Source organism: Ruegeria sp. CDSA246 (assembly GCF_059611225.1).
Genome location: NZ_JBXWPD010000005.1, coordinates 1 through 55705, shown reverse-complemented (window position 1 = coordinate 55705; position 55705 = coordinate 1). Strand labels below are relative to the sequence as shown.

Below are 55705 nucleotides of genomic sequence, written 5' to 3'. Positions count from 1 at the left end.
AGTGACATCACGGCAACAGTGCGCAAACCGATGACCGAGATTTTCCCGCACTTGAGGGATGTAAAAATCGACTACGCTTGGGGCGGCACTCTGGCCATCACAATGCGTCGGATGCCGTATCTGACGCGGATCGCGCCCAATATCCTTTCCGCGTCGGGTTATTCCGGGCACGGGGTCGGCACGGCCACGCATGCGGGCCAACTGATGGCACTGGCCATCCGGGGGCAAGCCGAAGGGTTCGACACGATGGCCCGCGTCCCCGCCATGCCCTTTCCAGGAGGCACTGCCCTGCGCAGCCCTCTGCTGGTGCTGGCGATGACATGGTTCGCGCTGCGGGACCGGTTGGGTTTCTGACCTTTAGGAATTTTGGCATATCGGTGAAATTTCGCCTTAGGGGCGAATGAGGGCTTGGCTTGCATTTCGTTTAGCTTTAACTTTCCCAAAGATAGAATTTGGGAAAATCAAATATGACGCTTCCGCCAAACGTTCATGCCGCCGAACCAATCCCCCCAGCAGCAAAAGAAGCCATCGACGCCCTGATGCAGTCAGGCGATCTGTTTCGCTATACCGCACCGCAGGACGCGCCGGTTGCCTTGCTTGAGGCCGAGTTTGCCAAGCTGCTGGGCAGTAAATACGCGCTGGCCGTTTCGTCCTGCTCGGCTGCCCTGTTCCTGTCGCTCAAGGCGCTCGGCCTCCCGCGGGATGCGCGGGTTTTGATCCCCGGTTTCACCTTCGCCGCCGTTCCGTCCTCGGTCGTGCATGCGGACTGCATTCCGGTGCTGTGCGAAGTGGGTGAGAATTACCGCATCGACATGTCGGATTTCGAGGCCAAGCTGGACGGAGTTCAGGCCGTGATCATCAGCCACATGCGCGGCCACACTTCAGACATGGACGCCATCATGGCGCTGTGTGACGCGCGCGGCATCCCTGTGATCGAGGACGCGGCGCACTCGCTGGGCACAACCTGGCATGGGCGCAATATCGGAACGATTGGCAAGATCGGCTGCTTCTCATTTCAGTCCTACAAGATGATCAACGCGGGCGAAGGCGGTATTCTGATCACCGACGACGCCGATCTGGTGGCGCAAGCCGTGATCATGTCGGGCGCGTATGAACATAACTGGAAGAAGCATAAGGGACCGCAAGGCGACAACTCGCCCGAGTTGGAGCAGGCATTTGCTCGCTGGCAGAACCAATTGCCGCTCTATAATTTGCGGATGAGCAATCTGAGCGCTGCGGTGATCCGGCCCCAAATCCCGGAACTTGCGCGTCGTGTGCGTGATGGCCTGTCCAACCACGACTATGTAGCAGACCGGCTGAATACATCGCCCCATATCGATGTCCCCGCCCCACTAGCGCCTGAACGCCGGGCACCGGATTCTATTCAGTTCAACCTTGTGGACATGGACGACAACGAAATCCGCGCCTTTGCTGCGGCAGCTGAGGCGCGGGGCGTCAAAGTTCAGGTCTTTGGCCTGAGCCAGGACAACGCACGCGCATTCTGGAACTGGAAATTCCTGCCGGAAAAGTTCGAGCTACCGCAAACCCGCACAATGCTTATGAAAGCCTGCGACGTACGGCTGCCTGTCCGCCTGACGCGCGAAGAGCTGGACGTGATTTCGGATATCCTGCTGGCGTCTGTGGGCGAGGTTACAGGCCCGGTTCCTGTCTACGGAACCTGACGACGACTAAGGTCCAAGGTCAAACAGATCGACCGGCAAAAACAGTGCTGTGATCCCCTTGGGGGTTTCAGCCACGCGGGATAGGATTCCGACAACCTGCAATTCGGTTTCCGTCCTAACCAACAAAGGCGCACCAGAATCGCCCATCATGACCGGACATGTCGCCAGCAAAACCCCGCTTGAATGGCGGTGCGGTTGGCAGGTTTTTGTTTTGCTCAGCACATGGGGCCGGATACCGGGATACCCCGCAACAAACGTGCTAGTGGCGCTATCATCCCCCAGCGGCAGATAGCCGACTTGCTGCCCAATCGGCGCGCTGAGTTCCAGAACCGCCCAATCCAGGTCTGCTCTGTCATCAAACCGACCTTCAACGCCCTGTTCGGGATGGAGCCGATACCCTTTCACGCCTGAAACCGCAGCAGCTTCTCCGCGCTGATAACCGGCGGCGAAACGGATGCTTGAGGGTGGAATCCACCGCTGACGCGGTGTGTTGTACAGGCAATGCGCGGCGGTCAGGACAAGATTGTCCGAAACAAGAACACCGGTGCAGTGAGACTTCTGATCCCGACTGGCAAAATTAACACGTCCAATCGCCCGCCACGGGGGCTGATCGGCCGCAAGAATTTCGCGTGCACGAATCGCATCACATCCGGCTTCGGCCCGTGTCCCCAATGTACAAACTTGGGTCCACTGGTCCGAGAAAACACCTTGCGACGACGCGGGTTGCATCCAAAGTAGCGTGATACTCAGGATCAACCAGCGCATCTTGGGCCACGTCAGTTAAGCTTGGACAGCTTTTGCTGCAGTTCCGCCAACTGTTTTTTGATGTCGTCCAAATCTTCCTTGGGCTCGGATTTGGCGTCATCGTCTTTGTCCGGACCGGACCATCCGCCGGACAGACCACCTGTCATGGCTTTCAGGAATGCTTGCTGCTGCGCCTGAATTGCATCGAATCCCGGCATCTGAGACATCGGATTCATCGCGCTCATGTTTTCCATCATCTTGCTCTGGTTTTCCCGCAGCATCTCGAATGAGCTTTGTAGGAATTGCGGCATCACACCGCCACCCGGCAGCATGTAGCTGCGCACAAGATCGTTCAGCACATTGACCGGCAGCACATTTTCGCCGCGGCTTTCGTGTTCAGCAATGATTTGCAGCAGATATTGCCGCGTCAGATCATCACCTGACTTCAGGTCTATGATCTGTACTTCGCGCCCGTCCCGAATAAACGACGCAATGTCTTCAAGCGTGACGTAGTCGCTGGTCTCGGTGTTATACAGCCGACGGCTGGCGTAACGTTTGATCAACAGTGGTTTTTCTTGTTCCGACACCGTTTACCCTCCCCAAGGATGATGCATTGCAGCAGAGATTATGCGAGCGCAGCACAAAAAGAAAGGGCAGGTCTTTCGACCTGCCCTGCGCGATAGCACCGATTGGGAGGAGTGGGTGCGCCTCGCGGCGTTTGCTTACTTGGCAGCAGTTGCTTTCTTGGCAGCTGCGGTCACGTCGTTGGTGGCTTTTTTGACAGCCGCGGTTGTGTCTTCGGCTACGTCTTTGCCAGCTGCCATCAGCAGCTCAACGGTTTCGGACTGAACTTTTTTCGCGATCTCTGCGAAGGCTGCCATGTTTTCAGCTGCAACTTCAGCCGATGCGCTGGCGAAGTCGGTGGCCGCTTTGGCGTAGTCTGCAGGCTCTGCCTTGGCTTTCGACATCTCGGTCAGCTTGGCCAGGGTGTCCTTGGTCCATTTGTTCGAGATCTCAGCCGACTTTTCAGCCGCTTCCAGTGCAACACCCGACAGCTTTTCGTTCAGCGTCGCGGTCGATTTGAAAGCTCCTTCCAGAGCGGTGGTGTCAACGGGGAACGCGCCCATAACGTCTTTCAGGGTCGCGGTGAAATCTTGCGTCTTTGCCATTGTCCTAAATCCTTTTGCCGAACCGGGCCCACCCCGGTTTTCATCAGCTTGAGGATAATATGGATGCCGCAATGCAGCATTGCAAGATTTTTCTTGCTGCATTGCAGAATTTTTCCACGAAATAATTTAAAATCAACCGCTTGCCTTGACCCGTACATAGGTCCCCGGCGCCGGCGCCAAGCTGGGGTGGCCCGAATCGCCGGGCGTGGGCGCTGGCACCTGTTTGCCTGACCGCTTCTTCAACCAAGCCTCCCACCGGGGCCACCAGGACCCTTCGTGATACGTGGCCTCTTTTAGCCAGGTTTCGGGGTCTGCCTTCAAATCGGTGTTGGTGTAATGCCCGTATTTCTTCTTGCTGGGCGGGTTCACGATTCCGGCGATATGCCCCGATTCCGAGACGATGAAGGTCTTTGACTGCGACCCCATCTGCTGCACTCCGCGATAACACGCCTTCCACGCCGCGATGTGATCGGTCTCGCAGGTGATCGCCATCAGCGGCACGTCCACGTCGCGCACATGCAGCTTGTGCCCCAGCAATTCGAACCCGTCGGTGACGAAGTCATTGCGCTGACATAGGCCGCGCAGGTACTGAACCGCCATGCGGCCGGGCAGATTGGCCCCGTCCCCGTTCCAGAACAGCAGATCAAACGCGGGCGGTGTCTCACCCATCATATAACTGCGGATCGCAGGCCCATAGATCAGGTCCTTTGAGCGCAGAAATGACATCGTGCGCCCGATGATCCACGCTTTTAGTACACCGTCCTCCGAGATCTGATCCTCGATCCCGTCCACAAAGTCGTTCTGCAGGAAGGGCGTGAACTCTCCCTGGTCTCCAAAGTCGGTCAGGGCCGTGAAGAACGTGGCCGACTTAATCGACTTGTCGCCGCGTTGCTTGAGCAGCGACAGCGTCAGGCTGAGCGTGGTGCCCGCGATGCAGTAACCGACAGCGTTGACCTGTTTGACCTTGCAGATCGATTTGACCTCTTCGATCGCGGTCAGGAATCCCTCCTGGATATAATCCTCCATGCCAATATCGGCGTGGGATTCATTGGCGTTCACCCAGCTGACCACAAACAGGGTATAGCCCTGCTCGGTCACCCATTTGATCAGGCTGTTCTGCGCCTTGAGGTCCAGAATGTAGAACTTGTTGATCCAGGGCGGGAACAGCACCAGCGGTGTTTCGTGCACCGTCTCGGTCGCCGGTTTGTACTGGATCAGCTCCATCAGCCGGTTGCGATAGATCACATCGCCGGGCGTTGTCGCGATATTGCCGCCAACCTCAAAGGCGCTGTCATCGGCCAGCTTCACCACCATCTCACCGTCATTAGCCTCGAGATCGGCCACGAGGTTTTCCAGCCCCTGGATCAGTGACTGGCCTTCCGTCTCAACCGCCTTTTCCAGCGCATCCGGGTTGGTCGCCAGAAAGTTCGTCGGAGACATCATGTCGATGATCTGCTGCGAGAAGAACGCCAGCCGCTGCTTGTCCTGCACATCCAGATCCTCGACCGAAGCCACTGCTTGCGCGATGGCTTCGGCATTGGTCTGATATTGCTGGCGGATGAATTTGAAATACGGGTTTGTCTCCCACAGAGGGTTGGAAAACCGCTTGTCCCGGGGGGCGGAGGCGGCCTCTTCCGCCTCCTCGCCGCTCACCAGCGCCTGCTGCGCCTCGGCAAAGTTCAGAACAGACTGGCCCCAGAACTCGATCTGCTGCTCCAACAGCTTGGCCGGGTTCTGCATCGCCTCAGCCCAATACGCCGATGCTGCCTTTGCATAAAGCTCTTGATTCGGACCGTCTAACGCAGGGTTATGACCCTTCTTTCCCGACATCGCATCAACAAGCCGCTTCGAAAGCTCCTCCACCTTGTCCATATTTTCTTTAAGCCTCTCAAGGTGTTCCGGGGATAGCTCCTGTGTCTGGTGTTCACTTGTTGTCATTTTAACAATTCCCCCTTAACCTCGCTGCTATGCAGAATAATCGTCGTGGGCTTGGGGAACAAAGCGACGAATGGTCCGACACTCACACCGGCAGCCAGGAGGCCCCCTATATGCGCTACATGATGACCTACGACCTTATGGAAACCATGCGCAACACGAACCAATGGATGGGGGCAACGGCCAGTGCTATGGCGTCTTACCCACTGTTCTCCATGATCCCCAACCCAGCGTTCAGCATGATGGCCGCATGGGGCGAAGTGACCGAGCGCACGTTTCAGCGCATGATCGCAAAGCCGGACTGGGGTATTCGAACGTTCACGTGTGAGGATGGCAAAGACCACCTTGTTGATATTGTTCCCGTAATGGAGCGCCCATTTGGCGACCTGATCCATATTCGCGTCAACGGACGGGAAGAACAACCCCGTAAGGTACTGTTGGTTGCACCTATGTCGGGGCACTACGCGACTTTGTTGCGCTCGACAGTCAAGAGCCTGCTGGTCAATTGCGAGGTTTACGTAACTGATTGGCATAATGCGCGTGATATTCCCGTTTCCGAAGGCAAGTTCGATGTCGAGGATTACACGCTCTACCTTGTCGATTTTATGAAGGAACTGGGCCCGGACACACATGTCGTCGCCGTTTGCCAACCCGCTCCGCTGACCCTGGCCGCGACCGCATATCTGGCCGAGGTTGAACCCAAAGCCCAGCCAAGCACACTGACCCTGATCGGTGGGCCGGTTGACCCTGACGCCACTCCGACCGACGTGACAGATTTCGGCCGCCGCGTCACCATGGGACAGTTGGAAGAAACCATGATCCAACGCGTGGGCTTCAAATATAAAGGCGTTGGGCGCATGGTCTATCCCGGACTACTGCAGCTTGCCTCTTTCATGTCAATGAATGCAGACCGCCACTCCAAGGCGTTTACAGATCAGATCCAGCGCGTGATGCGGGGTGAAGCATCGGATCACGATGCCCATAACAGGTTCTACGATGAATATCTGGCCGTTATGGATATGCCAGCCGAGTTTTACCTGTCCACAGTCGAGCGCGTTTTCAAAAACCGCGAAATCGCGCGCAACGAGTTCATTGTTGCGGGGCACAAAGTCGATATCGGCAAAATCACTGATGTTGCGGTCAAATCGGTCGAAGGCGCAAACGATGACATCTCGGCCCCAGGTCAGTGTATCGCCGCTCTTGAGTTGTGCACCGGCTTGCCGGCCAACAAAAAGGCAAGTCATGTCGAACCCGGCGCCGGCCATTACGGCATCTTCGCGGGGCGCAGCTGGCGCGACAATATCCGGCCGCTTGTGATCGACTTCATGAACGCCAACACGCGCAAACCACAGCGTCGCGCGGCAAACAAAAACAAAGTGGCCTGAAAACGATGAGCAGGAAGACGGTGAAAGATACCCCGTTTTCCTGCTCTTGCGGTTCCCTACATGGACGGATCAGCGCCGCAGGCGTGAAACACGGCACACATGTCGTGTGCTACTGTCACGATTGCCGCGCGGCGCAATTGTACTTTGGGCAACCCGATCCTGCCCCCGGTCCTGTTGAAATCCTGCAGATGCTTCCGGAAGAGATCCATTTCGACGGTGGCGCAGAGCATCTCGCGCTGATGCAACTAAGCCCCAAAGGGATGATGCGCTGGTATGCCAGTTGCTGCAATGCGCCACTGGCGACCACACCAACAACGCCGAAGTTCCCATTCGCGGGTTTTATCGTCAAACGTATCCCCGACCCAAGTGGGTTGGGGCCGATCACCACGCGCGGGTTTATCCCCACAGGACACGGCAAACAGACCCATGAAAAGATTGGGTCAGCCGTATATGGGCTAGTGACCCGTGTCGCGAAATCGCGGGTGTCAGGCAGTTGGAAGAACACACCCTTCTTCGACCCAGGCACTTTTGACCCGGTTGCCGAGCCTGTGATCCTCAGCAAATCCGAACGCGCAGCCCTTTATCCGTAGGTGGTTCGCGCAGGTGTGCTTAACCAGTTCTCAAGCGCTTCATTGACGACCTGAGGGGTCTCGAGGGTTGGCAAATGTCCCGCGTCCTCGACCACTTTCAGTTCGGCATCCGGGATCAATTCCGCCATAAAGGCGTGTTTGCGCACAGGTGACAGCAGGTCACGCGCCCCACACAGCACCGGCGTGGGGCACTTGATCGTCCTCAGCGCCCCTTGCTGATCAGCGCGCCGCTGCAAAGCGCGCATCTGCCGGTCAAAGACATCCGGCCCCTGGTCCAGAGCCATTGTTATCACGTCATTTAGGATAGGAACGCGTCTTGGCCCTGGGGCCAGTGTGTCTGACCCAATGATTTTTCGCATCACCTCTTCAAGCCGTCCGGCCTTCGCGCCGACCATATGCTCTTCTCGCGTTGCTGCGATCTGGGGCGTGTCGGCCTGCGCATCCGTCGCCATCAGACACAGGCGCGAGATTCGGTCGGGTGCACGGCGAACAAGTTCCAAGGCCACGGCGCCGCCCATGTTCAACCCGGCCAGCGCGAAACGATGGGGCAGTTGATCCAAAAGGCCCGATGCGATCTCTTCAATCCGCTCGCCCAACGAAACTGGTGCAACCGTGACCGCGCGTTGACGAGAAAAGTGGGCGATCTGAGGGGCGAACACCCTAGAATCGCACATCAATCCGGGCAATAGAACCAACGGCTCGATCAATCGCGGCCTCCTTCGTCTCAGCCTCTTGAGCGGCTTTGTTTTTTAACAAGATGAGAGGTTTTATAAGTCTGAGCAAGTCAAACTTCACGGATAGGCAATACCGCGAAACGTGGGAAAATCCGCGTAGCGCCTTTGACGAGTCTTCAGGTCTTCGCCCGGATTTTCGCCCGCACGCAACAGGCAGCCGCGCGGGGCGATGTAGCTGTCGATACGCTTGAGGGGAATTGGTCGCCACACCAGATTGAAGGCACAAAGTTTTGGAAAGAACCAAATCTCGGAATACTCCAGATGGTCGTGCATCCACCACGCAAGATCGCGCCAATCCCGGCCTTCCGCATAACGATCCGCGAACCACGGAATGACAATCGACGCCCCAGCAACCCGATAATCGCCGGTGCCCCAATCCCAGATATGGCACTCCAGCGGATTATCATTTCGGGCACAGTTCAGCCGGTTTTCATTGCCAAATTGGTTTAGAGACGGCGACCGGTAGCCCGAGCGCACGGCAACACGTCCGAACGTTTCCTCTAACGGGTCGAGCAACGTCTGGCAAAAGGCCCGACCAGTTTCGATGGCAAGATCAGGGTTGTCGGGAAGGTTCTGTTTTTCATGGAAATTTCCAATCTCTGAATACAGGAAATCCCGCATGAAAAAGTGCCGGGACAGGCGCACGCGGCCAAGAGTTTCAAGGCTCCACATGCTGCCCGGCTTGCGCATTACCCGTACCCGTTCCAACGAAACGCCCCATCAGGGGCCAGAGGTGAGAACGGGTTGAAAGCGACCTCCCATATCGTCCCCTCGGGCGCGCGGAAATAACCGTGATGCCCGCCCCAGAACACATCCGAAGCCGGTTTGAGAACCTCGGCACCGGCCTCTTCGACCTTGCTCAGAACCTGCGCGACCTCTTCTTTCGACCGGCAATTATAGCTGAGCGTAAGTGCTCCGCTACCCAAGGTGCCGACATCGACACCGATCTCATCGGCCAGTGCTGGCAGCGGATACATGCCCAAGGTCTGCCCGATCAAGTCAAAGGCAATCACACCATCCGGGCTATCGACACGTTTCCAGCCGATCTTTTCATAGAACACGGCCGCGGCTTCCGGGTCCTCGACCCCAACCGTTATTAAGCTGACGCGCTGTTCCATCATTCGATCCCCTGCTCTTTCAGCCATGCCAGAATACCAGCGACCGCGGCATCCGTCTGCCCCGGAGACATCAAGCGTCCGGCGATCACATGGGATGACGGGTCATCACCCGGCCCCATCGTTACCGTCTGAACACTTGCAGGCCCGCCCCAGGCATCGGCCACCTTGTGGGTCAAGTCCGGACGCACAACCTGATCATCGTCAGAGAACCAGAACAGCGCTGGGGCACGCGCCTGCGAGAAGTCCAATGCATAAACAGACTCAACCAAGGCGGTCATAGGCACAACTGCCTCCCACGGATAAACCGACGACCAGTACTTGTTCTTTTCCGGGTCCGGGCCAGAGACGTCCCGTTCTTCCCCCATGATCAATGGCAACCAGCTTCGCGCCCAAGGAAGGCCCGGTATCCAGGCACCGGGCGTGTTCACGCCAAAGTTCGGAGAGACAAAGACCAATCCGGCTACGTTTTCTATAAGCGCGTCGTCCAATGCCGTAGCCGCAGCCAGCGTTCCGCCGGTCGAGGTCGAAATCACGACAACCTGATCGCCCACCGCCCGAGCGGCAGCCAACCCTTCGGCCATATTCTGCATCCAGCCCGAGGCGGTGCCTTCGGCCATTGCATCCCCACCGCGCCCATGGCCCTGCAAGCGGGTGTAGACCAGATTGGCCCCCAACGCCTCTGCGACCATATCGGGGACCGGACGAATTTCTTCGGACGAGGCGGAAAACCCGTGCACATACAGGATGGAAACCGGCGTGCGCTGTTCTTTGAACCCGTCTCGCCAGATAACCCGTTTCTCAACACCCGGAGTAATGTCATCGAAAGTGGACTCGACGCTTTCGAAATAGACCTGCACCCCTTCGCCAAACTTGCGGGGTTCAAATGTCGGATTCAGGTTCACCTCTTCGCGGGGGCCGAACCAATAGATCAAAGCGCCAGCCGCAACCAGCACTAGAAGAAAACGACCTATAATTTTGCCGAATGCCCGGATCATTGCACGCCCATCACTTCAAGCACGGCGTTTTCGATGATCTCAAGGCATGGCCCGTCCGAGAATCTGTGGTCAGCGTCCTTGACCAACAGCAGACGCATGTCAGGTCCCGTGGCGTGGTCCAATAGACGCATTGCGGTTGCACTGGAAACCGCCGTATCTGCAGTCCCCTGCAGAAAACGAACCGGAAAAGGAAGGTTCATTCCATCCCGCAAAACCAGCCGTTGTCTTCCATCTTCGATCATACGCTTCGTGATGATGTAGGGCTCCATATAGTCCGAGGGCAGTTCGACATACCCTTCGGTCTCCAACACCTGTTTTTGCGTGTCAGAAAACGATGCCCAATACCCGTCCTCGGTAAAATCCGGGGCCGCGGCGATTGTGACAATACCGGCAATCCGGTCCGGTAACGCTTTGGCCAGTAAAAGCGCCTGCCAGCCGCCCATTGACGATCCGACAATGATCAAAGGCCCAACAGTCAGCTCAGTCACGGCGGCCAGAGTGTCCTCGTGCCAGTCCCCGATACAGCCGTCCTCAAACTTGTCCGAACTTTCACCGTGACCAGAATAATCAAACCGCAGGAATGCCTGACCGCGCGCCTTGGCCCAAGCCTCAAGATGCACCGCCTTGGTGCCCTCCATGTCAGACTTCAGCCCGCCCAGAAAAACAACCGTCGGCCCTGCCCCATCGCTTTTGTGATAAGCCAACCGCCGCCCCTGCGCCGTGTTCAGAAAATCCGTCGCTGCCATGTTGCCCTCTTTCCTTTTGAGGTTCATCATGCACGGCTGCCCCGTGGCTGCAATTCCCGAATTCGAACCTCCCGCCGCGTCAGCCACAGCGCGGTTGGGAGCTTGACAGGTCATGCTGCAACTGCCAAATGGATCGAACACACATAACCCGCAACCGGGCGTTCAGTGGGCGCCAAACCGACGAGGAGAGCCGATATGGCCCTAGACTCACAGTCAGTCTCCCTTACTTTTCCCGACGGCAATTCCCGATCCTTCGACGCAGGCGTGACGCCCGCGCAGGTGGCTGCCGACATCTCGACCTCATTGGCCAAAAAGGCCATCTCGGCCACCGTGAACGGCCAGCACTGGGACCTGCAGTGGCCCATCGAATCTGACGCGCAGATCGCCATCCACACCATGAAGGATGAAGAGCAGGCCAACGAGCTGATCCGTCACGATCTGGCCCATGTGATGGCACGCGCGGTGCAGGAAATCTGGCCCGCAACCAAGGTCACCATCGGCCCGGTGATTGACAATGGCTGGTACTATGATTTCGACCGGGAAGAACCGTTCACGCCCGAAGATCTCGGCCTCATCGAGAAAAAGATGAAGGAGATCATCAATAAGCGCGATCCCGTCACCACCGAAATCTGGGACCGTCAGCGCGCAATCGAATTCTACAAGGCCAATAACGAGCCTTATAAAGTCGAGCTGATCGAAGCCATTCCGGGTGACGAACCGCTTCGCATGTACTGGCACGGCCACTGGCAGGACCTCTGCCGTGGCCCGCACATGCAGCACACCGGCCAACTGCCGGGCGACGCCTTCAAGCTGATGAGCATTGCTGGCGCCTATTGGCGTGGCGACAGCGACCGCGCGATGCTGCAGCGCATTTACGGCGTGGCCTTCACCGGCAAGGAAAAGTTGAAAGCGCACCTTCACATGCTGGAAGAGGCCGCCAAACGTGACCACCGCAAGCTGGGCCGCGAGATGAACCTGTTCCACATGCAGGAAGAGGCACCGGGTCAGATTTTCTGGCACCCGAATGGCTGGAAAATCTATACCACTCTGCAGGACTATATGCGCCGGATGCAGGAACGCGACGGTTACGTCGAGGTGAACACGCCGCAGGTCGTAGACCGCAAACTGTGGGAAGCGTCTGGCCACTGGGACAAATACCAGGAGAACATGTTCATCGTCGAAGTGGACGAGGAGCATGCTCGCGAAAAGGCGATCAACGCGCTGAAGCCGATGAACTGCCCCTGCCACGTGCAAGTGTTCAATCAGGGCCTGAAGTCCTATCGCGACCTGCCTCTACGCATGGCCGAGTTTGGATCCTGCGCGCGGTATGAACCCTCGGGCGCTTTGCATGGGATCATGCGGGTCCGCGGTTTCACGCAGGACGATGGCCATATCTTCTGCGCCGAGGAACAGATCGAATCTGAGACCGCCAAGTTTATCGCGTTCCTGTCCAAGGTCTATGCCGACTTAGGGTTCCATGACTGGACCATCAAACTGTCGACTCGCCCGGAAAAGCGGATCGGATCAGACGAAAGCTGGGATCTGGTCGAAAAGGCGCTGGGTGATGCCTGTAAGGCAGCGGGCTATGACTATGAAGTCCTAGAAGGCGAAGGCGCGTTTTATGGCCCCAAGCTGGAATTCACTCTGACCGACGCGATCGGCCGGACATGGCAGTGCGGCACCCTGCAAGTTGATCCCAACTTGCCCGAACGTCTGGATGCAAACTTTATCGGAGCCGATGGCGCAAAGCATCGTCCGTTCATGCTGCACCGTGCGACCCTGGGCTCGTTCGAACGCTTCATCGGTATCCTGATTGAAGAACATGCTGGCAAACTGCCGTTCTGGTTGGCCCCGCGACAGGTCGTGGTCGCCTCGATCACGTCAGAGGCGGATGACTATGTATTGGAAGTTGTCGAAACGCTGAAGGCCGCGGGCGTGCGTGCCGAGGCGGATATTCGCAACGAAAAGATCAACTACAAGGTCCGGGAGCACTCGGTCGGCAAGGTGCCGATCATTCTGGCCGTCGGTCACCGCGAAGTTGACGAGCGTACGGTAAGTGTGCGCCGCCTTGGCGAAAAACAGACACAGGTTCAATCGCTTGAGGCTGTAACAAAAGAGTTGTCTTTGGCGGCTACCCCGCCCGACCTTCTGTAACATTCGGCGATAATTTGCACGAAATCCGGCCTCGAATTAGAGGCCGGATTGAAACATTTTCAATTTTTCATTTCAAAAACAGTTTGTTAACCTTCAAGAGGGCATTACGCTCTTTGACGGGGTTGTGAGACACGGGCTCGTGAATTCACCTGCCCCGATTTAGCTACTACCTTTGTCATTGTCACAAGAAGACATACGCAGTCATCAAAAGGGATTACCGAGATGTCGAACACCGCAAAAACCCTGGTTATCGCAAGCGCAGTTGCAGCAGCCGTATCTGGCGTCGCCACAACCGCCTCCGCACAAGCCAAAGAAAAATGCTATGGCGTTTCGCTGGCCGGTCAGAACGACTGTGCCGCTGGCCCCGGCACCACCTGCGCGGGCACCTCGACCGTTGACTATCAGGGCAATGCCTGGACCTTGGTCGACGCTGGAACCTGCGCCGATATCGAACTGCCCAAGTCGGCAGATGGTGCAGCGCGCGAAGGTTCGCTGGAACCGCTGGAGCGCGACCTGCCGGCATAAGCCCAAGCATCTGAGAATCGGAGGGGCGGGCCCTATCGCCCGCCTCTTTTCGTGACCGGAGGATTTGCACATGCTGGATAGTTCACTTCGATCGAACAGACTGCCCGCGGCACCGGGCGTCGGGTATAAACCCCAGCATTACGACCAGATTCTGGACCATGCGCATCCGGTCAGCTGGCTTGAGATCCATGCCGAAAACTACATGGGTGATGGCGGCAGGCCGCTGGCTCAATTGCGCCACCTCTCTAAAAAATTCCCCATTTCCGTCCACGGCGTCGGCCTCTCGATCGGTGGAGAAGGCCCCTTGGACCCCGATCACCTGGCGCGCCTGAAACACTTGGTGGGGTGGCTGAATCCGGCCAGCTTTTCCGAGCATCTGGCCTGGTCGACCCATGACAGTCATTTCCTGAACGATCTTCTGCCCCTGCCCTACACGGACGAAACGCTGGAGCGTATCTGTGCCCATATAGATCAGGTTCAGGAAACCGTGGGGCGGCAAATGCTGTTGGAAAACCCATCCAGCTATTTGGCTTTTGAAGAAAGTACATGGTCCGAGCCTGACTTCCTGCGGGAAATCGCACGTCGGACAGGATGTGGTCTTTTACTGGACGTGAACAACGTCTTTGTGTCGGCCACCAATCTGGACTTCTCGCCGCAGAGCTACATCGACGCCTACCCGCTGGACAACGTCCACGAGATCCACCTTGGCGGTCATGACGAAGACGAAGACGACCATGGTCGTCCCTTGCTGATCGACAGCCACGGTCGCGAAGTCGTTGATCCCGTGTGGACGTTGCTGGATTACGTGTTGGACCGTTCCGGCCCGAAACCCGTACTGATCGAATGGGATACGGACGTACCCGACTGGTCCGTTCTTCGGGCTGAAGCAGATCGGGCGCAGGCGGCACTGGACCGCATCCCAGCATGAGCGTTTCGCAAACCACGTTCCGCGCAGCCCTGCTTGACCCGTCGGCGGCCGTTCCGGACGGTTTGTGGGATGCCGCAGAACGCCCCGCCGGGCGACGGTTCAGCGTTTACCGCAACAACGTGGCTGTTTCGCTGACCGAAGCGATGCATCAGGCCTTTCCGGTGATCTCACGGCTGTTGGGATCTCAGAACATGGATGGGCTTGCCGGGCTTTTCCTGCGCAAACATCCCCCGTCTTCACCGCTGATGATGTTCTACGGTGAGGAATTTCCGGAGTTCCTTGCCGGGATGGAGCAGCTGTCACACCTTGGCTACCTTGCCGACGTCGCGCGTCTGGAACTGGCGCTGCGCCGGTCCTACCACTCTGCTGACAGCCAACCTGCACCGCCTGATGCGCTGGCCATCCCACCGGAAGAGATCGTTCTGGCAAAGCTGGAATTTGCGCCATCCATGAAGGTTCTTCGGTCAGATTGGCCGCTGTTTTCGATCTGGCGCTTCAATTCAGAAGACGGTGCACCAAAACCTGCCCCCGGATCCGAAGATATCCTGATCACCCGGCCCGAATTCGACCCGGCCCCGCATTTTCTGCCCAAAGGCGGAGCGGACTGGATCGCGCACGTTCAGGCCGGACTTACCATTGGCGAGGCATTTGAACAAACCTCTGCCGAATTCCCCGAATTTGACCTTGGGGCCACTCTGGCGCTGCTTTTGCAGGGCGGCGCAATAACCTCTGTGACTATCGAAAGGCTGGCAACATGACTGCCCTGATCTCATTGCACAACAATACCCTGGGAAGGTTGGAATTGACCTCTGGCTGGTTGACGCCGACCCTGGCGCGGGTCGTGTTCATCGCGGTTCTGCTGTTCTATTTCTGGAATTCAGCAATGACAAAAATCGACGGTTCGATATTCTCGCCGTCTGCAGGCGCGTTTGGTCAGATCTTTCCAAAAGCGGCCGAAGCCGCCTTGTACGATATTTCTCAGCTGACCATTGTCCAGCGTATCGTGATTTTCCTAGGTACCGTTGCAGAGTTCGTTCTGCCCGCGCTGCTGCTGGTTGGCCTACTTACACGCCTGGCAGCATTGGGCATGATCGGTTTTATCTGGGTTCAGACCGCCACTGACGTTACCGGGCACGGAGTGAAACTTGGCAGCCTGTTCGACAATGCGATCTCATTGATAGACCAACGCATGATGTGGACTTTCCTGTTCCTCGTCATCGTCATTAATGGCGCAGGTCCGCTCTCGGCCGACCGAATCCTGCGCATTAAGTGAACTAGAAATGTGCCTTGGGCTCGTCCGGCTTTCCCGCGGCCAGCCCAAGGATGCCCGCCACGGCGGCAAAGGCCACCGGGAACATCGTAAAGACGTTGAAACCAAACGCGAAATACATCCCGACGGCTGAGATCAGCAGCAATATTCCACCGATCAGAGCCCGCGCATGGGCCATTGCGCCCCCCGCGATGGCCAGCAAAGGTGCAATAATGGAAGCAGTCTGGATGAACTGTGCGTTGTCCACTTGTTCAGCAAGGCCTTCGATCTCACCGTAATGGTCTATGAATTCGATATAGCCATAGCCAAAAAAGCCAACAATCATTCCGATCAAACCGGCAATGACGCCCAAAATCATTGATGCGTTGCGCATTTAAACCCTCATAATTACGTCAGACACATAAGCGCCCAATCAGGTAACGCCAAGACTTGCCTTGGTTTTTGCGGTCCAGCCCAACGACAACGTACCGTCATTTTCGATCAAGGGGCGCTTCATCAAAGTCGGGTGTTCCTTCAGCAGCTCCAAAGGTGGTCGCGTGCGTTGTTCCGCGTCCAATCCACGCCAAGTTGTTGACCGGGTATTGAGCAAAGCTTCGCCGAACGTATCAAACGCCTCTGTCAGGACAGAATCGGGAACACCTTGCGTCCGAACGTCTACAAATTCTATATTTTCTATTTCTTTTAATGCCTTACGGCACGTATCGCAATTTTTCAGGCCATATAGACGCATTTTGGGACCGTTCCTGTACTAGTATGAATTTTGGGCATTTTTGCCTGCTGCTTCCAGTAATTCTTGATTTTTTACTTCACCGTGCAATGTTGAAAAAGACGAAACACACAATTCGGGCTGCGTCGTGTGGGCGAAGCGGTGATGCGTTGTGGTTGCGTCAACCACTGCCCCCACCAATTTGTGGGACAACGTGTAAGTAGAAGGAGACACGGGAAATGCCAACTGGCACCGTGAAATGGTTTAATACCACGAAAGGCTATGGGTTTATTGCCCCTGACGAAGGTGGCAAGGACGTTTTTGTTCATATCTCGGCCGTAGAACGGTCCGGTCTGACCGGACTCGCTGACAATCAGAAAGTCTCGTATGAGTTGGAAGACGGACGCGACGGCCGACAAATGGCCTCTGATTTGAAGCCGTTATAAAACACCCCGTCATCTGCGGGTACTAAAAGCAGGCCAACGGCCAATTTCCGGCCGTTGTCCATTCTCAAGGGTTTGAAACCTTACCCTCGCGTCGGTTTGGAATCGGCATGAGTGTTTTAGTTTTCGCCGAACACCACGATTTCCGAGCGTTCACACATAACACTGATGACTGATGTCATGAACCGCTCGAAATGGCATCATGACATCAGAAGAAAGAGTCTTGTCGGTTTTAACCCTCGCGAATGACTGCCTCGAACTCGCGCCATTCCCGTGTTGTCATGCCCGAGTTTTCCTGCGTCACGGCTTCGCCGGCCAACATGCGCCGCAGGCTATCAACCATCTGCGCCGAAAGGTTGACCGCGCCCAAACGGTAATCTTCGAACGCTCTATACGCGAAGGGCACCCAGTCGGCAACGATCTTGCACATCATGTCGGCGTAAACGCGGATTTCGTACTGAGCATGTGGATCGGCCCTCAAACGCAGGAAATGGAACAGGTTGTGCAGGTCCACCTTCCAGTACCACTGCGTGTAGATATTCGCAGGCAGGTTCATGCGCGCCAGTTCTCGCGCCAGCCCCTGCTGACCATCCTGGTTGATCATCGCTTCATAATTGTCGTAGCACCGCGCGCTATCGGCCTTGAGCATCTCAAGAACGCGGGCCGCCTCTTCCCCTTGAAGGGCGTCGCCCCGGCCCTGATTGTTCACTTCAGACTGCGCGGCCACATGGTCCGGCGCAGGGATATAGAACTCTCGGTCCAGAATCGAATACCGCGCAGAATACTCATTCACATTTGCGGTCCGGTGGCGAATCCACTGTCGCGCGACAAAGACCGGCAGTTTGACATGCAACTTGATCTCGCACATCTCAAACGGGGTCGAGTGCCAGTGCCGCATCAGATAGCGGATCAGGCCCTCGTCATTCTGCACCGATTTGGTGCCCTTGCCATAAGATACACGTGCCGCCTGACAAATCGCTGCGTCATCCCCCATGTAATCAATCACGCGTACAAAGCCGTGGTCCAGCACCTGATGCGCGGTATAGAGGTGGTCTTCCATCCCCTCAGCCACAACGCGGCGTGTTGGATGCGATTGCGCCCGTTGCGCTTCGATCTCGGCCAGTTGGTCAGAGGACAGCGGCATGAAAGTTCCTTTCCAGCAATGAGTCGCCCACCACTATATCTCGGCAATTCCCAGACCGGAACCGCGACATGTGCACCAAGCGTCGCAATTTCCAAATTGTGTCCGCCCTGCCCCTCGACACGCTTGGTCCGCGCGCTAAGCTGCAGCGCATCACCTGAATAGAAAGGAAGCCACAATGGGGCTGACATATCTTCACACCATGGTTCGCGTGAAGGATCTGGAGAAGTCGATGGCGTTCTACGAACTGCTGGGCCTGAAGGAAACCCGCCGGTATGACAGCGAACAGGGCCGGTTTTCGCTGATCTTCATGGCGCCGCCAGGGCAAAAGGACCGGCCAATCGAACTGACGCATAACTGGGACGGCGACGATAACCTGCCCAGCGACAGCCGCCATTTCGGGCACTTAGCCTACGGCGTCGATAACATCTACGAAGTTTGTCAGCACCTGCAAGACAACGGCGTCGTTATCAACCGCCCGCCGCGCGATGGTCGCATGGCTTTTGTGCGGTCTCCGGATAATATCTCGGTCGAACTGCTCCAAAACGGCAAAGCGCTGGAACCAGCCGAGCCCTGGGCCAGCATGGAAAGCACCGGCAGCTGGTGATCCGCTGGCTGATAGCGCTGGGTCTGGCCGTTCTGGCCAGCCCCGTTCGGGCCGAGACCTGCCGGCTTGCACTGGCGCTCGCTATGGATATCTCGACTTCCGTGGACGAGAACGAAGACGTTTTGCAACGGAAGGGTCTTGCGGCTGCATTGATCGCACCAGAAGTGGTCGAGGCATTTTTTTCGTCGCCCGGGCCGGTCGCGCTGGCCGTGTATGAGTGGAGCGGCCGCACCACCCAACGCGTTATTCTGAACTGGACCATGATCAACACCGAAGCCGACCTGCTGGTTGCCGCCTCAACGGTGCAGCAATCGGTTCGCTCGGACAGCGCCTCGGCCACGGCAATGGGTTATGCCTTGGCGTTTGGCGCGACTTTGATGCAGCAAGCGCCACCCTGCCTTTTTAACACCATCGATTTGTCCGGCGATGGCTCAAACAATGACGGCTATGGGCCGGACTCGGCATACCGGCACTTTCCTTTTCAAAACGTCGTGGTCAACGGACTGGTGATCAACGCTGCTGATTTTGAAGGAGAGCTGTTCCTCATCCCGTTTTTCGAAAACAACGTTCTGCATGGTCCTGGCGCGTTTCTTGAAATCGCACAAGGATTCGAGGATTTTGAACGCGCGATGCGTCGCAAGCTGGAACGTGAGCTGAAAGGATTGCAGATCGGTGCGTTGAAGGAGGGTGCACATCAATGATCCGCCTCCTGGCCGCGATATTTGCCATGTTCGCCAGCGCCGCCGCGTCGGAATGCAGGCAAGCACTGGCGTTGGGGCTGGACGTGTCCGGTTCGGTCGACAGCACCGAGTATAGGATGCAAACCGGAGGTCTGGCGGCAGCCTTGCAACGCCCTGAAGTTGTTCAACTGATACTGTCCGACATCGGCGCGCCTGTGCGATTGGCTATCTACGAATGGAGCGAGACCCGCCATCAACGCATGTTGGTAAACTGGACTGAGATCCGCACGGCACAAGATCTTGCACTGATCAGCGACCAATTGAAGACCGTCGCGCGGGGTAACGCACCACAGGGCACGGCTGTTGGGTCAGCAATGCGGTTCGGAGCCAATCTACTGTCGCAGCAACCGAATTGCTGGAAACGCACATTGGATCTGTCAGGGGACGGCAAGCACAATCTGGGCCCTCATCCACGCAGCGTGAAAGCCGAACTGGAAAACACCGGCATCACGATCAATGGGCTGGTGATCGGAGCCGACGATCCCAGTCATGGCGACAAACGCTATGTCCAAGTCGGTGAGCTTTCCGCCTATTACAACACATGGGTTATACTGGGGCCCGGAGCATTCGTCGAAGTCGCTTTGGGCTTTGAGGCCTATGAGGACGCAATGACCCGAAAACTGATACGCGAGCTAGATGGGCTCACCCTGTCCGATGCCACAGATACCCTGCGCCCCTGATCAATAGATGTACCGGATTTGGTCCGTCCAATACCGCTCGACCCGCCGCAGGGATGTGGTGATATCATCGATGCCTTCCAGCCCCAACACGCCGCGATTTTGCAGCCCCTCAGCGTGGCGCGAAAACAGCTCAGATACGACATCGCGTATCTCACGACCGCGTGGGGTCAATCGAACCCTTACGGATCGGCGGTCGATCTCGCATCTTTGATGGTGCATGTACCCCATTTCGACCAGTTTCTTCAGGTTGTAGCTGACGTTGCTGCCCTGATAATACCCGCGACTTTTCAGTTCACCCGCGGTGACTTCATGGTCGCCGATATTGAACAAAAGCAAGGCCTGCACAGCGTTGATCTCCAATACGCCAACACGCTCAAACTCGTCCTTGATGACGTCCAATAGCAACCGGTGCAGCCGTTCCACCAAGGCAAGTGCCTCAAGATAGTTGGTCATGAACCCTTTGGTTCCCGGCGCGGAGACCTGCATTTCCATACTCATCCGATCCTCCGATTCAGTCGCGCTGTTTCAGGCAGGATGAATGGAAATCCCGAAAAATCGGTTAAGCCGGGTTTTCTTTTATTTTTGAAAGGTCTGAGCGATGTCCGATATCAATTCGGAATAGGTTTCGGGCGGCTGCACCTGCCCTGTGACCCACTGATAAAGATCCTGGTCGTTTTCGTGCAGCAACGCATCATAGTTATCCAGATCCGACGGCTCCATGGCCGTCAGGTTTCGGTCAGCATAGGCCGACAGGATCAGATCCATTTCCTTGATCCCACGTCGCATGGATCGCATCTTCAGCCGCTTAATTCTAACGTCCCGAGGTTCGTTCACCGACCTTGCTCCAGCATCAGACGCAGCCGTTTTTCCAGTTTCGCTGCCCGCTCGGCACTGGCGCGCATCTCGCCGCGAATGGAACGCAGCTCAGCCACGACATCCGCAAGCTCGGGTGCGCCCTCTTCCGCTTCGACGGGGGCATCCATGCCTTCGCCTTCACCGGTCAGCAACCACATGATCGACACGTTGACCATGCCTGCCATCATGGAAAGACGGTTCGCCCGCGGTTCGGACAGATCGTTTTCCCAAGCTGCAATTGTTGTCTTTTTCACGCCAAGCCTGCGGGCCATCTGGGCCTGGGTCATACCAGCCGCTTCGCGTGCCCCTGCCAGCCTGTCCCCGAATGTCGCAGAGTCCGGTCCGTACCAGTCATTCTCGTCGTTCATCGGGCTCTCCAATTCCATAATTCATATCGCTTGATCGTCATTCCGGCGCACCCTATGACAGTCAAGCTGAACATACAAATCGAGGCCGACCATGAGTTTCCTTTCTGCGACACTGTCACGCGTGAAGCCATCGCCCACCATTGCGATAACCGCTAAAGCGGCCGAGTTGAAAGCTGCCGGGCGCGATGTCATCGGCCTAAGCGCGGGCGAGCCCGATTTCGACACTCCGCAGAACATCAAGGACGCAGCAGTTGCGGCCATCGCGGCCGGTAAAACCAAATATACTGCGCCTGACGGCATCCCAGAATTGAAGCAAGCCGCCTGCGCCAAGATGAAGCGTGACCACGGGTTGGATTACACGCCCGCGCAGATTTCGGTCGGCACCGGCGGCAAGCAAACTTTGTACAATGCCCTGATGGCTACGATGAATGAGGGCGATGAAGTTGTGATCCCTGCACCCTATTGGGTTAGCTATCCCGACATGGTGCTTTTGGCCGGGGGCACTCCGGTAATCGCGGAAACTTCGATCCAGACCAACTTCAAACTCACTGCAGATCAGCTTGAGGCTGCGATCACGCCAAAGACCAAATGGCTTATCTTCAACTCACCGTCGAACCCCACTGGTGCAGGCTATAGCCGTGAAGAGCTGAAAGAACTGACCGATGTTCTGATGCGTCATCCGCATGTCTGGGTCATGTCCGACGACATGTATGAACATCTGGCCTATGACGGGTTCGAATTTTGCACCCCGGCCGAAGTCGAGCCCCGCCTTTATGACCGGACGCTGACCTGCAACGGTGTCTCCAAGGCCTACGCCATGACTGGGTGGCGCATAGGTTACGCGGCAGGACCGGTCGAGGTCATCGCCGCCATGCGCAAGATTCAATCGCAATCGACCTCGAACCCCTGCTCGGTCAGCCAATGGGCGGCGGTGGAGGCACTGAACGGCACTCAGTCCTTCCTGGCCCCCAACAACGAAACGTTCAAACGCCGCCGTGATCTTGTTGTGCGCATGTTGAACGATATCGACGGCATCAGCTGCCCGACACCCGAAGGCGCGTTCTATGTCTATCCGTCCATTGCCGGGTTGATTGGCAAAACCACCCCTGCAGGCACTGTGATCGACTCGGATGAGGCGTTTGCCACCGCTTTGCTGGAAGAGGTGGACGTGGCCGTCGTGTTCGGTGCGGCCTTTGGCCTGTCGCCAAACTTTCGCGTCAGCTATGCGACCTCGGACGAGGCGCTGACCGAAGCCTGCACCCGCATCCAGCGCTTTTGCGCATCATTGACTTGAGTAGGCGCAAATGACGGCGGAACTGCCCGAATATTATTTCCGCGTTCGCGAAAATGGTGCGGCGGTTTTCAGGATCGACACTGAAAACCGCCAGCGCCGGATCGAGATGGATCAGATTGCGGTCATCAACATCCGCAATGGCGAGGTGAAATCGCAAGGCCAACGCACGTTGTCCGACGCCGACAAGGCTGAGATTGCCCGTTGGATGGAGGCGCGAAAAGCGTTGCTGGCCCAGCGCGACATCGACGACATTCATCGGGCTGTCGATTATCTGAACCTCACCACGCAATGGGCGCAATCCAAGGCAACACCAGAGCAGCTTGAAGACGTAACCGACCGGTTGCTGCTGGCCATGCATGATCTACGCTCTGTCCTGGTGCGAAAAAAGGCAGACCGCTTCAGCAAAGACTGACCCGCCGAATCTTACTCGGCGGGCACCCCGACCTCGCGGACCGAGCGCATCCAGAACCGCGCCATTAGCATAACCGCTGCGCAGGCCAGGCCCAGAACAAGGCCAAGCCATACCCCGATTCCGTCCATGCCCAATACGAAGCCAAAGTAATACGACGACGTGATCCCTACGCCCCAATAGCTGAGCGCGGCCATGACCATCGGGATCTTTGCATCCTGCAACCCACGCAGGAGGCCAAGCGCAATGACCTGTGCCCCGTCCACCAATTGGAACAAAGCCGCCATGGCCAGCAGGCCTGTACCGATCATCAGGATTTCCGGACGCTGCGGGTCATCCGGTTCCATGAACAGGGAAATCAAAGGCTCGGCATAGGCTAGGAACAGGATGACAGTCAGGACCGAGATCACCAAAGACATCCCCGTCACCGCAATCGCGCCGCGTTCCAGATGCGGCCTATCTTTCCGGCCCAACGCATTCCCTGCCCGGATCGTCGCAGCGTTTGACAACCCCAGATGCACCATGAACGTCGCGGATGCCAAATTAAGTGCAATGCCATGTGCCGCCAGCGGAACCTGACCCAGCCAGCCCATCATGATCGCTGACATTGCGAACAGGCTGACCTCGGACAGGGTTGTCAGGCCAATCGGGACGCCAAGGCGGAGAACGCTCAGAAACATCTCCCAATCCGGGCGCCAGAACCGTTGGAACAGGCTATGTTCGGGCAAAACGCGCATGGCGTATATCACCACGCAAACCAACGATACGATCTGAGTGACAACCGACGCGATGGCGGCACCCATCACGCCCAGTTCAGGGGCACCCCAATTGCCGAAGATCAGGGCATAGTTGGTGATCGCATTGACCACTGCCGCAGCCACGGTGATCCACAAAACGATCTGGGTCCGCTCCAACGCGGCCAGATAGGATTTCAGCACCATCACCAAAAGCGCCGGAATTAGGCCCCACCCAGCAACCCTGAGGTACTGGGACGCGGTTTCAGCGACTTGCGGGTCCTGCTTCAACGCAAGGAAAATAGGGTACGACCACCAGAGCATTGGCATCATAACGGCCGCATAGATAAGCGACAACCACAACCCCATGCGCGTTGTACGGCGAATACTTGTTTCGTCTTCTTCAGCCGCAGCCGTCGCCACCATTGGCATGACGGCCAAACCGAATCCGGCCCCAAACAGGAACAACACAAAGAAATAGCTGCTGGCCAGGGTCACGGCGGCCAGCGCCTCGACACCGTACCAACCCAGCATGACTGTATCCGTCAGCCCAATAGCAAATTGGGCCAGGTGCCCGCCGATCAGCGGCAGGCCCAGCACAGAAATGGCCCGGAAGTGGCCACCATATGTCATCACCTTACTCATCCGAACAGCCTTATGCCCGGCCCGAGGCCGGGACAAGAGGCGAACGACGAAATTTCACCTTGAGACTACACCCGCAGGTTCAAATGTTATCTGAGAGGCCTCCTGTCACATCGTTTCAGGATGCAGTGAATTGCCCAGAATATGTTCCGAATGCTGGATCACGTGATGCGCCTGCCCGACGATCAAAGGATCGGGGCCGTCGACGATTTCATGGTTCTTGTCCGGATAGTCCAGCGTAGACAGGAAGTGGCGCATACAATTCAGGCGCGCGCGCTTTTTGTCGTTCGATTTCACGATGGTCCACGGGGCGTCGGCGGTATCGGTATAGAAGAACATCGCCTCCTTGGCCTCGGTATAATCGTCCCATTTATCAAGGCTGGCCTTGTCGATCGGTGACAGCTTCCACTGTTTCAAAGGATCGGTTTCGCGGCTTTTGAACCGGCGTTGCTGTTCGGGTTGCGTGACCGAGAACCAGTATTTGTAAAGTTGGATGCCCGAGCGCACCAGCATCCGCTCCAGCTCGGGCGTTTGACGCATGAACTCGAGATATTCGTTGGGCGAACAGAAACCCATCACCCGTTCAACCCCGGCGCGGTTGTACCAGGATCGGTCGTAGAAAACCATTTCACCCACAGTGGGCAATTCCTGAACATAACGCTGATAGTACCACTGCCCCTTCTCTTCCCAGGTGGGCTTGTTCAAGGCAACGACACGCGCTTGGCGTGGGTTCAGGTGCTCCATAAAGCGTTTGATCGTTCCACCTTTGCCCGCGGCGTCCCTGCCCTCGAACAGCAGGACAAACCGCTGGCCGGTTTCCTGAGCCCAATGTTGTACTTTTAACAATTCTGCCTGCAGTTGCGCCTTTTCCGCCTCATAAGCTTTGCGCGCCATCTTGCGGTCATAAGGATATTTGCCGCTTTCAAAGGCCTGACGAATTCTCTCGGGGCTAGGCTCGGTCGGTGAGGTTTTGGCTATCGCCGACAGGTTGGCAGGGTCTTGCACATCCTCGATCTGCGTCACTACTTCCATTCAGGTTCTCCTTGTCTCACTGTCCGGAAAAACGCCTAGCAGCCGGGTGAAAAACACGCTTTGATTGGTGTCAAACTTTTACATCTTTCTGGGCGTGTGCTTCAGGTACAACACAGGGCTTCGGCTATGAAAAACAAGTTCATTGATCTTAACGGCCATAGGTTCCTTCTGCGCAGCTGGGGGGACCCTAACCTTCCGCCTTTATTGATGCTTCACGGGTTTCCCGAATATAGCGGCGCGTGGCAGGACCTGGCCCCGCATTTGTCCTCCGACTTTCATTGCATCGCCCCCGATCAACGCGGTTACGGGCAAAGCTGGGCGCCGGAGGGCGTCGGCCATTATGCCCTGTCGCGACTGGTCTCGGACATGGTGACGTTGATTGAGAGGTTCGCCCGTCCGGTTTGTGTTCTTGGCCACGATTGGGGAGCGTCTGTAGCCTATGGTTTGGCCATGTTCCGCCCGGATCTGGTGGACCGATTGATTATCGCCAACGGCGTGCACCCGGCGCCTTTCCAACGGGCCATGGCCGCAGGCGGGGCGCAATCCGAGGCTTCGCAATACATCAATGCCCTGCGCGCACCAGACGCGGCAGAGCGTTTGTCGGCGGACAATTTCGCCAAGCTCGAACAGTTCTTTCGTTTCGGGATGGGTACAGACTGGCTTACGGACCAGCAGATGCAGGTCTATCGTACAGAATGGGCCCGGCCCAGGCGGCTGGAGACTATGCTGAACTGGTACCGGGCATCGCCGCTGGTGGTTGCGAAACCCGGCGCACCGCGCACGGATCTGCCAGAGCTGCCGAAGGACCGGTTGATGGTTCGCTGCCCCCACCTGTTGCTGTGGGGGCGTGAAGACAAGGCGTTGCTGCCAGAATCGACGGAGGGGCTGGAAGACTACGCACCCGACCTGACGCGCATCGACATTCCGAACGCTGATCACTGGCTGCACCATCAACAGCCCGAAGCGGTAGCACAGGCAATCTTTGGGTGGATCGCGCGCTAAATCCGGTTACCGGTGCCCCCAATCCGCCGGGTCATCCGAATTGTTGGGGGACAGGCCCAATATGTCACCATCTGTGGAACACCCCAGCCCCAAAACGGTCCGGTTCGCATAAGAAAAATACGCGCACACCTGATTTATTTCGAGGATCTCACCGTCATCCCATCCGGCCGTGCGCAGGGCTTCCACGTCTTGCTGTTTCAACTCCGCCGGGGCCTCGGTCAGTTTGCGCGCGTAACGCATGGCCTCGATCTGGGCCGCATCCAACGGGGCCTCCTCTGGCGTGCCAGCCTCAATCGCCGCGCGAATTGCCTGGCTACGCTCCGGATCGCCCAACAAACGCTGCAAACCGCTGTAGTGGTGCTCGACACAATAGCTGCATTTGTTCAGCGCGCTGACCCACACGCCCAAAACCTCAAGAAACCATTTCGGGATCGTGTTGGACGAATGGTGCAGCACGTTCTTGTACATGGCCATGTGACCTTCCATCGAATGTGGCCGCAAGGAATGCACCATCATGATGTTGTCGACATTGTTGCCGGGGCCAGTAACACGGTCGTACAGTTTCCTGAGTTTTCCTGTTGCTTCATCAAAAGGGATGGTTCTGATCCAGCTCATCTCTTTGCCTCCCGTATCCATTTGCTTTTGCAGCCAAACCTAAACAGAATGCAGAAACAATGCGAGGCCTTGACGGCCACGTTTACCTGGAACATTTCACGTGACTGCAATGAGAACGCTCTGGGCATCCTCCACCGCCACCTGATAAAGAACTGCCGACACCCCGTTTCACTATATTGATTTTCCAGCGATGCGCCTTCCTCTGTTCTTGTTTGTCCTGTCAATCTGCGGCCTGTTCGCGGCACTGTCCCGCCCTGCTTTTTCTGATTGGGCAATGGTCGCAGGGCTTTGCACCGTTGCAAGCGCGATATTGCTGCTTGGAAAATGGTTGCGCAGATCGAAAGCGCCGGAGAACTGGGCCGTGGTTGATGGATCAAATATTTTGCACTGGCGAGAGGGCATTCCGGACATTGCCACCGTACGAGAAGTTGTCGACGCTTTAACCGCCTCCGGCCTGACTCCCGGTGTCGTGTTCGATGCAAATGTCGGCTACAAAATCTCGGATCGCTACATGAATGACAAAGCCCTTGCCTCTCTGCTTGGGTTGCCCGTTGACCGTGTTATGGTCGCACCCAAGGGAACGCCAGCCGACCCGCTTGTTCTACAGGTCGCTCGCGACCTAAGTGCTACCATTGTCACAAATGACCGTTTTCGCGACTGGGTTGACGATTATCCGGATGTGCTGCAGGCCAAAGAGCTTGTGCAGGGTGGCTATCGGAATGGGGCTCTCTGGCTGGCGTTGTGACCGTGGTTCCAGCCTAGTCAAACATGTAGCGTTTCAACCTCAGCTCCCAATCAGGGCGCATCATAGCCGACAAACCGCACACAACACTTCGCGCGCCCCTTCCCCCGGACCACATCCCCTGCCATAATGGGACCAAACCCAAAAACAAGAGCAGCACCCATGCCCGACGATCTGTTGACGCCAGAAGCGACCAATACCTATGACGCCTCCTCAATCGAGGTGCTTGAAGGGCTGGAACCGGTCCGCAAACGCCCCGGCATGTATATTGGCGGCACGGACGAACGCGCGCTGCACCATATGGTGGCCGAAATCCTCGACAACTCGATGGACGAAGCGGTTGCGGGTCACGCCAACCGGATCGAGGTTGAGCTGCACGCAGATTACGCCCTGACCGTGCGCGACAACGGGCGCGGCATTCCGATCGATCCGCATCCGAAATTTCCCGACAAATCAGCGCTAGAGGTGATCCTCTGCACCCTACACGCGGGCGGCAAATTCTCGGGCAAGGCCTATCAGACCTCGGGCGGTCTGCACGGTGTGGGTGCGTCGGTTGTGAACGCGCTGTCGGATTCGATGGTCGTTCAGGTGGCGCGTGACAAACAGCTGTTCGAACAGCGCTTTTCACGCGGCATCCCTCTGGGCCCTGTCGAAAAAGTCGGCGCGGCACCCAACCGGCGCGGCACCACTGTGACATTCCACGCAGATGAAGAGATCTTTGGCCACCACAAGTTCAAACCGGCGCGGCTGTTCAAATCCATCCGCTCCAAGGCCTACCTGTTCTCGGGCGTCGAAATTCGCTGGAAATCCCATATCGACGACGGCGAAACGCCAACCGAAGCCAGCTTCCACTTTCCCGGCGGTCTATCGGACTACCTGAAGGAAACGATGAACGGCTCGTCCACCTATGCCGAGCAACCCTTTGCAGGCACCGTGGACTTCCGGGAAAAGTTCGGCACCCCCGGCAAGGTCGAATGGGCGATCAACTGGACGCCATCGCGCGACGGGTTCATCCAGTCCTATTGTAACACCGTCCCCACCCCCGAAGGCGGCACTCATGTGGCTGGCTTCTGGGCTGCGGTCCTCAAGGGGATCAAGGCCTATGGCGAACTGATCAACAACAAGAAGGCCGCGCAGATCACCCGCGACGACCTGATCACCGGTGGCTGTGCGCTGGTGTCCTGTTTCATCAGTGAGCCGGAATTCGTCGGCCAGACCAAAGATCGCCTTGCGACGGTCGAGGCGCAGCGGTTGGTAGAGAATTCGGTCCGCGACCATTTCGATAACTGGCTGGCCGCGGACACGAAATCCGCCGGAGCTATTCTCGATTTCCTCATTCTGAGGTCCGAAGAACGTCTGCGCCGACGCGCCGAGAAAGAAACACAACGTAAGTCCGCCACTAAAAAACTTCGTCTTCCCGGCAAGTTGGTGGACTGTTCTAGTTCAACACGCGACGGAACAGAATTATTCATCGTCGAAGGAGATTCTGCGGGCGGTTCTGCAAAAATGGGCCGAAACCGCAAAACGCAGGCCCTGCTGCCCTTGCGCGGCAAGATCCTGAACGTGCTGGGCGCGGCCAGTTCGAAACTGGGCACCAATGCCGAGATCAACGACCTAACCCAAGCGCTGGGTGTGGGCCTTGGCACCAAGTTCAACGTCGACGATCTGCGCTATGACAAGATCATCATCATGACCGACGCGGATGTGGACGGGGCGCATATCGCGGCGCTGCTGATGACGTTCTTCTTTACCCAGATGCGCCCGATGATCGACACGGGCCACTTGTACCTGGCCTGCCCGCCCCTCTATCGCCTGACCCAGGGCGCGAAACGCGTCTATTGTCTGGACGAGGCCGAGCGCGACGAGTGGCTTGAGAAAGGTCTGGGCGGCAAAGGCAAGATCGACGTTTCCCGCTTCAAAGGTCTGGGTGAGATGGACGCCAAGGACCTGAAAGAGACCACGATGGATCCGGCCTCCCGCAAATTGATCCGCGTCACCATCGACGAAGACGAACCCGGCGAGACAGGCGATCTTGTCGAGCGCCTGATGGGCAAAAAACCCGAACTGCGGTTCCAGTACATTCAGGAGAACGCGCGGTTTGTGGAGGAGTTGGATGTTTAGAGGTTTCGCTTGAAAATTTTGGTAGCTTGCATGGCATGCCAGATTTCTACGGGAACACCATGTGGGAACAGTGATTTCGTAACAGTTACGGAACCGGGGGTGTATGAAAAGTACTGCCCTACCAGCGACAGAACAACAGTACACGTTTTGCAATGTGAGAAATTTGAAGTCTTTTTTGAGAAATCGTTCCTTGCATTAAGCAATGAGTCTTTTTCCGAGGCGGTGATATTATCAGTCACAGCTTTAGAGCTTTTCTTGGGTTTTGTGTCTAAGGTGGTGACCTACACAAGCGATACGACATTCGAAAGCATGGAAAAGATAGACCGCCTTCTGAGCGCCAATGCTGAACGCAACATAGGTGCCTACCTCCTCGCTTCCGAACTATGGGCTACTCAAAATAAGACTTCGTTGCCCTTCGACATAAGTCTAATCGACGAGGCAAGGTCACTTCGCAACAAATGCGCTCACAAAGGATATCTACCTTCACCTGATCAGACAAAAAAACATGTGGAGTCGGTGGCAAAAGCCTCTGTCGAGTGTATTCACGTTATGCGCAACCAACACAAGGAAGCGTTCGAAAAAGTTGTTTTCAAAAACCATCGCAAGTTGTTTTTGAAAGCCAAAGAACGACAACAGCAGCTTGGAATTTCTGATGTTAGCCCTGCTACGCTGGGCTTTCCGTTCGGAGTGGGTCTAACAAATGCAGAACCGGGTTTCGAATTAGCGACGCAAGTTAGAAATGCAGCCCAAAATCAAAAATTATTTGCACAATTTGCGAGAACGTGAGCCTACAGGGTGGTTGCTCTCACCAATCAACTCTTTCGCAAAACCTGAGTGTAAACTCCCATGCTACCTAAACACAAACCTCGCGCCTTTCGTCAAACCGCAACTTCATCCCAGTCAAAACGGAGGCTAGTCGGGCGCGTGCTTGATGCTCTGCATCAAGCATTGGGCGGATAGCGCAGGACCTTCCCACAAGCGACCTGCAAACACCCCCCTTGCCTAACCCGTTGATCCCGTTCACACTTGCGCGCAATTGTCATCCAAGAACAACTTTTGAGGTTCCGAGCGTCCAAGACCCAATTTGAACGAACAAATTTTCGAACGGGAGGACGACATGAAATCACTAACCCTCGGGCTGGCCTTTGCCTTGCTGGCCAGTCAGGCAAGCGCGCAGCAGTCGCTGATCGGTGCATCACCTATTCCGGTCGGGGCAGAGTTACGGTTCTGCTATTACAACGGCCTCGCTTATTCGGTGGACGCCTTTGTTGTTATCTCTGGCAACAACACCGTGACCGAAACGTCCAGTACGCGCGAAGAACACCTTCTGCGTTGTATCAAAGGCGGCGACGGTGTCATGAAGTGGAAACCAGAGAGCGGTATTCAGGTCAATCGCTGAATTGAAAGGTCGGGCCGTCTAGCCCACCTTACCCTCCAGCCAGTCCGCGATCTGGCCGGCAGGGTGTTCCCAGCCGGGCTCCATGAACAGGAAATGCGCGTGGTTTTCCACTGGCATAAACGTCGCGCGATCCCCGTACAGATTGGCCAGAGCACGGCAGGTGTCGGGGTTGACGGCGCGGTCCTCGGTTCCCGAGACGATCAGCACCGGGCAATCGACCTTGTCGATATCGACCTTCATCGCGTGGTGATCGTCGAACATCCAAAAGAACATCTCGAACATCACCCGCCCGCTTTCTGCACCCAGCTGGTCGAACACTTCACGCTGCTGCGCCTCGGGCATCTTGTTCAGCGCAAAAGGGGCCATCAGGTCGAACTCGACATGCATGGGCTGTTTCCAGAACGCCCCGCCCTCCATCAGCGCGCGCGGGATGGCGCGCTCATCGTCGGTTTCGGGCAAGGTGCCCCACGGCGCGTTCGGGTTGATCAAGACAATGGCACTGGCCAACCCACGCTCGGCCACCTGCTGCGCCACCACGCCCGCGATGGCATGGCCGAGGATGACAGGCTTGCTGTCCAAGCCCTGTACGAACTCGGCAATATCATTGGTATAATCCGCGACACTGGTATCCGTAAGCCCGGGGTCAGGTTCGGCCTTGGGGTCCCCGCCATGAAAGCGCAGTGCAGGGGTGTGCACCGTCCAGCCGCGCGCGCGGAAGAAACCCGCGTAGTCCGCCATGCACCAAGGTCCGGCAAAGGCCCCGTGGATCAGAACAATCTCTTTGGTCATCAAAACGCCCTCTCGTCACTTGCCCCCACTATGCGAGACGACAGGCGCGCGCGGCAAGGCCGCCGGGATCAGACCGACATACCGATCAGGGCTACGCCAACGGCCATCAGTAAGGCCGCACCAAGGCGACGCATCCAGTTGCCCTCATGCAGGAAGATAAACCCGATCAACGCAGCGAAGATCACCGAAGTCTCGCGCAGTGCTGAAACCGCACCCAGTGGTGCGAAATTCTTGGCGTAAAGCACCAGACCATAGGCCGTCATCGACACCAGCCCGCCCAGGATTCCGATCATCCAGACCTTGGTCGGAAGCTGTGCCAACGTATCCCGCTTTTTGATGCCAACAAACCCGGCAATGAACAGGTGCAGGAACGCGCCCCAGGCCCAGTAGCTAAGCGTATTGCCCGACAACCGCACGCCGATGCCGTCCACGACCGAATAAATCGAGATGCAAAACCCGGTACCCAGTGCAAACCACAGCGCCCAGCGCCCGACGCCGGACCGCAAGGCACTCCAACTGCTGAGCTGAATACCAAGTGCGATCAGCGCAATCCCGCCCCATGCCTGCAGCGGAAGAACCTCGCCCACCAGGATCATCGCCCAGAGCGAGACCAACGCAGGCACGATACCGCGGGCGATCGGATAGACGACGCTCAGATCCCCATGCTGATAGGCTTTGCCGAGCATGTAGTAGTACCCAAAATGCACGACGGTCGAGATCAGGATATAGGGAAAGCTCTCAGCGCTGGGCAGAGGCAGCAGCAGGACCATGGCCGTTGCAGGGATAACATGCCCAAATGCGACAAGGCCCAATGTAGTCGTTCGGTCGGCGGCTGTTTTGACGATGGCGTTCCACACCGCATGCAGCAACGCAGCCGTCAAAATGATGGCGATGACAAACAGAGTCACGTCCGAACCTTTCGCGCAGAGAGAACCGGCCCAAGAAACGGGCCGGTTTCGTTACTTGCACAGAGCAAGACCGATCACAATGCAGCCTTAAACAGAGCGGTCAGATTGTCCTCTGTCAATTCGATTGGGTTACCACCACAAGACGGATCGATGATCGCGCCTTGCACCAGTTTCGGGATTGCAGCTTCGGTCACACCCAGTTCGGACAGTCTGGTTGGGATACCCAGCGCGTCGTTGAACTCCTGCACAAAGCCGCGGACGCCGTCAAAGCCGCCATCAATTCCCAGATAGGCCGCCGCTGACTGAAACCGGTCAGCGATAGCTGGGGCATTGAATTCCAGCACTGTGGGCATGCAAACCGCGTTGGTGGTGCCGTGGTGAGTGTTGAAAACAGCGCCAATCGGGTGGCTCATGGCGTGGATCGCGCCTAGGCCTTTCTGGAAGGCGGTCGCCCCCATCGCTGCCGCGCTCATCATCTGCGCGCGGGCCTCAATATCCGTGCCATCTGCATAGGCGCGTGGCAGGTACTCCTTGACCAGCCGCATACCTTCCAGCGCAATGCCGTGGCTCATCGGATGATAATGCGGGCTGGAATACGCCTCGACACAATGCGCAAATGCATCAAGACCGGTGCCCGCCGTGATGAATTTGGGCATGCCAACTGTTAGCTCGGGGTCGCAGATCACCACGGTCGGCAGAACCTTGGGATGGAATATGATCTTTTTCGCATGGGTTTCGGAATTCGTGATGACACTGGCGCGCCCGACCTCGGACCCGGTCCCGGCTGTGGTCGGCACAGCGATAATCGGTGCAATGACATCCGAATCCGCGCGTGTCCACCAATCGCCGATATCCTCGAAATCCCAAACCGGGCGCGTCTGCCCTGCCATAAAGGCAACCATCTTGCCCAGATCCAACCCGGAACCGCCGCCAAAAGCGATCACACCATCATGGCCGCCCGCATTGTAGGCCGCGACCCCTGCCTCAAGATTTTTTTCGTTCGGGTTAGGATCCACGTCGCTGAATAGCCCGCGCCCCAGCTCTGCGGCCTCCATGATATCCAGCGTCGCCGCGGTGATCGGTAGATCGGCCAACCCTTTGTCGGTGACCAACAACGGCCTTTTCATACCAGCGGCAGCACATGCCTCGGGCAGTTCCTTGATACGGCCTGCGCCGAATTTGATAGCGGTCGGATAGGACCAGTTTCCAACAAGTGACATGTCAGGTTTCCTTTGTGATTTGAGACCTGCCCGGCCGAGGGGGTCTGAACCGGGCAGGCCGTTGCCCTTAGCCCGTGACCTTTTTCAGGTGGTAGGATTTAGGACGTGTCAGGTTGTGATAGCCAATGACGGACAAACCGCCGCCGCGGCCGGTATTCTTGCAGCCAGTCCAACAAAGGCCCGGATCCAGGTAATCGGCGCGGTTCATGAACACGGTTCCGGTTTCGATCGCATCGCCCACGCGTTCGGCCCGGTCTACATCGCGGGTCCACAGGCTGGCGGTCAGACCAAATTCACTGTCATTCATCAAGGCGATGGCTTCGTCGTCCGAGGACACTTTCATAATGCCGACCACGGGGCCGAAACTCTCGTCCTGCATCACCCGCATGTCATGGGTGACGTTGGTCAGGATCTGCGGTGTCAGATAGGCCCCACCATCGTCCTCGGGGAACGTGCCGATATGAGCCACCGCCCCGGCCGCAACAGCCTCGGTGATCTGCGCGCGCACCTCTTTGGCAAAGCGCACATTGGCCATTGGACCAATCGTTGTATCGCTGTCCAGAGGATTGCCCAGCTTATAGCCTTTCACAACCTCAACCGCCTTGGCGACGAAGGCATCATACAGGCTATCGTGGACGTAAATCCGCTCGATCCCGCAGCAGCATTGGCCCGAGTTGAACATCGCGCCGTCAATCAACGTATCCACCGCAGCATCCAGATCGGCATCGTCCATGACATAGCCCGGATCTTTGCCACCCAGCTCGGTGCCAACACCGGTGAATGTCCCTGCAGCCGCGCGCTCCATCGCTTGGCCACCACCTACTGAACCGGTGAAGTTTACAAAGTCGAACGCATTGCCTGCAATCAGGTCATTGGTCACGTCATGGCTCAGGAAGACATTCTGAAATACATCTTCGGGCACACCCGCGGAATGAAACGCTTGCGCCATGCGCTCGCCCACCAGCAGCGTCTGCGTGGCATGTTTCAAGATCACAGTGTTCCCCGCGATCAGGGCCGGGGCCACGGTGTTGATTGCGGTCATGTAGGGATAGTTCCAGGGCGCCACCACAAAGACCACGCCATGCGGAATGCGCTTGATATAGCGTTTGAAGGCTTCGTCCTCGCCCACTGCGATATCAGCCAGAGACGCCTCGGCAATCTGAGCCATATGGCTCGCACGTTCGTTAAAGCCGCCGAACTCACCGCCATAACGTACCGGACGCCCCATCATATGCGCCAACTCGGGCACAATCTCATCGTTCATCGCCCCAACCGCAGCCACACCGGCCATGACAAGATCGATACGTTCCTGCAACGGCCGCGCTGCCCATTCTGCCTGTGCCGCCCGCGATCGCGCTGCCGCTTCAAACGCTGCATCCCGTGACAACACCTCACGTTCAGCAAAAACCGATCCATCAATCGGCGAGACACATTTCAACATCTGCCCCATAACCACTCCATTTCCGAAAGAAACAGGATCCCTGCTTCATCTGGCTAAAAATATCCCGGGGGCGTGGGGGCATCGCCCCCAGCCTGACCCGATCTCAAGCCCGCTCAAACCCGCGGGCAACTTCCCAATCAGTCACGACGCGCTCGAATTCCTCAATCTCGACTTCCGCTGCACGGGCATAGTGTTCGACCACATCATCACCCATAGCCGCGCGTAGCATCGATGACCCGTGCAACGCATCGCGTGCTGCACGCAGATTGCCGGGGATCATACCGGTGTCTCCCTGATAAACATCACCGGTGGTGGGCGATTGCAGTTCCAGGCCTTCTTCGATACCGGCAATCCCGGCGGCCAACATGCCAGCCATCGCCAGATACGGGTTCATATCTGAGCCCGGAATACGACACTCAACCCGCACGGCCTTAGTCCCATCGCCGCACAGACGGAAGCCAGCCGTTCGGTTGTCCACCGACCAGATAATCCTTGTCGGCGCAAAGGTGCCTTTCATGAACCGCTTGTAGCTGTTGATGTAGGGAGCCATGAAATAGGTATAGTCAGCGGCATATCTGAGCAGACCCGCCATATAGCTTTTCATCAGCGCCGACATACCCAACGCGTCATCCGCATCATAAAACGCTGGCTTGCCATCCGCCCAAAGCGACTGATGCACGTGGGACGAGCTGCCGACTTTGTCGTGATGCCATTTCGGCAGGAACGTCGCCGCGTGACCGTGTTGCCAGGCGATCTCTTTCACCGCGTTCTTGGCGATCGAGTGGTATTCGGCCGTGTCCATCGCCGGGGCGTATTTGATGTTCAGCTCTTCCTGCCCGGTCTCGGCCTCACCCTTCGAGTTCTCAACCGGTATCCCCGCGTTCCACAAATGGTTGCGGATTGGGCGCATCACATGCTCTTCCTTGGTGGTCTGCAGGATGTGATAATCTTCGTTATAGCCCGAGATCGGCTCCAGATCGCGGAAGCCTTCCTTGCGGATCTGGTCAAAGCTTTTTTCGAACAGGAAAAACTCCAGTTCGGTGGCGCACATCGCGTCATAACCCATGGCTTTGAGGCGATTGACCTGTTTCTTCAGGATCGAGCGCGGCGCATGCGGCACTTCCTCATGCGTGTGGTGATCCAGCACATCGCACATCACCATCGCCGTGCCTTCCAGCCACGGCACCGGGCGCAGCGTGCTCAAGTCCGGCTTCATGACATAATCGCCATAACCCCGCTCCCAACTGGTCGAGGCATAGCCGTCCGGCGTGCCCATCTCCAGATCCGTGGCCAGCAGATAATTGCAACAATGGGTTTCTTCCCACGCACCTGCTACGAAATGACCTGCGTGAAACCGCTTGCCCATCAGCCGGCCCTGCATGTCCACCATGCAAACCAGTACGGTGTCGACCTCGCCCGTTTCGAATTTGGCTTTCAGATCGGCCAAAATCGCTTCATTGCCCATCATTGGTTTCCTTTGTCACTCAGAAAGACCTCGGTTTCGATTACCTGCCTTCAGTCATCGTTGGCTTCTTTTTCCATTTCCATCACCAGGCGCGTTTCCAGAACCTGACCGCTTTTGTAGAGGATCGGATAGGCGACGGCGGCGATGTGCCCGTGCAAGTCGCGCATGGACCGCAGGGTTTCCAAATGCAGGTCGCTGGACTGAAAACTCTCGGTCTGACCGCGCTCCAACCGTTTCAGGTGCGCCTTGCGGCTATTGCGGGACATCCGCTTGACCTCGGCCTTGTCCAACACCAGCCGGCGGGCACAATCCATGTCGTCCACCAACAGCACGTGACGCGCCAGCGAGAAGCTTTCCAGAATGGCCGCGTGCAAATCCTTCAGCTCTTTCCAGCCCTGCGCCGAGAACTCCGAACGTTCAGTATGCTTGATCTGCGCCGTCCGGGTCATCCGGTTGGAGACGACATCGCCCGCAGCTTCAAGACGGATGGCATATTCGACCAACCCTCGTGCGGCTTTGATCTGCCCTTTGCTCATATTCTGCCGCGGCATGCGCGCAACGAAACGGCGGATCTCGGTCAGTTGCGTATTGACCCGCTCATCCTGCTGCCAAAGCGCGGAAATCGCGTCGCTGTCATCCTGTTCGTAGATATCCAAAACGGGGCGGAACATACGCTCGACCTGCGTGATCATCTGCAACAGTTCGTGACGCACCGAGGACATCGCAACGCTGGCCCTTTCGCCGCTGGGGTCCCCCAGCGGTGTCAGCGCATCCGAAAACTGATCCAGCGCATTGGCCTCGGCTTTGGGCTCCGCCATCAGAACGGCCATCGGCTGTTCCAACTGGTTCACGAAACCCGTGGCCAGAAGGAATACAGCCAAATTGAATCCGATATGTGCAAAAATCAGAGACTGCGCCGGGCTCGTCACCAATAGCGCCTCGTGCAAACCGCCAACATTCACGACGATCAGCATTACCAGCGCCGCGCTTCCCCGCAATAAGAGGTTGGCCAGAGGGATACGCCGGGCTGAGACGGTCATATCGCGCGTCAGCCACATTGGAATAAAGGCCGAACCCAGATTTGCTCCCAGCACCAGCGACAAACCGGCGGCAAAGGGAATTGCACCGATCTGAACCAAGGCCACGCACATCAGGATCGTCGCGACCGAGCTGTGCATGACAAAGGCCAGCACCGCACCAACGATAAAGGCGCTGAAATAATCGGTCTCAAGATACCCTGCGATTGCGGGCAAAAACGCGCTTTCGCGGATCGGCTCAACTGCTTCGCGCAGGAATTGAAGCGAGATCAGGATAAAGGCGACGCCCAGAACGATCCGGCCCATAAGCCGTACATTCGACCGTTCGGATTTCAGGTACAGCCAACCGCCCAACGCCAACAATGCGGGTTGAAGCCAGCCCAGATCATAGGACAGAACCTGAATGACTAAAGCGGCGCCCAAATCCGCGCCCAGAACACCCGCCAGCGCCATCCCAAACGTCACCATCCCCGCCGCAGCGAAACCGGTCAGCAAAACCGTAACGGCGGCCGAGCTTTGCAGGATCGTGGCCAGAACCATGCCAGCCCCCCCTGCAACGAAGCTGTTGGAGTGGCGTGTCAGGATCGACTGAAACAGCGCACCAAAGCGCCGTTCGATACCGGTACGAACCAAGCGTACGGCGAATAGCAGCAACATGGTTGCGGCAAAAATCTCAATCAAAAAGCTCGCGATAGCCATATGTTCACACCTCGTCTGACCGGTGCGCACAAATGTGCTTCCGGTTTTGTTTTTCTATTCTTGGAACAGACGAGAGCATAAATGATGTCGCTTATTGATGTCCAATCCCGACGCACGGGGTGCCCCACGCGTCGGGAAGAAGGGTTTCTTAGGTGTAACGATAGGGCCGACCAGCCTTTAGCATCTCGGCGTTGTAACGCTTGAAGATGTCGACAACTTTCGCTTTGGTCTCGGACTCGGCTGCCACTTCGTCCCAGAACTTCACGGCGGCTTCCTCAACGGTTACCCATTCTTCGTCCGGGATAGAGGTCAATTGCATCTTGGTGCCGTTGACGCGCAGGTTGGCCTCACCACCCCAATACCACCACTGACGGTAGTAATGTGACTGATCACAGCAAACCTTGAACAGGGTCTGCAGATCTTCGGGTAGTTCGTTCCAGCGGTCCATGTTGGCAAAGAAGTGACCCGCCCATGCGCCCGACACGTTGTTGGTCAGGAAATAGTTGGTCACATCGGCCCAGCCGACGGTGTAGTCTTCGGTGATGCCCGACCAAGCGATACCGTCCAGTTCGCCCGTTTGAACCGCAACCTCGATGTCTTCCCACGGCAGGGTTACTGGCACGACGCCGAACTGAGACAGGAAGCGCCCCGCCGTCGGGAAGGTGAAGATGCGTTTGCCCTTCATATCCGCCAGGGAGTTGATCGGGTCCTTGGTCGCAAAGTGGCACGGGTCCCATGCGCCAGCGCTGATGTGTTTGACGCCGACCTTGGAGTATTCCTCGTCCCAGATCTCGTTCAGGCCCCACTGGTTGAACAGCACAGGCACGTCCAGAGAATAGCGCGAAGCGAACGGGAAATAGCCACCGAACACAGTTACTTCGGTAGGTGATGCCATCGAGTCATCGTCCGACTGAACCGCGTCGATGGTGCCTTTCTGCATCGCCCGGAACAGCTCTCCCGTGGGAACCAGCTGATCAGCATAGAACAGCTCGATCTGCATCCGGTCACCGGCGATCTGGTTGAACATCTTGATCGCAGGATCAATCACATGCTCAGCCAGCGCAGGACCTGCATAGGTCTGCATCCGCCATGTGATCGTGTTCTGCGCCAAGGCAGGCGTCGCCAGTGGTGCGGCAGCAACGCCAACCCCAGCGGTTTTCAGAAACTTACGTCTTGTCGTCATGTCAATTCCTCTCCGTTAAAGTTTCTGTGCCCGTTCACCGAGCATTCTTATTAGTTTCCATAGACATACCCGGGCAACCACAGAGCGATTTCCGGGAAAATCATGATGATTGTCAGCGCCAGCACCATCACCGCGACAAAAGGAAAGATCGAACCATAGATGTCCCGCAGGGTGATCTCTGGCGGGGCCATCGCGCGCATCAGGAACAGGTTATAGCCAAAGGGCGGCGTCATATAGGCGATCTGCGTCGTGATCGTATAAAGCACCCCGTACCAGATCAGATCAAAGCCCAACTCGCCGACCAGCGGGACATACAGCGGTGCCACGATGACCAGCATTGCTGTATCGTCCAGGAACGTGCCCATGACGATAAAGCTTAGCTGCATCAGGATCAGGATCATCCAGGGTGACAGGCCCAGCTGGTCTGTGAATAGGTTGTCGATGGCTTTCACCGCGCCGAGACCGTCAAATACGGCCCCAAAGCCCAGCGCGGCCAGAATAATCCACATGAACATGCAGGAAATGGCCAACGTCTGCTTGGTGCAGTCTTCGAAAATCTTCCAAGTCATGCGGCGCTTGATGACGGACACAGCCAGAGCGGTCAGCGCTCCGATCGCCGAGCTTTCCACCAGCGAGGTCCAACCATTCACAAACGGTACCATCATCGCCGCGAAGATTATCAGCGGCAGCGCCCCTGCTCCCAACAGCCTGATTTTTTCGGCCCATGGCACCTCATGCGCGTCTTCCATTGCGGGTCCCAGCTCGGGCTGAATGCGGCAGCGAATCCAGATGTACAGAATGAACATCGCGGCCATCAGAAGACCCGGGATAATCCCCGCCAGCCACAGTTGCCCGACAGGTTGCCGCGCGATCATCGCATAGAGGACCAGAACCACCGAGGGTGGAACCAGAATACCAAGACTAGAACCCGCCTGAATGACCCCGGTCACCATCGTCTTGTCGTAGCCGCGCCGAAGCAGTTCCGGCAGCGCAATGGTCGCACCAATGGCCATACCCGCAACGCTGAGGCCGTTCATGGCCGAGACCAGCACCATCAACCCGATAGTGCCGATGGCCAGACCACCATTGATGGGCCCCATCCAGACGTGGAACATCTTGTACAGGTCATCCGCCAGCCGGCTTTCGCTGAGCACATAGCCCATGAAAATGAACATCGGCAGTGTCAGCAGCGGATACCATTTCATCAGCTTCATCGCGGCCGAGAACGTGATGTCCTGCCCGCCTGTGCCCCAAAGCGCCAGCGCGGCAATGGTAGCCACCGCGCCAATCGCGCCAAAGACCCGCTGACCTGTGAACAGCATCAGCATCATCAATGCGAACATGAAGATGGCGATATATTCCTGGCTCATGCCCGCACGACCCCGATTTCCTGCCCGTTGATCCGGGCTATGTCTTTGAAGAATTCCGATATCGCCTGCAGCAGCATCAGGAAGAAGCCGAACACCATGATGGTTTTTACTGGCCAGATATACGGCCGCCACGCTGTTGATGAGCGTTCAAGCCGGCCAATTTCCTCACTGCCTGTCAACAGTCCAAAAAAGTAGGAGACCGGTTCATCGCCCCAATAGCCAAGGCTGTAGGCCGTCGACCCAAGCCCGCCATAAAACAATACCCCCAGGTAGAAGATCAGCAGCAGAACGGTGAAGGCATCGAACCAGGCTTTCCGGTGCGGGCTCCAGTTGTGATAAAACAGGTCCATTCGGACGTTCGATCCCAGCTGGATCGAATACGGTCCGCCCATAATGTAATAGGTCACCATCGCAAACTGCGCCATTTCCAGCGTCCAATGCGATGGCACGAAAAACGTTTTTGAGATCGAGGACCACAGCAGGATGCCCATCATGACAAACAGGCCCCACATCATGACCCGCCCGATCCGGTAATTCACCGCATCGACGACCCGCACATATGACGCCATCGCTTTGATCACGCCGCGCCCCCTTTCTGAAAATCTGCAAGGGTCCGCGCGATCCAGGAAACCAGGCAATCGGCCATAGCCTCCTGCTGCTCGGGCGTTTGTATCAGGTCATTGCGGATCTCGATCATGACGTTCAATAGCCCGTTCGGCAGCGCCTGCGCGTCAAGTGTATGGGCAACCCCGTCCGCCGCCGAATACGGCTCATTCAAGCGAGTCTCATAGGTTTGGTCGGCGGGTGCTGTCGTCATCATTGCCCGGGCGAACCGGTCATCCACCCCGTGTAATATGCCCAGTTCCACCTCACGCGTCTGACCATGGTAGACTGGTGTAAAGCTGTGGACCGTCACCATAAGTTCAAGCGTATCCCCATTTTGGGAGATCAGGTCAGACAGTGCCTTGCGGAAGGGCTGGTAGATGCTCTCAATCCTGCCTTCACGCTCTTCCTCGGACAGATCGACATTCGCTGGGATTTGATAGTCCTCGCTGCGCGCCGGCATGGCCCCTGCGGCTTCAGGCGGGCGATTGCAGTCATAGACCAGCCGGGACACCCCGCCATACACCAGAGGTGCCGACAGGCGTGCCGCCATCAGCTTGGCCACAGCCAATGCCCCGGGATCCCACGCGATGTGGCTTTGCAGCGCGCCCACAGGCAAACCCATATCCCCCAAAAACGCGGGAATGCGGCTGGACGCGTGTTCGCAGACCAGCATTACCGAAAGGGGACCATCCACTGTGTCCGTGTGAACGACTGTTCCGAAGTCCAAAATACCGCCTTGCGATTCCAATTAAGATGCGTGTGGAAAAATTTCCACAAGAGACCTTAACCTGTCAATATTTTTCCTGTATAAATTTCACCACTCTTGATATTGCTGAAAAATTATTCACACTAAGATCGAAAAGATGCAGGAGGAACGCCGCGTGCGGGTGACGGACAGGCTGCTGGCCCACAAAGACAAGATGACCCCATCCGAGCGTCAACTGGTAAGTGTATTGCTGGACGACTACCCTATGGCCGGTCTCGGCAGCATCACCGAACTGGCCAGCGCGGCCTCGGTGTCCACCACGACAGTCGCGCGGATGCTGCAAAAGACCGGGTTTCAAGGTTACCCGCAGTTTCAGGCCGCCCTGCGGGGCGAAGTGAAAGAAATGATCTCGGGGCCGGTCGCCAAACGTGACTTGTGGCAAAACGATCTGCCTGAAGAGCATATCCTGAACCGGTATTCCCAACAGACACTCGCCAATCAAAAACGCACGATTGATGAGGTTGATCCAGACGAATTCGACAGTTTCTGCAACTTGTTATGTGACCCCAACCGGCGCATCTTTATCACCGGTGGACGCATTACCGGCACGTTGGCCCAATACCTGTACCTGCACCTGCAGATGATCCGCCCCGACGTGCGGCTGCTTCCCGTTGCGGCATCGTGGACACACGATTTGCTGGACGTACGCAAAGACGATGTGCTGGTCGCACTGGATGTTCGCCGATATGAAAACGCGTCCCTACTGATCGGCCAGCTGTGCCATGAACGCGAGGCTGAAATTGTTCTGTTCACCGATCAGTGGCGCTCACCCATTCATCGGCTGGCCAAACACACCTTTGCGGCGCGTATTGCCGTGCCGTCGGCGTGGGATTCAATGGCAGCCATTCTGGTTTTGATGGAATGCGTCATCGCCGAAGTACAGGAAAGGCTGTGGGATTCGGTTAAAGAGCGCACAGATGAGCTGGAACAGGCCTTTGACCGCACCAAACTGTTCCGGAAATTCGGCCAAAGCTCGGGCTCATAACGGCTTTTTACCACCCAAACGGAACAACTGAGCGTGAGGAGTGTTGCCAGCCGCATAGCAGGCCGTCACTTTGAAGGCATGAGTTTCGTGACCCAAAACCAACTACCGCTTTTGATCCTGTTCTTTCTGATTGGATTGATTGGCACCGCCTTTCTTTTCCGTAAACCCGCCGGGCATCGCGCCTGGAAACTCGCGGACCTCGTCTGGGTTGTACTGGGTGGCGTTGGCGCGCTGGTCGCGGTTTTGGCCGGGCTTTACACTTCGGATAGCTCGCGACTGGACCGCCAGATAGACGTGGCTTACGCCGCCGGGCTGGCCTTTGACCGCGATGCCGCGCGGTTCCGCCTGCGGTTCTGCGACCCGGCCTTTGACCCGGATACTGCTATTCTGTGCGAAAAGGTTGAATTCCTGTCGGCCTCAACCGCCAGCAATGCCGACCTGCCATTGTTCATCGCAGTCACAAATGAGGTCGCGCCACTGCAGGGGCTGCATTTTTTGTTTGGCAGTCAGGCAAAAGACGAACAGGACGAAATGCGCGCAATGGCCGACAAGGCTGATGCGTTCAACATCGATCAGTTCCTAGTCTTTACCACTCTGGACGACATAACACAGGCCGCGATCGACAACATGCGCCGCAAGGTTCCCGCGATTGCCGGTGACTATCTGATCCTGGCGCAAAGCTATGATGATCTGGTGGAACAGGTCGGCAAGTTGAAGGACGAATGGGAATACCTGCAAGACAATGCGCACATACTTGTGCTGCAGATCATCGCGTTATGTCTGGTCAGTTTCGCAGCGCCGTTCCGGCTGGGCAAGTCCGTGGTCGAGCTGCGCGCGTCGCTCAGCGCCGATAGTCCTGCGCCAGCTTCGCAGGATCTGCCCCCAGAAAATACCGCGTCAGAGTCCACAGGTTCCGCCCTCCCCGACGCAACCAGCCCGCACGCTCATAGCGATCCGCGCTCGTAACTGCCCGGCTGGGCAGCAAGGTGATGCCGCGCAAGCTGCGGACCAAAGCGACGTCCTCCATCAAGGGTTGATCGGGAAAGCCCCCCGCCTTTCGATACATCTCACTCGGGACCAACAGGCCCTGATCGCCATATGGCAGGCCAAACAGGCGACTGCGCAGATTGGCCCAACCCGCCACCCATGCCGGCGCAAAGCCTGACGCCCGAAACGCCAAGCGAAAAGCAGCCGGGGTTCCGGTGAAAAGATGGTCGACTACAACCTTAACCCACCCTGCTTGCAAAACTGTGTCGGCATGCAAAACAAGCAGCCAGTCCCCTTTGGTTGCTGCGCATCCTCTGGCCAATTGCCCCCCGCGCGAAGGTGGCCCGGTCACGATCTCAGCACCGGCCTCATCCGCAATCTTTAAAGTCAGATCAGTCGACCCACCGTCCGAGACGATCAATTCGCGGATCAGCCCCGCATGCAGGCCTTCCATCAAGGCCGCAAGGGTCGCGGGAAGGGTTCCTTCCGAATTCAGGGTCGGGATAACGATGCTAATCGGCGCAGGCACGGCGGAAACCCTCTGGTCATGGCAGCGGAAACCCCTATATCACGAGGTCCGAGGAAAAGACGAGGACAACCCAGATGCCCAACCGCCGTATATTGCGCCTGAGCGGCTCGGACACCGACAGCTTTCTTCAAGGGTTGATCACCAACGACATCGCAGGATTAGACAATGGGCTGGTCTACGCCGCTCTGCTGACCCCACAAGGCAAATACTTGGCGGACTTCTTCCTGAAGCGCGAGGGCGACGCGGTTTTACTGGATGTTGCCGAAATCCTTGCCGATGGATTTGCCAAACGGTTGGGCATGTACAAACTGCGTGCAGATGTCAGCATCGAAGACAGTGGCCTGAACCTGCAGCGCGGTACTGGCCCTGCCCCCGAAGGTGCCCTACCCGACCCGCGCCATCCAGACATGGGGTGGCGGGCCTATACTGCGGGTGCGGAAAACGACGACGATACAGATTGGGATGCAATTCGCGTGCGACACTGCATTCCGGAAACCGGCATCGAACTGACCCCCGACAGCTATATCCTTGAGGCCGGGTTCGAGACGCTAAACGGCGTGGACTTCAAGAAAGGCTGCTATGTCGGGCAAGAAGTCACCGCGAGGATGAAACACAAGACCGAGCTGCGCAAAGGCTTGCGTGGCGTCAGCGTCAGTGGTTCAGCACCAGTTGGAACTGCAATTACTTCTGGCGGAAAACCGGCCGGTACATTGTTCACCCAATCCAATGGCCGCGGGATCGCCTATTTGCGATTGGACCGCGTAGGTGACGACATGCAGGCTGGTGACGCCACCATACAGTTGGACACTTAACGTGTTGCCGAACCGGCACGGCTGACCAGCTGACTGAATTGGCGTGGTTTGAACATAGCCAAGTGCGCTGTCACACTGGTTTGAATTCAGCAATCCGGATGCACGTATGTTCCAGCTATACAGGGCAATCTGGCGCGCCAGCGCCGGACGGCAGATCATCCTCATCGTTCTGTCCATCGCGATCGCGGGTCTGGCTGCAGTTCCGCTGGAGTTTCAGCGCGACATCATCAACCACCTGACCTCAGCCGACGTAACTACGGACAAGCTGATCTACCTGGGTGCCGGAATGATGTCGGTCATCTTACTCAGCCTCGCCCTAAAGTGGCTTTTGAGCTATCGCGCAGGAACGTTGGGCGAAGACCTGATCCGCATGATCCGCCAAAGGCTGCTACTGCGCGCCTCAGATATCAATGTCTCGGGCGAAACGATGCGCAAGGGCACGATGACCACGGCGATTTCAGCCGAGGCAGAAGAGCTGGGGAAATTCGCGGGCGGCGCTTTCTCGGACCCGGTCGTTCAGATCGGCACGTTGATCAGTGTGATCGGCTATATCTCGTCAACGCAACCGGGGCTGGGCATGATCGCCTTTTCGATGATCGTGCCGCAGATCATCATCGTGCTGGTATCCCAACGCAAGGTGAACGTGTTTGTCGCCGAACGTGTCCGGATATTACGCGGAGCCAACGATAAGCTGAATGTCGAGCGGATCAACGAAGTCGCGCGCGAGGTTGAGGCGCAGTTCGACGATATCTACGAAACGCGGCGCAGGATGTTCATCTGGAAACTTTCTGCCAAGTTTCTGTTGAGCGTCATAAACGGAGCGGGAACCGTTGGCGTGCTGATGCTGGGTGGCTATTTGGTTCTGAACGGGAAAACGGATGTCGGCACTGTTGTCGCCGCCACAAGCGGCCTCAGCCGCATTCAGGGGCCCACAGCATTCCTGATCGCCTTTTACCGGCAGGTCAGCGCCAATCGCATCAAGTATGAACTGATGCTTGAACTGTTTGGCCCCAACCCCGAACGGTATCGCCAAATCAGACGGGGCAACTGACAAAAAAAACCGCGCGGCACGGGTCCACGCGGTTTTTCTTTACTCTGGCAAACGCGTGGTTAGGCGCGCTCGGAATAATCCATGGTTTCGGTGTTCACCACGATCATCTCATCCTGGCCGACAAATGGCGGCACCATGACTTTGACACCGTTGTCCAGAATGGCTGGCTTGAACGAATTCGCGGCGGTCTGACCTTTGACCACAGGCTCGGTCTCAACGATCTTGCAGGTCACTTTCTGAGGCACCGTAGCGTTCAGAGCCTCGCTTTCATAAAATTCGACGACAATTGTCATGCCGTCCTGCAGAAACGGGCGGCGTTCGCCCAGCAGTTCTGCCGGTAGTTCGATCTGCTCATATGTCTCGGAATCCATGAACACCAACATGCCGTCAGATTCGTACAGAAACTGCTGATCTTTCTGTTCAAGACGCACGCGTTCCACTTTGTCAGCCGAGCGGAACCGCTCGTTCAACTTCGAGCCATTGCGCAGATTGCGCAGTTCGACCTGCGCAAAAGCGCCGCCTTTACCGGGCTTTACGTGGTCAACTTTGACTGCGGCCCACAGCCCGCCGTTATGCTCAAGCACATTTCCGGGGCGAATTTCGTTCCCATTTATCTTGGGCATGACTTAAATCCTTCACAAACGGTTGATGCGTCAGTTCCCGCTCCTATATCTGGCGGGAACACACCTGACAAGATGACGAGACCTAGTGCTGCACTTGCAGCAAGCTATGCAAATGACGCAACGCAACTATGCATTTTAAGTGTATCCGAATCGCACTTAATCGGTCATAAGAACCGTCACGCCGAAAATGCAAGAGCAAGAACAACAAGGAAGACGAGATGAGAGATTTCGTTGACGGCACTGCCTTTAATAACGAGCAAGGCAATCGTGCACGCAAACTTTTCGCGGCCGTCGTACTGGCTGCGCTGGATGACGCTATTGCCGACGACAAGAAGTATGGCAATGGCCCGGAACAAATCGCCCGTTGGGCGCGTTCTCGTGATGGTCGCGAAGTACTGTCGTGCGCGGGTATCGACCCGAATGAGCGCGTTGTTGGCGGACTGATGGAGTTCGTTGGACGTGGTGTACGCACCTCGGTTGCACTGTCGCGTGAAGAAAGCGAACGTCGCAACGCGGCCCAACAAGCAGAAGCCGCCTGATCCAAGGTGACTTTCGCATGAAAAAGCGCGCTCCCTAGCTGTGAGCGCGCTTTTCTTATGCCATCAATCAAAAGAACAACAGCCACTGCCGCGCGACCCACAGTTCGGCCATCAGCAGCGCGGCAAAGAACGTTTTCGCCCAGATGGACATGCCGCGACGCCACAAAACGGCGTAACACGCGACACAAAGCACGGCCGAAATTGGTGCCACCCATAAGGCGTGATGCGTGCTGTCCCAATAGCTGACGGGGCTGTGAAACACCCAATTACTGAATGGCCAGAACTGCGGCCGCCCGTCCCCGGCATGCAACAGAAAATCCATTGAAAGATGCAGCAACCCGGCGGACACCCCAACGGTCCAGACCTTCCAGCGCATCCACACTCCAACAAGCAAGGCAAGCCCCCAAAGGACAAAGGAATTGTCGATCGCAAACACTGTCTGCCAGCCGTCAGAAAAGTAGAGCTGATCGAAGACCACGCTTGGGGCTATCCCAAGCACGAAAAGGGATGTACCTGCCATCACATAGAGTAACAGGTCCGGCAATAGCGAACCCAACAGAGCGGCCCACAGGATACGTCCTTGGGCTGGGCGGGCAAAGGCGGCAGCTCCGATCAAAAGATGCGCTGGCGTGTTCAACTTTGGCTTTTCCTTTGCCCGCAAATCAGGTCATCTGCGCGTCAACATAGGAGACAGGCCATGGTTCGGTCCATCATGATTCAGGGCACCGGCAGCAATGTTGGGAAATCGGTTCTAGTGGCCGGTCTGGCGCGGGCTTTTACCCGGCGCGGGTTGCGCGTTGCACCGTTCAAACCACAGAACATGTCGAACAATGCCGCCGTCACCGAAAATGGCGGAGAGATCGGGCGCGCACAGGCTTTGCAAGCGTTGGCGGCGCGGCGTGCGACGCATACGGACATGAACCCGATTCTGCTGAAACCGGAAACCGACACTGGCGCTCAGATCATCGTACAAGGCCAACGCGCGGGCACGATGAAAGCGGGCGATTACCGCAAGGATAAAACCAAACTGCTGGGCGCGGCACTTGAAAGCTTTGACCGCTTGTGCAGTGACGCGGATCTTGTCCTGATCGAAGGTGCGGGCAGCCCGGCCGAAACCAACCTGCGCAAGGGTGACATCGCCAATATGGGATTTGCGCGCGCTGCAGGCGTACCGGTTATTCTGGTAGGTGATATTCACCGCGGGGGGGTCATTGCCCAGATCGTGGGCACCCAGGCGGTATTGGATGCAGGCGATCTTGAGATGATCCGGGGTTTTGCCGTCAATCGGTTCAAGGGCGACGTATCCCTTTTCGACGAAGGTCGCGATGAAATCGCTGCACGTACCGGATGGCCCTGTCTCGGCGTCGTTCCCTGGTTCCATGATGCGTGGAAACTACCGGCCGAGGATATGATGGATATCCGGTCCCACTCTGGCGGGGCCTGCAAGGTGGTAGTTCCGCAGTTGGAACGCATGGCCAATTTTGACGACCTCGATCCGCTGTCTGCCGAACCCGGTGTCTCGGTCGAAATCGTGCCAGCAGGACGCCCCCTTCCCGGTGATGCCGATTTGGTACTGCTGCCCGGCAGCAAATCCACCATCGGTGATCTGGCTTACTTCCGGGCGCAGGGCTGGGACATCGACCTATATGCCCATGTCCGCCGGGGCGGCCATGTTCTGGGCCTGTGCGGCGGCTATCAAATGCTGGGCAAGACGATCGCTGATCCGGATGGCGTCGACGGACAACCGGGGACTGTGGAAGGGTTGGGCCTGCTGGATGTTGAGACCGTGATGGCAGGGAAGAAACAGGTAACGCTCACTTCAGCCCGCGCCCTTAACGGAGGAGAACCGGTGTCGGGCTACGAAATCCACATGGGCCGTACCGAAGGCCCTGATTGCGCCCGCGCTTGGCTAGAGGTCGAGGGGCGGCCAGAAGGTGCTGCAAACGCCTCTGGTCGTATCCGCGGCAGTTACCTGCACGGTATCTTCAGCTCGGACGCATTCCGCGCGTCTTACCTGTCGCAGTTGGGCGTGACCTCGGACTTGGCCTATGAAGACGGAGTCGAAGAGACGCTGGACGCGCTGGCGGATCACCTTGAACGGAATATGGATCTGGACCGCCTGCTGGCGCTTGCAGAAGCGCCCCAAAGGGCCTGAGCGCTACTCGAGGTCCTGCTCGGCCAGGGCCTTGTAGATTTCGCGCCGAACCATCTTGCGGACGTTGCGGGTGATGCGTTCGCCCAAAACACCCTGCAATTCTTCACGAACAACTTCGGCGATCATTTTGCGCAATGCGTCTTCGCTTATGCCAGCTATCGCAGAATCTTCCGCTGCTGCTTCGACAGGGTGAGCAGGTGGTGCGGTGATCACCTCGGGGTCGCGAATGAAAGTTGCCTTGGTCGTTGCCACAGCTTCTTTAGCCTTTGCCTGAGTGGGTTCGGCTTTCTTTCCCCCGGTATCCGAAAATTCTTTGCGTGCGCTGAATTCAAGGGCTTTCGCCGGAGTACCGGAGTACTCGTCTTCGCTGTCGCCGTCCGGCTCCCACTGGTCCTCAGTGCGTGCAATCGCCGCCTCTAGGGCTTCGATCTTTGCGCTCAGGCTGTTGGTCGGGTTTTTGGGCGGCTCTGGCGCGGCTTGTTCTTTGTTGGCGGGATCTTCACGATTTACAATGTCGCACGCGCGCAAAAGCATCGGCTTGACCGACGCGTCGGCCGTGTAGCCTGCTTTGGCTTCGGCTTCAATCTCCGGGCTGTCTTGAATGCTGGACGTTCCGCCGACTCGCAATGCATCGGTAAGCACCAATCGCCCGGGCTTGCGGGCGATTGAAGGCGTGGGTTCAGAGGTTTGCTCACCTCTTTCACCGACCAGCCGTTTGATCGAGGACAGCACGTCCTCTACTCTGCCGTTCACGACTTTTTCCGTCATTGTTCTCTACCGCTCTATCCTCAGGATTGAGTGTAGCCAAACAAGCCGGGCGTCACAACAGATAGTATTGGCTCTTAGTCGCGGCGCAGTGCTTTGAGAACGCGATCCAGGTCCTTGCTTTGTCTGCTGACCTGAGCCGGCGCTTTCTTGACCAGGTTATAATACAGCGTCGGATCATAGATCTGCACCGCCAGCCCCAGACGTTCTGCAGTCAGCAGACCCTGTGCCTGCAACAGCTGGTAGGCGGCGCGCGAACGCTCGATCCGCGACGCGACTTCGGCCAGCTGCGCATCCAGCAGATCCTGCTGGGCGTTCAAAACATCCAGCGTGGTCCGTGCACCCAAAGTGGCCTCTTCGCGAATACCGTCAAACGCCACCTTCGATGCGCGCACCCGTTCGCTTGATGCCCGCAGGCTTGCAGATGCCGCCTGGAAACGGGCATAGGCTTCGGTCACACCCTGAGTGATATCTTTTTGCACATTCAACAGGTTGGCACGCGATGCATCCCGTGTGGCCATGGCGCGGCGCACGCTTGCGGCCAAACGGCCACCAGCATAAATCGGCTGGTTGAAATTCAACGAAACCGTGCCGTCTCTGGTGTTGTCGTCGTTGTCATAGCTCTCGGTGATACCGGCATCGGCATTCAGGCTGACATTCGGACCCAGGTTGGCGCGCTGCTGCGCCACGATCAGATCGAAGGCACGCACCTGGTGCTGAGCCGAAAGAATGGCCGGGTGATTACGCTGCGCAAGGCTGACGGCCTGCGGTTCCGAGTTTGGCAGGTTTGGCAGGCTCGGTTGACCGGCCGTGCGTCCGGGCGATTTGCCAACGGCATTCACATATTCCGCCTGTGCCGTATCGAGGTTACCGCGCGCAACAGCCAGATCAGCTTGCGAGCTTGCAAGCTGGGCTTGTGACAGCGCAACGTCCGTACGCGTGACCTCGCCTACATCGAACCGGTCCTGCGATGCGCGCAGTTCTTCGGCCGATACGTCGACGTTGTTCAGGCGAATCTGTACGGTTTCTTCCTGCAAAAGAACTTCGAGATAAGCATTGGCTCCGCGGAACAGAACCTGTTGTTCGATATCAATAAGGGTCTGCCTAGTGGACAGCACCGTTTCTTGCGCCGATTGCTTGCCCAGAACAGCAGCCCCACCATCGTAGAGCAACTGGCTGAGGGTCAGCCCCGTGAAGAAGTTGTTCGGGTCGGGTCTTGTCACCACATTGTTGACTTCGCGACGCGTGTAGTCGTGGCTAATTGCAACCGTCCAGTTGATGATCGGTCGAAGCGCCGACAACGCGATTGCCACGTCTTCGTCTGCTGCACGCAACAAGGCGCGGTTTTGTTCCAACAAACCGCTGGTATTGTAAGCGCCAATGAATGCGTCAGTTATATTGTCGGCCCAAACGGCCCGTCCCGGCACAAAGCTAAGTGCGACCCCTGCAGTCAGCGCCAGCGCTTTGACCAGCTTCCCTCCCGCCATAGAACCCATAACGAAATCCTCTCAAATCGAATTTACCCTGCTCTGCCTATAGTTTGCGCGTTTGCGTTAAACTAATCAAGGCGGCAGAAAAATCAGCTGTCAAACTATAGCGAAAATACACGATTTTTGGAAAATGTCTGCAAAATCGGTGCATTGGCGTTAAACGCATCCCGCCAGGTCACACGACCCCCTGATTTATGGCCGATACGGACGACCCCCAGCGCACCCTGGACAAAAAGGCAGGCAATTCGCCCATGATCCTTAAGCTGTGCGATCAAAGCATCGGGAACCTGTTCAACGCCGCCTTGGATCATGATCACGTCATAGGGTCCATGTTCAGGGGCACCCAGCCCAAGCGGACCGACATGGACAATCGCATTGTCTGCCTCCGCCTCCATCAGAATGGACTGGGATTCGGCCGCAAGGCTCTCGTCTTCCTCTACGGCGACAACCAGCTGTGCCATGCGCGCAGCCACAGCGGTCGAATACCCCAAGGCCGGAGCAATATCCAAAACCGACTCGTCGGTGGAAATGTTCAATATGTCCAGCATCTTAGCCAGGGTCCGCGGCTCCAGCATGCAGCGCCCGTCACCCAGCTCGATCAATCCCTCGACATAGGCGGCCTCGCGCTGTGCATCCGGCACGAAATTCTCGCGCTTGACGGTAAGCATCGCGTCTATGATGGGAAACTTCGTAACATCAGAAGGACGTATCTGGGTATCGACCATCGTTCGGCGGCGGGCTGCGAAATCTGTCATTGGATCGCTCATCTTGTTCCCTTGGGTGATTGAGTTCTGCCACATCCTTGAAAAACCAGCAACGGCCCAGACACGGAAACTTTCCAATCTTCACAAGATACAACGTCGCAACGGAAGACTAAGTTTGCACCCGACCCTGAAATTTGCGCTCCCCCCTCTGGACGCTCCTGTCGAAAGCTGCTAAAACGCCGGTCACACCACGGCAAGTATTTGATTTTACTTGAAAAGGCGAGTTGGCGGAGTGGTGACGCAGCGGATTGCAAATCCGTGTACACCGGTTCGATTCCGGTACTCGCCTCCAAAATCGGACCGAAACAAAGCTCGCTCGAAAAATTTACTTATTTTTTCCAGTTAGTTACTCAAAAATTCAATTGACTGTCGTCAGAAATCCCGCAACAGAGACTAAATCGAACCGTTTAACGGAGCGCGCGAGAGGATTGCAATGGGGATCGTCAATGCCCGAGGGCGTTACTATTGGGTGAAGCGCGTTCCCAAGCGTTTCAAAGGACTTGTTCGCGGCCAAGATGGACAACCGATCACCCAGGTGCGACAAGCCCTTCATACAGACAGCAAAGCTGAGGCATTGGCTAAAGCTGCCCAAATTGAGGTCGCACGAATGGCGGAATGGGAAGCTCTGGCCGCTGGTGATAGCGGCACGGCCCGCGCGCACTACGAGTCGGCAAAGAAACTTGCTGGAGTGCGAGGTTTTCAATATCGCGCACTGAACACCCTACTTAGTTCGCCAATTGAAGAAATCGTTGGTCGACTAAATTCCCTTGGCACACCTAAAAAGCTTGAAACACCCGAAGTAGTCCGAGCCGTTCTTGGGACTGTGCCGGTCACTCGCCCTGATCTCGAGAGTGTCCTCAATGAGTACATCGACCTAACTAAAACCCGTCACTTGAGTAAATCAGACGCGCAAAAGCGCCGTTGGAAATTGTCCAAAGAGCGGGCAGTCAGGAACTTCGTCTCGGTCGTGTTCCCATCCCATTCACCGCCGATTGATCAAATCACACGCTCAGATGCGTTGAAGTTTCGGAATTGGTGGTCGAAACGCATCGAGACTGATGGCCTGGCAGCACAAACTGCTAACAAGGACTTTGGGCACTTGGCAGAGATTTGGGGAACCTGGTGTGAGCTAACCGCGACCCATCTTGAAAACCCGTTTTCCAAGTTGGCTCTGGACGGCGCAAAGGAGATACAACGCCCATCTTTCAGCCGAGAATGGCTTCAGGACCGACTATTGGCGAAAGGAGCGTTTGACGGTTTAAATTCAGAGGCAGCCGATATCCTGCTGGTCATGATCAACACTGGCCTAAGGCCCTCCGAGGTCACGGACGCACCCCTTGAGGACTTCTGTATTCAAGAAAACATACCTTTTATCAGAATTGCCCCCAATGGGCGCGAGTTGAAAGTTGCACATACACGGCGCGAAATTCCGCTACTGGGCGCGTCCCTAGAGGCCGCGCGACGATTAGTAGCGCGTGGCGGCATCCAGAAATACGTCCGCAAAGCTTCGGGTTGGTCAGCGTTAGTCAACAAATACATGGGGAACAATGGCTTGAAGGAAACGCCGCGCCACACTGCTTATAGTTTAAGACACTACGTTGAAGATGCGCTTTTACACGCAGGCGTAGACGACCGGATACGCGCCGACATCCTTGGACACAAGTATCATCGTCCTGTTTATGGAGATGGCGGCGGCCTCGTAGGTCGTCGCGATGCTTTAGACAAAATCGCTCTTTAGGCGGCCATTCAAATCCAAGGGTTGCCCAATCTCCGTCAGTTGCTGGCATTCCCAATGCGCCGCCTTCCCCGTTGGAAAGAAAATCGGAAACAACTCACGGTCGACCGGGGAGTTTCCAAGACTATGGGCCAGCTTCCCGAACCGCGATGCAAACATGTGCCGAATGAGCAAGCTGCTTAATGCCTTGGGCATAACACTCATGCGCGGCAAAGCAGTCTTTGGTTCAGCGCTATTGGTCTATTTGGTCAGTGCCCAGCTTGGTTTGCCCGGACGAGACA

Annotated in this window: 60 protein-coding genes, 1 tRNA gene and 1 pseudogene (1 of these 62 cut by a window edge); 28 read left to right on the top strand and 34 right to left on the bottom strand. The window is 56.9% G+C overall.

Annotated elements, in window-relative coordinates:
• On the top strand, window positions 1-354 hold the end of the coding sequence (locus AC2FI9_RS07585) for an NAD(P)/FAD-dependent oxidoreductase (protein WP_496766900.1). The gene continues 951 nt to the left of window position 1, outside the view; only the last 354 of its 1305 coding nucleotides appear in the window; its start codon lies beyond the left edge, outside the window; the stop codon is at window positions 352-354.
• A gap of 113 nt (window positions 355-467) precedes the next feature.
• Window positions 468-1682, top strand: a complete 1215-nt coding sequence (locus tag AC2FI9_RS07580; RefSeq protein WP_496766899.1) for a DegT/DnrJ/EryC1/StrS family aminotransferase — start codon at window positions 468-470, stop codon at window positions 1680-1682.
• Between the two features lie 6 nt (window positions 1683-1688).
• Here the strand turns inward: AC2FI9_RS07580 and AC2FI9_RS07575 are convergent, their stop codons facing one another.
• From AC2FI9_RS07575 to AC2FI9_RS07560, 4 genes are all read right to left on the bottom strand, one after another.
• Window positions 1689-2447, bottom strand: a complete 759-nt coding sequence (locus tag AC2FI9_RS07575) for a trypsin-like serine peptidase (protein ID WP_496766898.1) — start codon at window positions 2445-2447, stop codon at window positions 1689-1691.
• 11 nt (window positions 2448-2458) lie between these two features.
• Window positions 2459-3013 carry a polyhydroxyalkanoate synthesis repressor PhaR gene (phaR, locus tag AC2FI9_RS07570; protein WP_496723607.1) on the bottom strand — a complete coding sequence of 185 codons (555 nt, stop codon included), beginning with the start codon at window positions 3011-3013 and terminating at the stop codon, window positions 2459-2461.
• A 135-nt stretch (window positions 3014-3148) separates the two neighbouring features.
• Window positions 3149-3595 carry a phasin family protein gene (locus AC2FI9_RS07565; RefSeq protein WP_058274073.1) on the bottom strand — a complete coding sequence of 149 codons (447 nt, stop codon included), beginning with the start codon at window positions 3593-3595 and terminating at the stop codon, window positions 3149-3151.
• Between the two features lie 132 nt (window positions 3596-3727).
• Window positions 3728-5533 (bottom strand): PHA/PHB synthase family protein, encoded by a 1806-nt coding sequence (locus AC2FI9_RS07560; protein ID WP_496766897.1) that lies wholly within the window; start codon window positions 5531-5533, stop codon window positions 3728-3730.
• Between the two features lie 110 nt (window positions 5534-5643).
• On the opposite strand from AC2FI9_RS07560, the gene phaZ reads away from it, so the two are divergent.
• Together phaZ and AC2FI9_RS07550 are read left to right on the top strand one after the other, a co-directional pair.
• A complete protein-coding gene (gene phaZ / locus AC2FI9_RS07555) occupies window positions 5644-6915 on the top strand; it encodes a polyhydroxyalkanoate depolymerase (protein ID WP_496723867.1) in 1272 nt (423 codons plus the stop codon).
• A gap of 5 nt (window positions 6916-6920) precedes the next feature.
• Window positions 6921-7505 (top strand): DUF6151 family protein, encoded by a 585-nt coding sequence (locus tag AC2FI9_RS07550; protein WP_496741113.1) that lies wholly within the window; start codon window positions 6921-6923, stop codon window positions 7503-7505.
• Here AC2FI9_RS07550 and AC2FI9_RS07545 read toward each other — a convergent pair.
• The 5 genes from AC2FI9_RS07545 to AC2FI9_RS07525 form a co-directional block, all read right to left on the bottom strand.
• The gene (locus tag AC2FI9_RS07545; RefSeq protein ID WP_496766896.1) at window positions 7496-8212 is read right to left on the bottom strand and encodes an alpha/beta fold hydrolase; all 717 of its coding nucleotides are present in this window, start codon (window positions 8210-8212) and stop codon (window positions 7496-7498) included. The genes AC2FI9_RS07550 and AC2FI9_RS07545 overlap by 10 nt on opposite strands.
• 84 nt (window positions 8213-8296) lie before the next feature.
• On the bottom strand, window positions 8297-8911 hold the full coding sequence (locus AC2FI9_RS07540) for a hypothetical protein (protein ID WP_496766895.1): 615 nt from the start codon (window positions 8909-8911) through the stop codon (window positions 8297-8299).
• 17 nt (window positions 8912-8928) lie between these two features.
• On the bottom strand, window positions 8929-9357 hold the full coding sequence (locus AC2FI9_RS07535; protein WP_496766894.1) for a VOC family protein: 429 nt from the start codon (window positions 9355-9357) through the stop codon (window positions 8929-8931).
• Entirely contained in the window at window positions 9357-10352 is a 996-nt protein-coding gene (locus AC2FI9_RS07530; RefSeq protein WP_496766893.1) for an alpha/beta hydrolase, read from the bottom strand. The genes AC2FI9_RS07535 and AC2FI9_RS07530 overlap by 1 nt, the downstream gene beginning before the upstream one ends.
• The gene (locus AC2FI9_RS07525; RefSeq protein WP_496766892.1) at window positions 10349-11098 is read right to left on the bottom strand and encodes an alpha/beta fold hydrolase; all 750 of its coding nucleotides are present in this window, start codon (window positions 11096-11098) and stop codon (window positions 10349-10351) included. Before AC2FI9_RS07525 ends, AC2FI9_RS07530 begins: the two co-directional genes overlap by 4 nt.
• A gap of 195 nt (window positions 11099-11293) precedes the next feature.
• On the opposite strand from AC2FI9_RS07525, the gene thrS reads away from it, so the two are divergent.
• The 5 genes from thrS (at window position 11294) to AC2FI9_RS07500 (ending at window position 15978) form a co-directional block, all read left to right on the top strand.
• On the top strand, window positions 11294-13252 hold the full coding sequence (gene thrS / locus AC2FI9_RS07520; RefSeq protein WP_496766891.1) for a threonine--tRNA ligase: 1959 nt from the start codon (window positions 11294-11296) through the stop codon (window positions 13250-13252).
• Between the two features lie 222 nt (window positions 13253-13474).
• Complete coding sequence (locus AC2FI9_RS07515) at window positions 13475-13777, top strand: BufA1 family periplasmic bufferin-type metallophore (RefSeq protein WP_058275886.1); 303 nt, start codon at window positions 13475-13477, stop codon at window positions 13775-13777.
• A gap of 70 nt (window positions 13778-13847) precedes the next feature.
• Window positions 13848-14705 (top strand): MNIO family bufferin maturase, encoded by an 858-nt coding sequence (gene bufB / locus AC2FI9_RS07510; protein WP_496766890.1) that lies wholly within the window; start codon window positions 13848-13850, stop codon window positions 14703-14705.
• Window positions 14702-15463: an HvfC/BufC family peptide modification chaperone gene (locus tag AC2FI9_RS07505; protein ID WP_496766889.1), complete on the top strand. Its 762-nt coding sequence runs from the start codon at window positions 14702-14704 to the stop codon at window positions 15461-15463. Before bufB ends, AC2FI9_RS07505 begins: the two co-directional genes overlap by 4 nt.
• The gene (locus tag AC2FI9_RS07500; protein WP_282169248.1) at window positions 15460-15978 is read left to right on the top strand and encodes a DoxX family membrane protein; all 519 of its coding nucleotides are present in this window, start codon (window positions 15460-15462) and stop codon (window positions 15976-15978) included. Before AC2FI9_RS07505 ends, AC2FI9_RS07500 begins: the two co-directional genes overlap by 4 nt.
• Before the next feature lies 1 nt (window position 15979).
• Here AC2FI9_RS07500 and AC2FI9_RS07495 read toward each other — a convergent pair whose 3' ends face one another.
• Window positions 15980-16348: a hypothetical protein gene (locus tag AC2FI9_RS07495; protein WP_496723624.1), complete on the bottom strand. Its 369-nt coding sequence runs from the start codon at window positions 16346-16348 to the stop codon at window positions 15980-15982.
• 39 nt (window positions 16349-16387) lie between these two features.
• A complete protein-coding gene (locus tag AC2FI9_RS07490) occupies window positions 16388-16705 on the bottom strand; it encodes an ArsC/Spx/MgsR family protein (RefSeq protein WP_496723625.1) in 318 nt (105 codons plus the stop codon).
• Between the two features lie 215 nt (window positions 16706-16920).
• Between AC2FI9_RS07490 and AC2FI9_RS07485 the strand changes: the two genes are divergently transcribed.
• A complete protein-coding gene (locus tag AC2FI9_RS07485; protein ID WP_010439113.1) occupies window positions 16921-17127 on the top strand; it encodes a cold-shock protein in 207 nt (68 codons plus the stop codon).
• Between the two features lie 229 nt (window positions 17128-17356).
• Here the strand turns inward: AC2FI9_RS07485 and thyX are convergent, their stop codons facing one another.
• Window positions 17357-18268 carry an FAD-dependent thymidylate synthase gene (gene thyX, locus AC2FI9_RS07480; protein WP_496723627.1) on the bottom strand — a complete coding sequence of 304 codons (912 nt, stop codon included), beginning with the start codon at window positions 18266-18268 and terminating at the stop codon, window positions 17357-17359.
• A gap of 175 nt (window positions 18269-18443) precedes the next feature.
• Here thyX and AC2FI9_RS07475 point away from each other — a divergent pair, with 175 nt between their 5' ends.
• The 3 genes from AC2FI9_RS07475 to AC2FI9_RS07465 are packed head-to-tail and all read left to right on the top strand — an operon-like array spanning window position 18444 to window position 20292.
• On the top strand, window positions 18444-18872 hold the full coding sequence (locus AC2FI9_RS07475) for a VOC family protein (RefSeq protein WP_496766888.1): 429 nt from the start codon (window positions 18444-18446) through the stop codon (window positions 18870-18872).
• Window positions 18869-19573 carry a DUF1194 domain-containing protein gene (locus AC2FI9_RS07470; RefSeq protein ID WP_496766887.1) on the top strand — a complete coding sequence of 235 codons (705 nt, stop codon included), beginning with the start codon at window positions 18869-18871 and terminating at the stop codon, window positions 19571-19573. The genes AC2FI9_RS07475 and AC2FI9_RS07470 overlap by 4 nt, the downstream gene beginning before the upstream one ends.
• Window positions 19570-20292, top strand: coding sequence for a DUF1194 domain-containing protein (locus AC2FI9_RS07465; RefSeq protein ID WP_496766886.1), 723 nt, complete (start codon window positions 19570-19572; stop codon window positions 20290-20292). The genes AC2FI9_RS07470 and AC2FI9_RS07465 overlap by 4 nt, the downstream gene beginning before the upstream one ends.
• Here AC2FI9_RS07465 and AC2FI9_RS07460 read toward each other — a convergent pair whose 3' ends face one another.
• From AC2FI9_RS07460 to AC2FI9_RS07450, 3 genes are all read right to left on the bottom strand, one after another.
• Window positions 20293-20790, bottom strand: a complete 498-nt coding sequence (locus AC2FI9_RS07460) for a MarR family winged helix-turn-helix transcriptional regulator (RefSeq protein WP_496766885.1) — start codon at window positions 20788-20790, stop codon at window positions 20293-20295.
• Between the two features lie 78 nt (window positions 20791-20868).
• Entirely contained in the window at window positions 20869-21087 is a 219-nt protein-coding gene (locus AC2FI9_RS07455; protein WP_108860430.1) for a succinate dehydrogenase assembly factor 2, read from the bottom strand.
• Window positions 21088-21122: 35 nt separating this feature from the next.
• Window positions 21123-21515 carry a helix-turn-helix domain-containing protein gene (locus AC2FI9_RS07450; RefSeq protein ID WP_496766884.1) on the bottom strand — a complete coding sequence of 131 codons (393 nt, stop codon included), beginning with the start codon at window positions 21513-21515 and terminating at the stop codon, window positions 21123-21125.
• A 91-nt stretch (window positions 21516-21606) separates the two neighbouring features.
• Between AC2FI9_RS07450 and AC2FI9_RS07445 the strand changes: the two genes are divergently transcribed.
• Window positions 21607-22809 (top strand): pyridoxal phosphate-dependent aminotransferase, encoded by a 1203-nt coding sequence (locus tag AC2FI9_RS07445; protein ID WP_496766883.1) that lies wholly within the window; start codon window positions 21607-21609, stop codon window positions 22807-22809.
• Between the two features lie 10 nt (window positions 22810-22819).
• On the top strand, window positions 22820-23221 hold the full coding sequence (locus tag AC2FI9_RS07440; protein WP_496766882.1) for a hypothetical protein: 402 nt from the start codon (window positions 22820-22822) through the stop codon (window positions 23219-23221).
• 11 nt (window positions 23222-23232) lie between these two features.
• Here the strand turns inward: AC2FI9_RS07440 and AC2FI9_RS07435 are convergent, their stop codons facing one another.
• Together AC2FI9_RS07435 and ppk2 are read right to left on the bottom strand one after the other, a co-directional pair.
• Complete coding sequence (locus tag AC2FI9_RS07435; RefSeq protein ID WP_496766881.1) at window positions 23233-24597, bottom strand: MATE family efflux transporter; 1365 nt, start codon at window positions 24595-24597, stop codon at window positions 23233-23235.
• 105 nt (window positions 24598-24702) lie between these two features.
• Window positions 24703-25626, bottom strand: coding sequence for a polyphosphate kinase 2 (gene ppk2, locus AC2FI9_RS07430; protein ID WP_496766880.1), 924 nt, complete (start codon window positions 25624-25626; stop codon window positions 24703-24705).
• 126 nt (window positions 25627-25752) lie between these two features.
• On the opposite strand from ppk2, the gene AC2FI9_RS07425 reads away from it, so the two are divergent.
• Window positions 25753-26628 (top strand): alpha/beta fold hydrolase, encoded by an 876-nt coding sequence (locus AC2FI9_RS07425; protein WP_282153696.1) that lies wholly within the window; start codon window positions 25753-25755, stop codon window positions 26626-26628.
• A 6-nt stretch (window positions 26629-26634) separates the two neighbouring features.
• On the opposite strand, the gene AC2FI9_RS07420 is transcribed toward AC2FI9_RS07425, so the two are convergent.
• Complete coding sequence (locus AC2FI9_RS07420; RefSeq protein WP_496766879.1) at window positions 26635-27243, bottom strand: carboxymuconolactone decarboxylase family protein; 609 nt, start codon at window positions 27241-27243, stop codon at window positions 26635-26637.
• A 190-nt stretch (window positions 27244-27433) separates the two neighbouring features.
• On the opposite strand from AC2FI9_RS07420, the gene AC2FI9_RS07415 reads away from it, so the two are divergent.
• From AC2FI9_RS07415 to AC2FI9_RS07400, 4 genes are all read left to right on the top strand, one after another.
• Window positions 27434-27988: an NYN domain-containing protein gene (locus AC2FI9_RS07415; RefSeq protein ID WP_472724096.1), complete on the top strand. Its 555-nt coding sequence runs from the start codon at window positions 27434-27436 to the stop codon at window positions 27986-27988.
• Between the two features lie 159 nt (window positions 27989-28147).
• Entirely contained in the window at window positions 28148-30106 is a 1959-nt protein-coding gene (parE, locus tag AC2FI9_RS07410; RefSeq protein WP_496723650.1) for a DNA topoisomerase IV subunit B, read from the top strand.
• Window positions 30107-30205: 99 nt separating this feature from the next.
• Entirely contained in the window at window positions 30206-30892 is a 687-nt protein-coding gene (locus AC2FI9_RS07405) for a hypothetical protein (protein WP_496766878.1), read from the top strand.
• Between the two features lie 331 nt (window positions 30893-31223).
• The gene (locus AC2FI9_RS07400) at window positions 31224-31505 is read left to right on the top strand and encodes a hypothetical protein (protein ID WP_496766877.1); all 282 of its coding nucleotides are present in this window, start codon (window positions 31224-31226) and stop codon (window positions 31503-31505) included.
• A gap of 18 nt (window positions 31506-31523) precedes the next feature.
• Here AC2FI9_RS07400 and AC2FI9_RS07395 read toward each other — a convergent pair whose 3' ends face one another.
• From AC2FI9_RS07395 to AC2FI9_RS07350, 10 genes are all read right to left on the bottom strand, one after another.
• The gene (locus AC2FI9_RS07395) at window positions 31524-32294 is read right to left on the bottom strand and encodes an alpha/beta hydrolase (RefSeq protein WP_496723656.1); all 771 of its coding nucleotides are present in this window, start codon (window positions 32292-32294) and stop codon (window positions 31524-31526) included.
• 68 nt (window positions 32295-32362) lie between these two features.
• Window positions 32363-33202 carry an EamA family transporter gene (locus tag AC2FI9_RS07390; protein ID WP_496766876.1) on the bottom strand — a complete coding sequence of 280 codons (840 nt, stop codon included), beginning with the start codon at window positions 33200-33202 and terminating at the stop codon, window positions 32363-32365.
• 74 nt (window positions 33203-33276) lie between these two features.
• Window positions 33277-34422 (bottom strand): iron-containing alcohol dehydrogenase, encoded by a 1146-nt coding sequence (locus tag AC2FI9_RS07385; RefSeq protein ID WP_496766875.1) that lies wholly within the window; start codon window positions 34420-34422, stop codon window positions 33277-33279.
• 67 nt (window positions 34423-34489) lie between these two features.
• Window positions 34490-35872, bottom strand: a complete 1383-nt coding sequence (locus tag AC2FI9_RS07380) for an aldehyde dehydrogenase family protein (RefSeq protein WP_496766874.1) — start codon at window positions 35870-35872, stop codon at window positions 34490-34492.
• A 94-nt stretch (window positions 35873-35966) separates the two neighbouring features.
• Complete coding sequence (locus tag AC2FI9_RS07375) at window positions 35967-37328, bottom strand: glutamine synthetase family protein (protein ID WP_496766873.1); 1362 nt, start codon at window positions 37326-37328, stop codon at window positions 35967-35969.
• Window positions 37329-37378: 50 nt separating this feature from the next.
• Window positions 37379-39064, bottom strand: a complete 1686-nt coding sequence (locus tag AC2FI9_RS07370) for a Na/Pi cotransporter family protein (protein ID WP_496766872.1) — start codon at window positions 39062-39064, stop codon at window positions 37379-37381.
• A gap of 148 nt (window positions 39065-39212) precedes the next feature.
• Window positions 39213-40247, bottom strand: coding sequence for a TRAP transporter substrate-binding protein (locus AC2FI9_RS07365; protein WP_058274157.1), 1035 nt, complete (start codon window positions 40245-40247; stop codon window positions 39213-39215).
• A gap of 50 nt (window positions 40248-40297) precedes the next feature.
• The gene (locus tag AC2FI9_RS07360; protein ID WP_113790362.1) at window positions 40298-41617 is read right to left on the bottom strand and encodes a TRAP transporter large permease; all 1320 of its coding nucleotides are present in this window, start codon (window positions 41615-41617) and stop codon (window positions 40298-40300) included.
• Window positions 41614-42198, bottom strand: coding sequence for a TRAP transporter small permease subunit (locus AC2FI9_RS07355; protein ID WP_496766871.1), 585 nt, complete (start codon window positions 42196-42198; stop codon window positions 41614-41616). The genes AC2FI9_RS07360 and AC2FI9_RS07355 overlap by 4 nt, the downstream gene beginning before the upstream one ends.
• The gene (locus AC2FI9_RS07350) at window positions 42195-42917 is read right to left on the bottom strand and encodes an N-formylglutamate amidohydrolase (protein ID WP_496766870.1); all 723 of its coding nucleotides are present in this window, start codon (window positions 42915-42917) and stop codon (window positions 42195-42197) included. The genes AC2FI9_RS07355 and AC2FI9_RS07350 overlap by 4 nt, the downstream gene beginning before the upstream one ends.
• A 169-nt stretch (window positions 42918-43086) precedes the next feature.
• On the opposite strand from AC2FI9_RS07350, the gene AC2FI9_RS07345 reads away from it, so the two are divergent.
• Together AC2FI9_RS07345 and AC2FI9_RS07340 are read left to right on the top strand one after the other, a co-directional pair.
• Window positions 43087-43974, top strand: a complete 888-nt coding sequence (locus AC2FI9_RS07345) for a MurR/RpiR family transcriptional regulator (RefSeq protein ID WP_058274161.1) — start codon at window positions 43087-43089, stop codon at window positions 43972-43974.
• A gap of 78 nt (window positions 43975-44052) precedes the next feature.
• Window positions 44053-44808 (top strand): annotated as a pseudogene (locus AC2FI9_RS07340) (hypothetical protein); the annotation flags it as partial.
• 7 nt (window positions 44809-44815) lie between these two features.
• Here AC2FI9_RS07340 and AC2FI9_RS07335 read toward each other — a convergent pair.
• Complete coding sequence (locus tag AC2FI9_RS07335) at window positions 44816-45490, bottom strand: TIGR04283 family arsenosugar biosynthesis glycosyltransferase (protein ID WP_496766869.1); 675 nt, start codon at window positions 45488-45490, stop codon at window positions 44816-44818.
• 74 nt (window positions 45491-45564) lie between these two features.
• On the opposite strand from AC2FI9_RS07335, the gene ygfZ reads away from it, so the two are divergent.
• A complete protein-coding gene (gene ygfZ, locus AC2FI9_RS07330; protein WP_496766868.1) occupies window positions 45565-46302 on the top strand; it encodes a CAF17-like 4Fe-4S cluster assembly/insertion protein YgfZ in 738 nt (245 codons plus the stop codon).
• 106 nt (window positions 46303-46408) lie between these two features.
• Entirely contained in the window at window positions 46409-47353 is a 945-nt protein-coding gene (locus AC2FI9_RS07325; RefSeq protein ID WP_496766867.1) for an ABC transporter transmembrane domain-containing protein, read from the top strand.
• Between the two features lie 59 nt (window positions 47354-47412).
• On the opposite strand, the gene efp is transcribed toward AC2FI9_RS07325, so the two are convergent.
• Window positions 47413-47976 carry an elongation factor P gene (efp, locus tag AC2FI9_RS07320; RefSeq protein ID WP_058274164.1) on the bottom strand — a complete coding sequence of 188 codons (564 nt, stop codon included), beginning with the start codon at window positions 47974-47976 and terminating at the stop codon, window positions 47413-47415.
• A 218-nt stretch (window positions 47977-48194) separates the two neighbouring features.
• Between efp and AC2FI9_RS07315 the strand changes: the two genes are divergently transcribed.
• Window positions 48195-48515 carry a DUF6280 family protein gene (locus AC2FI9_RS07315; RefSeq protein ID WP_008757056.1) on the top strand — a complete coding sequence of 107 codons (321 nt, stop codon included), beginning with the start codon at window positions 48195-48197 and terminating at the stop codon, window positions 48513-48515.
• Window positions 48516-48582: 67 nt separating this feature from the next.
• Here the strand turns inward: AC2FI9_RS07315 and AC2FI9_RS07310 are convergent, their stop codons facing one another.
• Window positions 48583-49152 (bottom strand): cobalamin biosynthesis protein CobQ, encoded by a 570-nt coding sequence (locus AC2FI9_RS07310; RefSeq protein ID WP_496766866.1) that lies wholly within the window; start codon window positions 49150-49152, stop codon window positions 48583-48585.
• Between the two features lie 60 nt (window positions 49153-49212).
• Between AC2FI9_RS07310 and AC2FI9_RS07305 the strand changes: the two genes are divergently transcribed.
• Window positions 49213-50670: a cobyric acid synthase gene (locus AC2FI9_RS07305; protein ID WP_496766865.1), complete on the top strand. Its 1458-nt coding sequence runs from the start codon at window positions 49213-49215 to the stop codon at window positions 50668-50670.
• A gap of 3 nt (window positions 50671-50673) precedes the next feature.
• Here the strand turns inward: AC2FI9_RS07305 and AC2FI9_RS07300 are convergent, their stop codons facing one another.
• From AC2FI9_RS07300 to AC2FI9_RS07290, 3 genes are all read right to left on the bottom strand, one after another.
• Window positions 50674-51423, bottom strand: coding sequence for a hypothetical protein (locus tag AC2FI9_RS07300; protein WP_496766864.1), 750 nt, complete (start codon window positions 51421-51423; stop codon window positions 50674-50676).
• 89 nt (window positions 51424-51512) lie between these two features.
• Entirely contained in the window at window positions 51513-52931 is a 1419-nt protein-coding gene (locus AC2FI9_RS07295) for a TolC family outer membrane protein (protein ID WP_496766863.1), read from the bottom strand.
• A gap of 95 nt (window positions 52932-53026) precedes the next feature.
• Window positions 53027-53680, bottom strand: coding sequence for a protein-L-isoaspartate O-methyltransferase family protein (locus AC2FI9_RS07290; protein ID WP_496766862.1), 654 nt, complete (start codon window positions 53678-53680; stop codon window positions 53027-53029).
• Window positions 53681-53907: 227 nt separating this feature from the next.
• Here AC2FI9_RS07290 and AC2FI9_RS07285 point away from each other — a divergent pair.
• Both AC2FI9_RS07285 and AC2FI9_RS07280 read left to right on the top strand, forming a co-directional pair.
• A tRNA-Cys gene (locus AC2FI9_RS07285) sits at window positions 53908-53981 on the top strand.
• Between the two features lie 141 nt (window positions 53982-54122).
• A complete protein-coding gene (locus AC2FI9_RS07280) occupies window positions 54123-55427 on the top strand; it encodes a tyrosine-type recombinase/integrase (protein ID WP_496766861.1) in 1305 nt (434 codons plus the stop codon).
• Window positions 55428-55705: the final 278 nt, after the last annotated feature.

Coding starts and splice junctions, on each gene's coding strand:
- AC2FI9_RS07580 (WP_496766899.1), top strand. CDS start 468: ATGACGCTTCCGCCAAACGTTCATGCCGCCGAACCAATCCCCCCAGCA.
- AC2FI9_RS07575 (WP_496766898.1), bottom strand. CDS start 2,447: ATGCGCTGGTTGATCCTGAGTATCACGCTACTTTGGATGCAACCCGCG.
- AC2FI9_RS07565 (WP_058274073.1), bottom strand. CDS start 3,595: ATGGCAAAGACGCAAGATTTCACCGCGACCCTGAAAGACGTTATGGGC.
- AC2FI9_RS07560 (WP_496766897.1), bottom strand. CDS start 5,533: ATGACAACAAGTGAACACCAGACACAGGAGCTATCCCCGGAACACCTT.
- phaZ (WP_496723867.1), top strand. CDS start 5,644: ATGCGCTACATGATGACCTACGACCTTATGGAAACCATGCGCAACACG.
- AC2FI9_RS07550 (WP_496741113.1), top strand. CDS start 6,921: ATGAGCAGGAAGACGGTGAAAGATACCCCGTTTTCCTGCTCTTGCGGT.
- AC2FI9_RS07540 (WP_496766895.1), bottom strand. CDS start 8,911: ATGTGGAGCCTTGAAACTCTTGGCCGCGTGCGCCTGTCCCGGCACTTT.
- AC2FI9_RS07535 (WP_496766894.1), bottom strand. CDS start 9,357: ATGGAACAGCGCGTCAGCTTAATAACGGTTGGGGTCGAGGACCCGGAA.
- AC2FI9_RS07530 (WP_496766893.1), bottom strand. CDS start 10,352: ATGATCCGGGCATTCGGCAAAATTATAGGTCGTTTTCTTCTAGTGCTG.
- AC2FI9_RS07525 (WP_496766892.1), bottom strand. CDS start 11,098: ATGGCAGCGACGGATTTTCTGAACACGGCGCAGGGGCGGCGGTTGGCT.
- thrS (WP_496766891.1), top strand. CDS start 11,294: ATGGCCCTAGACTCACAGTCAGTCTCCCTTACTTTTCCCGACGGCAAT.
- AC2FI9_RS07515 (WP_058275886.1), top strand. CDS start 13,475: ATGTCGAACACCGCAAAAACCCTGGTTATCGCAAGCGCAGTTGCAGCA.
- bufB (WP_496766890.1), top strand. CDS start 13,848: ATGCTGGATAGTTCACTTCGATCGAACAGACTGCCCGCGGCACCGGGC.
- AC2FI9_RS07505 (WP_496766889.1), top strand. CDS start 14,702: ATGAGCGTTTCGCAAACCACGTTCCGCGCAGCCCTGCTTGACCCGTCG.
- AC2FI9_RS07500 (WP_282169248.1), top strand. CDS start 15,460: ATGACTGCCCTGATCTCATTGCACAACAATACCCTGGGAAGGTTGGAA.
- AC2FI9_RS07495 (WP_496723624.1), bottom strand. CDS start 16,348: ATGCGCAACGCATCAATGATTTTGGGCGTCATTGCCGGTTTGATCGGA.
- AC2FI9_RS07490 (WP_496723625.1), bottom strand. CDS start 16,705: ATGCGTCTATATGGCCTGAAAAATTGCGATACGTGCCGTAAGGCATTA.
- AC2FI9_RS07485 (WP_010439113.1), top strand. CDS start 16,921: ATGCCAACTGGCACCGTGAAATGGTTTAATACCACGAAAGGCTATGGG.
- thyX (WP_496723627.1), bottom strand. CDS start 18,268: ATGCCGCTGTCCTCTGACCAACTGGCCGAGATCGAAGCGCAACGGGCG.
- AC2FI9_RS07475 (WP_496766888.1), top strand. CDS start 18,444: ATGGGGCTGACATATCTTCACACCATGGTTCGCGTGAAGGATCTGGAG.
- AC2FI9_RS07465 (WP_496766886.1), top strand. CDS start 19,570: ATGATCCGCCTCCTGGCCGCGATATTTGCCATGTTCGCCAGCGCCGCC.
- AC2FI9_RS07460 (WP_496766885.1), bottom strand. CDS start 20,790: ATGAGTATGGAAATGCAGGTCTCCGCGCCGGGAACCAAAGGGTTCATG.
- AC2FI9_RS07455 (WP_108860430.1), bottom strand. CDS start 21,087: ATGCGATCCATGCGACGTGGGATCAAGGAAATGGATCTGATCCTGTCG.
- AC2FI9_RS07450 (WP_496766884.1), bottom strand. CDS start 21,515: ATGAACGACGAGAATGACTGGTACGGACCGGACTCTGCGACATTCGGG.
- AC2FI9_RS07445 (WP_496766883.1), top strand. CDS start 21,607: ATGAGTTTCCTTTCTGCGACACTGTCACGCGTGAAGCCATCGCCCACC.
- AC2FI9_RS07440 (WP_496766882.1), top strand. CDS start 22,820: ATGACGGCGGAACTGCCCGAATATTATTTCCGCGTTCGCGAAAATGGT.
- AC2FI9_RS07435 (WP_496766881.1), bottom strand. CDS start 24,597: ATGAGTAAGGTGATGACATATGGTGGCCACTTCCGGGCCATTTCTGTG.
- ppk2 (WP_496766880.1), bottom strand. CDS start 25,626: ATGGAAGTAGTGACGCAGATCGAGGATGTGCAAGACCCTGCCAACCTG.
- AC2FI9_RS07425 (WP_282153696.1), top strand. CDS start 25,753: ATGAAAAACAAGTTCATTGATCTTAACGGCCATAGGTTCCTTCTGCGC.
- AC2FI9_RS07420 (WP_496766879.1), bottom strand. CDS start 27,243: ATGAGCTGGATCAGAACCATCCCTTTTGATGAAGCAACAGGAAAACTC.
- AC2FI9_RS07415 (WP_472724096.1), top strand. CDS start 27,434: ATGCGCCTTCCTCTGTTCTTGTTTGTCCTGTCAATCTGCGGCCTGTTC.
- parE (WP_496723650.1), top strand. CDS start 28,148: ATGCCCGACGATCTGTTGACGCCAGAAGCGACCAATACCTATGACGCC.
- AC2FI9_RS07400 (WP_496766877.1), top strand. CDS start 31,224: ATGAAATCACTAACCCTCGGGCTGGCCTTTGCCTTGCTGGCCAGTCAG.
- AC2FI9_RS07395 (WP_496723656.1), bottom strand. CDS start 32,294: ATGACCAAAGAGATTGTTCTGATCCACGGGGCCTTTGCCGGACCTTGG.
- AC2FI9_RS07385 (WP_496766875.1), bottom strand. CDS start 34,422: ATGTCACTTGTTGGAAACTGGTCCTATCCGACCGCTATCAAATTCGGC.
- AC2FI9_RS07380 (WP_496766874.1), bottom strand. CDS start 35,872: ATGGGGCAGATGTTGAAATGTGTCTCGCCGATTGATGGATCGGTTTTT.
- AC2FI9_RS07375 (WP_496766873.1), bottom strand. CDS start 37,328: ATGGGCAATGAAGCGATTTTGGCCGATCTGAAAGCCAAATTCGAAACG.
- AC2FI9_RS07370 (WP_496766872.1), bottom strand. CDS start 39,064: ATGGCTATCGCGAGCTTTTTGATTGAGATTTTTGCCGCAACCATGTTG.
- AC2FI9_RS07365 (WP_058274157.1), bottom strand. CDS start 40,247: ATGACGACAAGACGTAAGTTTCTGAAAACCGCTGGGGTTGGCGTTGCT.
- AC2FI9_RS07360 (WP_113790362.1), bottom strand. CDS start 41,617: ATGAGCCAGGAATATATCGCCATCTTCATGTTCGCATTGATGATGCTG.
- AC2FI9_RS07345 (WP_058274161.1), top strand. CDS start 43,087: ATGCAGGAGGAACGCCGCGTGCGGGTGACGGACAGGCTGCTGGCCCAC.
- ygfZ (WP_496766868.1), top strand. CDS start 45,565: ATGCCCAACCGCCGTATATTGCGCCTGAGCGGCTCGGACACCGACAGC.
- AC2FI9_RS07325 (WP_496766867.1), top strand. CDS start 46,409: ATGTTCCAGCTATACAGGGCAATCTGGCGCGCCAGCGCCGGACGGCAG.
- efp (WP_058274164.1), bottom strand. CDS start 47,976: ATGCCCAAGATAAATGGGAACGAAATTCGCCCCGGAAATGTGCTTGAG.
- AC2FI9_RS07315 (WP_008757056.1), top strand. CDS start 48,195: ATGAGAGATTTCGTTGACGGCACTGCCTTTAATAACGAGCAAGGCAAT.
- AC2FI9_RS07305 (WP_496766865.1), top strand. CDS start 49,213: ATGGTTCGGTCCATCATGATTCAGGGCACCGGCAGCAATGTTGGGAAA.
- AC2FI9_RS07295 (WP_496766863.1), bottom strand. CDS start 52,931: ATGGGTTCTATGGCGGGAGGGAAGCTGGTCAAAGCGCTGGCGCTGACT.
- AC2FI9_RS07290 (WP_496766862.1), bottom strand. CDS start 53,680: ATGACAGATTTCGCAGCCCGCCGCCGAACGATGGTCGATACCCAGATA.
- AC2FI9_RS07280 (WP_496766861.1), top strand. CDS start 54,123: ATGGGGATCGTCAATGCCCGAGGGCGTTACTATTGGGTGAAGCGCGTT.